Origin of the sequence: Methanobrevibacter sp., from assembly GCF_050872065.1 — an archaeon.
GTDB lineage: Archaea > Methanobacteriota > Methanobacteria > Methanobacteriales > Methanobacteriaceae > Methanocatella.
Genome location: NZ_JBNMGD010000005.1, coordinates 1 through 43,583, shown reverse-complemented (window position 1 = coordinate 43,583; position 43,583 = coordinate 1). Strand labels below are relative to the sequence as shown.

The window sequence follows — 43,583 nt, the reverse complement described above, 5'->3', positions numbered from 1 at the left end:
ATTATGCTTTATTAATGGATTAATAAAAAGTAATTATTTGTTTTATTTGGTTGGAGGAAATGTCTTTAGAGTTTTAGTGATATATTGTGTAATAATTTGTATTGTATGTGTATCAAAATAGTTAGTCAGTTTTCCGTGGGGGTCTGTTAGGAATAATTTTTCTAACATTATTTTAGTTAAACACAATTTATATATACTAATTTTATATAATATTAATCATGGCAAAAGATGATAGGAGTGAAATAAATCCTTTTACTGGCAAGAAGCATTATGATACTCTTAATGATGATAAATTTCTAGAGGAATGTTACAATGAGTATTATTCTATGATTAATAAAGCACAGATTTTGGATAATACTTATGATGGTCAGCTAGTTTTAAATGTTGCTGTAAGATTAATCAATGCGGTAAATGACTATTTATCTGAAATTGGTAGATTGGACTATGTCGAGGATTATTATGACTGGGAGGTCCATGTAGTTGGTGATGATACTGTAAATGCTTTTTGTATGTCTGGTGGTAAGATTGTAATGTTTTCTGGGATTTTTTCACTTGCAAATACTGAAGAAAAGGTCGCATTTATTTTAGGCCATGAAATGGCTCATGCGCTTCTTGATCATTCCAGAACTAAGATTAGTGCTCAAAATACTCAAAATGCTGTTACTTCTGCAGCATGGATTGGTAGTATTGCAATGGATATTTTTGGTTTTGGTGAACTTGGTAATTTAACAAGACTAGCTACAAACGTTGCAAGTATTGGATCTCAATTTTTCTTAATGAATCCTTGGGGAAGAGATCAAGAGCTTGAAGCCGATAGATTAGGTATGATGATTATTCATTGGGCAGGATATGACATTTCTTCTATTCCGGCATTTTGGGAAGATATGTCAAGACAGAACTCTAACGAACACGATTTTTTCTCAACACATCCTGCAGATTCAAAAAGGATAGCTACTATGCAACAATTAATTGCTGAAATTGAAGGAGAAGAAGATTTTTATTCAAGACCGGTAATTGGGGAGAATAATATAATTAATCCAAATTCATTAGGTGATTTTTGTACAAATTGTGGTGCTCCTGTTGGTAGTGGTGATAAATTTTGTAACTCTTGTGGAAGTAAGCTTGAAATTGAATTAAAGTGTCCTAAATGTGGTCATCTTGTTGGCGATGAGGACATATTCTGCATGAATTGTGGTTTTAAACTTTAAATTATTTTTTTATATTCTTCAAATCGAAAAGTTTAAATAGGATATTATAAAGATATTATCTTGTGTATAAATTAATAGTTAATTATATTTAATTTATTTATAGAAAACTTTATGGATGTGAAGAACATGATATGTGAACCTCAAAATAATGAACTTGATTTAATATTTGTGATTGATAAAAGCGGATCCATGTATGGATCAGAAGGAGATACAATGGGTGGATTTAATTCTTTTCTTGAAAGGGAAAGGAAAAAAGGATTCAACACTAAAGTAACAACTGTTTTATTTAATGATGGTTACGAAATGTTGTACAAAAGAAAATCAATTGATGAAGTTGAAAACCTTACATCCGACGAATATTATGTGGAAGGATGTACTGCTCTTTTAGATGCAATTGGAAAAACTATTGTCTCTCTTGATAAAGAAATTGATAATGATGTTCTGTTTGTTATTATGACTGACGGGCTTGAAAATTCATCAGTTGAATATTCCAAATTCAATATTAAAAATATGATTGAAAGCCATAATTGGGAATTTATTTTCATTGGAGCAGATATAGATTCATATGCTGAAGCAGGAAGTATAGGTATTAAAAAATCTCGTGTAGCTAATTATGTAAAATCTACAGAAGGAATACATGAAGTATTTGAGTGTATGGATGAGGTTGTTGATTTAAAAAGAAGTAATGTATGTTTGGATGATGTGAATTGGAAAGAAAATTTAGAGAAATATGATTAATTTTCATATTTGTCTTCCAATCCCAATTTTCTAAATGCTCGTTTCCGTCTCATGCAGCTTTCACAAATTCCGCATGGATTTTCATCACCTTTATAACAAGAATAACTTAATTCTATTGGAGCACCATATTCAACTCCTTTTTTAATTATCTCTTCTTTATTTAACTCTATTAATGGTGCTTCAATTCTAATTTTTTCAGGAGATCCCTCTTTTATCAATTCATTGAATTTTTCCATATATTCTTTTGAATTATCTGGAAATGTTGCACCTTCCTCATTATTCCATCCAACAATTATTGCACTAGCATTGATGCTTTCAGCATAGGATAGGGCTATTGATGTAAAAACTGTGTTTCTTGCTGGAACCCAAACACTACTTGCACTTTCTTGGCTTTTGTTAATGTCATCCAAATCATCGTTTGTAATTTCAGGAATTTCTTCATCAGTATTCAAGCTGGAAGTGCTGATTTGGGAAAGCCATGGAAGGTCAATTACTTCATGAGTCCAGCCCATTTTTTCACATATTTTTTTTGATACTTCAATTTCTTTTTTAGCTGCTTTCTGACCATAATTAAAGGTTATTGCATGAATTTCATGTGTATTTGCGAAAATGCTTGTTGCAACTGTGCAATCAAGGCCTCCAGACATAACTGAAATAGCTTTTTTCATTTAATCATCTCACTTATTTTTTTAAGGGGAATCCCAGTATCTTCGGCTATGCTTTTTAAATCTTCATATTCTGGTCTTTTGGAGATTATCTCATCATTCAAATATCCTATTTTAAAGTTCACTTCATAGTATTTATTGTTGATGTTGAATGTTTGTTTTATAAATTCCCTTTTTGAAATTCCTCTGTGTATATTGGGAGTTATTCTGATACCTAGACTTCCAGTCTCTTTAAAAATGCTTTCAATGATATTTTCCCTATCTTCTTTTTTGGAAATTACTTTAAGGAGATTTCCCGGTCTGTTTTTTTTCATAATCATTGGAGTTATGGAAACATCTCTTGCACCCTTTTCTTGGAGTTTATTAAACAGGTATCCAATTTCTTCACCTGTTAGATGGTCGATATTTGTCTCAATAACATCTATTCTGTCGCTTTCAGTGATGTTGGAACTTTCAATGATTCTTAAAACATTAGGATGGTCAAAGTCTTTTTTTCCTGCTCCATACCCTGTATTTTTAGTCTTGATTAATGGAATGAATTCTTTTATTTCATCGCAAATTTCCATATAAATTGCAGCACCTGTTGGTGTTGCAAGTTCGCTTGAAACTGGTCCGCCAATCATTTTTGCATCTTTTAAGATTTCTACTACTGCAGGTGCTGGTACAGGTATAATTCCATGAGCAGTATTGACTCTTCCTCCGCCAACAGCTATTGGAAGACCAATTATTTTTTGATTGTCTAAATTTAAGCTATAATAAGCATAGATGGAACCTATCACATCAGCCACTGCATCACTTGCACCTACTTCATGGAAATGGACGGTTTCCAAAGTTTTACCATGGACTTTGCTTTCTGCAATCGCTATTCTTTCAAATACTTTGATTGAAGTTTTTATAACTCTTTCATCTAAATTTAATTCTTTTATTTTTTCAATGAAGTCAGGATAATGGATTGAATCTTTTTTTTCAAGCATTTCCACATGACAATAAGTTGATGTGATTCCTTTTTTGTTTATTTTTTCAAAGGTCACTTTGACTTTTCCAAATTTTTCTGCTGATTGCTCCATGATTTCTTTTAGTTTATTAGCATCTGCTCCTAAATCAACAAATGCACCTACTAGCATATTTCCAGCAATTCCACTTCCTTGTGGATCAATAATAATTGTCATAATGATAATTCCTTTTAGGTTATTAATATAAAATTTAAATTAAATAATTTATATATATTGTCTACATGGAATTTAATATTACCAAAAAAGATTACGGTATTTGCATAAATAATCCAAATCACTTTCTGGCATTCAGTGATTTTACAGTAAGTGATGGAATTGATATTGTAGAGAATATTAATATTGTAAAAGCTAAAGATGAGTTTGAAGCTACAGCAAAAAAGGCTGAAGTATTCAATCATTCCAAAGGTTCTTATATTGCACAAGCTGTAGATTCTATTGAGTATTTTCAAAATACCTATGATGATTTAACTATTTTTACGTTCATAGAAAATGATGTTGTCCTTGAAGATTTCACAGAATATTTAAAGGTAGCAAATTCCTCAAAAGGGTTTGTTGATGCAAGAATCAATCTAAGTCATATACTTTATGTTGATAAGGTAATTTCTCCAAAAGACCTGCTTAAGATATTTAAAATAGTGACTAATATTAAGGCAAAATCACTTGCAAGAATGTGTTTACCTTTACATATTCAAAATATACTTAATACTAATGACTTTTTAGCGGTTTTAGTTAATGTTAATCTATCTCAAAGTCAAGATCTAGACATCAATAATGCAGAATATGATGAAATTGACTGGAATGAGTTAAAGGTAAAAATTGAGGATGCTGTTGAAATAAGTTTGGAAGATGCATTCAAACGCTTGGATTTGACATTTGGAATTCTTGATTATTTTGTAGCAGAAGGAATTTTAATTGGAGATTTAGTAGATGCAGGTATGGAACTCGTAGCAGGTGTTGAAGTAACTCAAGAGCTTAGGGATAAATTGGAAGCACAAATTCTCAAATCATTAACAGATATAAATGTGATTGCATTGCTCGTTGCTGCAATGAGAACAGAACAAGATTTAACTGGAAATCGTATAAGGGAAGTTGATGTAAGTGATGATCCAGCTTATTTGTACACTGATGAAGTATTGGGTTTAGCTATTTCAAATCAAATTGCTGGAACAAAAGCAACTTTTAATTTTAAAAGATATGATGAAGCAAAACCTGGAATCATAGCAGGATTGCCTCCAATGCTTGATGATATTTTTGCAGGTTTAATTGCAGGGTGCATGTCTAAAATATTTGAAGAATAATTGGATGTGTTCTCAAACTTTTCTCTGCATGGATTAACATCTTTACTAATTTACCAAAATATTTATTAACGATAATATGTAAAGTATACTTTACAGTAAAGCTTCCTTTACATAGGTTGTGATTAATTTGAAAAATAACTTAGAAAAATTTAGGGCAGAAAAATCTATAAGTCAAACAGAACTTGCAGATGCCCTTGAAGTTTCAAGACAAACAATTAGTTCCTTAGAAAACGGAAGATATAATCCTTCTATTGTTTTAGCGTTCAAAATAGCAAAATATTTTGATAAAACAATTGAAGAGATATTTATTTATGAAGATGGTAAAGATGAGTAATGACTTTTTAGATAAAAAAATGAAATGGGTAAAAATTTACATTATCTTTGGAATTTTATTAATTCTTGTAAATTTCTGTTTTGATTTACTGAATGTAGATATTGGGGAATTTTGGCAAATAATGCTTAGTACATGGGGAATTATTTTTGTTGTAATGGGAATTGTTAGATTTTTATTATATCAAAACGATTCTGTATTGAAAAAGTATAAAATTGCAGAATCTGATGAAAGATATGAATTATTGAGAGGAAAAGCAGGATATTTAACATTTATTTTATCAACAATCACTTTAGCTATCTGCTCTGTAATCTTTATTTCAATAGATTTATTGATTCCAGGTTTTGTTGTGTTGGATATTTTGTTTATGCAATACATTGTTTTTTTAGTATTAGTTTGGCATTATAGTAAAAAATTATAGGTGAAATCAATTTAAGAGTTAATATCACAAGAATAATATATCATGTTGAATATAAGTTTAATAAATTATTCAATGTAGGGTTACCAAAATTTAAGGATATTTTTGAGGAATAAACGATGGAAGATGACAGTTACTTTGATGATGAGGAATTTTCAGCTATTAGGTCCCTTTTGGGACTTTTGACATTTTCAACAATATTGCCACTAAGAGTCTATACTTCAATTGAATATATGACCAAATTAACTTGGTGTTGGCCATTTTTACATATTTTCGTTGGAATATTGGCTGCTATTTGTGGATATGTGTCTTTAGAATTCCTGCATTTAAACGGTTTTTTCACAGCAGTCCTTGTGTATGCTTTTCTAATGATTATTACAGGATATAATCATTTGGATGGTGTAATGGACATGGCTGATGGAGTGATGGTTCATGGTGATCCTGAGCGTAAGATAGGAGTAATGAAAGATTCATCTGTTGGTGCAGGTGGTGTTGCAACCTTATTTTTAGTTGCAAGCCTTACTATTGCAGGATTATATAATATTTTGGATTATAATTTTATATTTGGTATTATTATATGTGAAATGGCTGCTAAAACTTCTCTATTGACAACTGCACTTTTATCAAAGCCGTTAGTTCCAGGAATTGGAAGCTATTTTATTAAAGAGACTACTGTTGCTAATTATTTGGTTTCAACAATTCTTATAATATGTATTGCATTTTTATTAGGTGATTTAGTCAGTGTTATTGGTGTTTTGGGGGCTGTTGTTGGCGGTATTGTTATAGCAACTGTTGCAAAACGCAATTTCGTTTTAGCTAATGGGGATGTTCTTGGAATGAGCAATGAAGTTGGACGTCTGTTTGCATTATTATTCATGGCAATTGCATTATATTTCATTTAATTTAATTTTACTACTTAAAATTAATATTTTAGTGATTTAAGCGATTAATTTATTAATTAAGATGCTTATAGTACTTTTGATGAGTTATCACTTGTATGGTTCACCTCCATTTTTCAATTATCTTATCACTACATTTTCCTCAAATTGCATCTTTAAGTGATAACTTCATCAAATCAAGCAAATTATTATATATTTTTAAATTAAATATTAAATCATTATTTTTTACAATTAATTAACTAGCTGATATTATGAATGTTAATGTTTTAAGATTAGATCATAGACTTAAAAGGGATACTCGTATTACTACTCATGTTTGTTTAACTGCTCGTGCATTTGGAGCAAGCAAGATTTATCTTGCCGGTGAAAGGGATACTAGACTCATGGAAAATGTAAGGGATACTGCTTCAAGATTTGGTGGAAATTTTGAAATAGAACACACTGAAAGTTATATGGGAGTAATTAAAAAATGGAAAGCTGATGGTGGTAAGGTTGTTCATCTCACTATGTATGGATCACAGGCTCATGAGGTTGCTCCTGAAGTAAGAGAGGATGGTAGTGACATTTTAATAGTTGTTGGTGGTTCTAAAGTTCCTGGAAGTGTTTATAAAGCTGCTGACTGGAATGTATCTGTTTCAACTCAACCTCATTCAGAAGTATCTTCACTTGCAGTATTTCAGCATTTGCTGATGGATGGTAAGGAATTTGATTTAGAGTTTGAAAATCCAGTATTGGAAGTCATTCCAACAGCTCATGGAAAGAATGTCAATATTCATGATGAAAACCGTTAAGATATAAAATCATCTAATCTTTTAATTGCTTTTAATTTTTCATCTTTTTTTATGCGTGCTTGATCAAGAGCGTCTCTTATTGTTTGGATGGAGTTGTCATAAATATCTCTGTCAACAGGATATGGAAAACCATCCTTTCCTCCGTGTGTGAAACTGTATTTCACTGGATCTTTCCAGCTTGCAGGTTCACCATAAACCAAGTCGGATATTAATGCCAATGCTCTTATTTTTTTAGGTCCGATTCCCTGAAGCAGAATCAATTCTTCATAATTTTCGGGTTGTATTTCATAGGCTTTTGTTAGGACTTCAAATTCTTTATCTGAAATGTCCATGTCCAGAACAGGATGATGTTCGGGCATTGAAAAATCTTCCAAAAGCATTTGGTTCTCTTTTCTTTTAAAATATTGTCTTAAGTGATTGGGATTGTCATTTATTAAATCCACACTTATATTTTGAGCTTCCACACTATCTTTTGATGGCATATTTAATGTGTTTGGTGTTTTTTTTATCGCAGGAAATACCACTATGAGGATTGTTTAATAATTCTTCAACTTTGCTGCCTAACCAGTGATAACGCCTAGCATATTTGCTGTCGGTGTTTAGTCCTTGCTGGACAACTGCCCAATCTCCTTTTTCAGTAATAAAGAAATTATGCTGGTATAATGTATATCCATCTTGAATGCAGGAATTGTCGATTTTAGCAGATAACTTACTGGTTTTAACAAGTTTTTCTGTAGTTTTTGTTTTTAAATTGAACAATTCTCCGGCATGTTCGATTCCTTGGGGTGTTTTTTTAGATTTTGCACCTTTGCCTCCACTTAAGTATATTCCATGTTCTTCTGGACTTAATGATGCTTTTAGAGCTCCTAATGTTGTTGTAGTTGTTCCTGAAGAATGCCAGTCAAATCCTAAAACGCAAGAGAATGCCTGGAACCAGTAGGGATTAGAAATTCTATTTAAAAACTCATTTATACTATATTCTTCAATAATAACTGAAGCTAGGGCTCCTGATAAATCAACCATTCTGGAGAATAACCATTTTGGAGGGTGTCCTCCATGGAGTGGTAAATTAACTGCTCCTCTTCTTTGCATGACTAATTTTATATGTTTAATTAAATATTATTTTTTTTGAAAGAGCATTTGGAACGTATTTTGTATATTATACAAAACTTTAATAAGTAATGGTTAATAAAATTATTAATGTTATATTTATTAACAAAATTATTTAATCAAAATTATTAGGAGCGTATTTATTATGGCTATAGATAACGGAGATTTTGTAAGGGTAAATTTTACCGGTAAAATTAAAGACACTGATGAAGTATTTGATACTACTTATGATGAAATTGCACAAGAAGCTGGACTTTTTGATGAAAATAAAACTTATAAACCAATTCCTATTGTTGTAGGAGGAAATCATTTATTACCTGCTATTGAGGAAGCTATTATTGGATTAGAAGAAGGCGAGACTAAACATGTTGAAGTAGATTCTGATAATGCATTTGGTCCTAGAGACCCTAAAATGGTTCAATTAGTACCTATGAAAGAATTCAAAAAACAAGGAATGACCCCTTTCCCTGGTATGAGAATCCAATCTGAAGGTGCATCTGGTAAAATCTTAACCGTAAACGGTGGAAGAGTAAAAGTTGACTTCAACCATGAATTAGCAGGAAAAGATTTAGTTTACGATGTTGAAGTAAGTGAAATCATTGATAATGAAGAAGACAAAATCAAAAGTATGATTGAGTTACATTATTCTAACCCTAACGTAGATATTGACAAAACTGAAATTGACATCGTTGATGGTGTTGCAAACATCAAATTAGATGAAATGGCTAAATTTGATCAAAAATCTTACATGGACATTACCTTTGCAAGATTCAGAATAGCTAAAGATATCTGGGATAACATTGATGAAATTACCAAAGTTAATTTCGTTGATGAATTCGAGAAAAAAGAAGAATCTAACGATGATGAAGAAGAATAGATTTATTCTTCTTAAACTATTTTTTTTACTAAATTTTCAATCCGTCTTTGATGGATATAATTGCAGGAATGTTTTCTACTTTTAGTTCAAACATAGCTTCCATTCCTTCACTTTCAAATAAGACACATTTTTTTTCAATTACTTTACTTGTAAGCAATGCTGCAACAGGCGGGGTTACTGCAAAAACAGAATTGTTTTCATCGAGTTTTTGTGCTGTTTTATCACTTAGTATTCCTTTTCCAATGTGAATTTTAACTCCGTTTTCACTTAGGCAAGGTATTGTTGATTCGATTTCCACTTTACTACTTGTTGTTGGTGCAATTCCAGCATCACTAAAAGCAGTATGCATTATAACGCTTCCATTTAAGTCAAAAGGTACTTTATTTTCTTCAATTAATTTGACTAATTGTGGAAGAGCAGCATCACGTCCAGTATATATTGTTCCGGAAATTGTAATTTGATCTCCAACATTAAGATTTAATAAGTCTTCATCAGTAATTGGTGTAGTTAAATGTTTCATGTTTATTAGTTGTATTGTTTTTTTAATAAATTTTTATTTTTTTTAAATTTATCATGATTTCACATAAAATATTTAAATGTTCATTAACAAAGATATAATACATTATAAATTAATATTAGTATAGAATTATTAGGAGATTCAAAATTGATTATTATTGATGAAAATTTGTGTAAAGGATGTCATCTCTGTTTATTCATGTGTCATGAAAACGTATATGCTATATCCTCTGAAACTAATAAAAAAGGAGTACAATTACCTTTTGTTAAATTTGGGGAAAGGTGTAATAAATGCGGTACTTGTGAAATTGCATGTCCTGACCAAGCAATAACAGTAGATTTGCCTGAAAACTGGTGGATGAAGGATGATAATTCCGTTAACTTCAATCCTAAATTTACTAAAGGAAAAGGTGTTAAAAATGACTGAGGAATTTTTTGTTCAAGGAAATGAAGCATGTGCTAAGGGTGCATTGGCTGCAGGATGCAGATTTTTTGCAGGTTATCCAATCACTCCATCTACAGAAATTGCAGAAACTTTATCTCGTGAGTTACCTAAAGTAGGAGGTTCATTTGTTCAGATGGAAGATGAAATTGCTTCTGCTGGAGCAATTATTGGTGCTTCATGGGGTGGAGCTAAATCAATGACTGCAACTTCAGGTCCGGGTATTTCATTAATGCAGGAAAATATCGGTTATGCATTCATGACAGAAACTCCAATTGTTCTTATTAATGTTCAAAGAGGATCTCCATCTACTGCACAGCCAACAATGGCTGCACAAGCGGATATGATGCAAGCTCGTTGGGGTTCACATGGAGATTATGAACCTATTGCATTATCTCCTTCAAGTGTTCAAGAATTCTTTGATTTTACTATTAAAGCTTTTAATTTAGCTGAAGAATATAGGGTTCCTGTATTTGTTATGGCTGATGAAGTTATAGGACATATGAGAGAAAAAATCACTGTTCCAGATAATATTGAAATTGTTCCTAGAAAAAGACCAGAAAAAACTGATGATTATTTACCATTTGAAAATGTTGAAAATGGAACAACATCTATGCCTGCATTTGGTGATGGATTTAATGTTCATGTAACAGGTCTTACTCATGATGAAAGAGGATACCCTGATACAAACACTCCTGAAACTCATGAAAACCTTGTTAAAAGAATTTGTAATAAAATTTTAATGAATAGGGATAAAATCTGTTCTGTAAGAAGTGAAAATTGTGATGATGCAGATATTGTTATTGTATCATATGGTGCTCCTGTTAGATCTGTTGTGGAAGCGGTTAATAAAACAGATAAAAAAGTGGGTTATATTAAAATAGACACTCCATGGCCATTCCCTGATGAACAAATTAAAGAATTAACTAAAAATGCAAGTGATGTGCTTGTTGTAGAAATGAATTTAGGTCAAATGTATTATGAAGTTGATCGTGTAGTTAAAGATAAAAATGTTCATTTGTTTGGTAAGATTGGAGGAGTACTACCAACTCCTGATGAAATATTAGATGAAATTAATAAAATAGGAGGAAACTAAATGTCTGAAGGTAAACAAAACAGATTTCTCCCGTATTTAAGAGATGATAGATTACCTCATATCTTTTGTCCAGGCTGTGGAAATGGAGCTATTATCAATGCATTCTTAGCAGCTATGGAAAAAGCGGAAATGGATTTTGATAATATAGCAATGGTTTCTGGAATTGGGTGTTCTTCAAGAATTCCAGGATACTTGAAATGCGATTCTTTGCATACTACTCATGGAAGAGCTTTAAGTTTCGCAACCGGTTTAAAGACAGCTAATAAGGATTTGGATGTTGTTGTATTTACTGGTGATGGTGATGCTGCTTCTATTGGAGGTAATCATTTAATTCATGCAGCTAGAAGAAATATTAATCTAATTGTGATTTGTATTAATAATAATATTTATGGTATGACTGGTGGTCAAATCAGCCCTACTTCTCCTAAAGGTAGTTTTGGAACTACTGCACCTTATGGTAATTTAGATACTCCATTTAATTTAGCAGAACTTGTTGCTGCTGCTGGTGCAACTTATTCTGCAAGATGGACTACTGTTCAAATTGAGAATTTAGTAACTTCCATTAAAGATGGATTAAAAAATCCAGGATTTTCATTTATCGAAGTCGCAACTCAATGTCCAACTTATTTTGGTCGTAAAAATAAGCTTAAAACTCCTACTGCAATGGCTGCTGTTATGAAAGCAAACACAGTATTTAAATCTGCAGCAGATAGAATGAGACCAAAAGAGTTAGAAGGAAAAATAGTCGTTGGTGAATTTGCTAACACTCAAAGAAGTGAATTTACTGAAAATATTGATAAATTAAGTGTAGAAAAATCAGGTAATAAAACTATTATCAATTCTGCATATGAAACAGAGTTATAGGTGGATAATATGAGAACTGAAATTAGAATTTGTGGTTTTGGAGGTCAAGGAATTATTCTTGCAGGTATTATCTTAGGTAAATCTGCATGTCTTTTTGATGGTAAGGAAGCTGTCCAAACACAATCCTATGGTCCTGAAGCTCGTGGTGGAGCTTCTAAATGTGAAGTTGTAATTAGTGATACTACTGTTGATTATCCTAAAGTTCAAAATCCAGATATTTTGGTTGCAATGTCTAATGAGGCTTTAATTAAATATATTGTGGATTTAAAAGATAATGGAACTTTAATTGTTGATCCTGGAACAACTGACATTGAAGACGTTAGGGAATTTATTGAAGAACATAATATTAAAGTTTATGAAGCTCCTGCTACTAAAACAGCTATCGATGAAATAGGACTTAAAATTGTAGCAAACATTGTTATGGTTGGAGCTATTACAAAAATTACTGGAGTAATATCCAAAGAATCAGCTATTAAAGCAATTGAAGTAAGTGTTCCTAAAGGAACAGAGAAGAAAAATATCAGTGCTTTTGAAGCAGGATACGCTCTAGCGGAATAGGTGTTATAATGAAATTTTTTGAAAATGTAGCAAAACAAATTTTTAATAAGGAAGGAATTCCAATTTTAGAGGGGCATGTTGCTTATTCTCCTGAAGAAGCAATGACAATATCTTCAGAGATGGGTGTGCCTGTTGTTATTAAAGCACAAGTTTTAACTGGTGGAAGAGGTAAAGCTGGTGGTATTAAATTCGCTAATAATCCTGGTGAAGCATTAAAAGTAGCTGACGAAGTCTTAGGAATGCAAATTAAAGGTGAAACAGTAAAACATTTATTGGTTGAAGAAAAAGCAGATATTCTCAATGAATTCTTTGTCAGTGTGTCTATAGATAGGGGTGCTAGAAGACCAGTTATTATAGCAAGTAAAGAAGGCGGAATCGAAATTGAAAACTTAGCTAAGACTAACCCTGGAAAACTTATTAAGTATTATCCAAATCCTCTAATTGACTTCTTGCCTTATGAAGCACGTGAAATTGCACGTAAAATGGGTGTTTCTTCTGAATTAATTTCTCCGTTAGGAAATATAATTTGGAAATTGTATAATGTATTTGCAAAGTACGACTGTGACACTGCTGAAATCAATCCGTTAATTGAAACTCCTTCTGGATTAATAGCAGGTGATGCTAAACTTGTTGTTGAAAATGACTCATTATTTAGACACCAAGATTTAGTTGAAAAATTACATTATAAAAGGAAAACTGTTGATTTCGTTCAGTTAGATGGGGATATTGCTGTTATTGGTAATGGTGCAGGTTTAACATTGACTGCTATGGATATGATCAAGCTTAATGGTGGAGCACCAGCAACTTTCCTTGATATTGGTGGTGGAGCTTCAGAACAAGTCATCAAGCAGGCTTTAAACATTGTATTAAACTATGAACCGGTTAAAGTAGTATTTTTAAATGTCTTAGGTGGTATTACTAAAGCTGATGATGTTGCTCGTGGTGTGGTCAAAGCTTTAGAGCAATCTGAACGTCCAGTCCCAATCGTAATAAGATTGACTGGTACAAACGAAGAAGAAGGTCAAAAAATCTTAGAAGAAGCTGGAATTCCATTTGAAACTTCAATGGAAAAGGCAGCTAAAAAGGCTGTTGATCTTTGTAAGGAATTAAAACAGGAAGGAAAATAACTTTCCTTGTTTTTTAATTCTATAAAATTTAAATAAAAAAAGTGAGTGAATTTTTAATTTATTCAAGTAAAACAACACGACTAATTTCAGATTCATTTACTAATTCTTTACCGCATTCATCACCTATTTTTTTTGCAAAGGATTTAATTTCATTAAATGTAGGCATGTTGTCAAGTGTTAATCTGTCACGTGATGAGCCAACGCACATGTATGCTTTTATTTCCACATAATCGGGGTCTGCTTTTTTTATTAGTTTAGCATATTCTTCTGGTTGTTCCATATTTTTTCCCTTAACACAAGTGTTCCTTATGCATGTACGTGAACTAAAACTAGATAATGTTTCAAGTGATTCATTTAAATTGTTCCAAGCATTGTTTATTCTTGGTCTGCATACTTCATTAAATATTTTCTCGTTAGGTGCATCTAATGAGAGGTATAGTTGATATGGATCGTTTTCTAAATTTCTTAATCTATCAACGCATTGGCCGTTACTTACTACAAATGTTGTAAAATCTCGGCGGTTGAATTCACCAATTAATTCATCAATTTTTGGATAAAGAGTTGGTTCTCCTGCAAGAGATATTGCAGCATTGGTTGGTTTTTTAAGCTCTTCCAATTTCTTTCTGTTTGCTTTGTCATTTCCGTAATATCCACATAATAAATTATTTTGAGCTTCAATAGCTCCATCAATGATTGTTTTAGGGTCATCGTACTCGTCATCTTCCCATGCAGTTTGAGTATAAGTCAAATCCCTCCAGCAGAACTCACATTCCTGTTGGCAATTTGGAACTGCAGGTGACATTTGAAGGCATCTGTGTGATTGGATTCCATAAAATTTCTCTTTATAGCAAACTCCTTTATCTACTATACTTTGACGTGTCCAATGGCAAGTTTTAACAGCTGCATGCCCATGATTACCTACAAATCTGTATCCACTTTTTTCTAGTTTTTTAATTTGTGTTTCGTTAAATGACATATTATTTTTATGTTTAGATTTGGTCATATATACATTTTTCAATAGGTATATAAATTTAATATTTATTGAACAATATTGTATTATAATTTTTAAAACTATTTATATGTTTAATAATTATAATTTTTATTATGATATTATGGAATAAAAATCATGAAAAATTATTTTTTATTAATTCAATGAAAGTTGCGTTTCCTTCCCAACTATTTTATAAGACAGATGATTGCAGGTATTTGGCATATTGGCCGAAGGGTTACAGGGGCAGAAAATCAACATTACAATCAAGAAACTCGTTAATAGGTGAATTTACAGAGAATTGGGTTTTTGAGCTGTTTAAAAAATTGATAGCTAAGAATAATTTATTTTTGGTAAGGCAGGCAAGAATTCCATCATTGGGTATTACTTCACGCTCTCCAGCTGATCTTGTCATATCAACTTCCAATAAGAAAGTTTTAAAGGCAAGTGAGGTAAAAGTTATTTTTGAGGTTAAAATGTCTATTGTGTGGAACTGGCAATACTTTGAAGATTCTAATAATGTTGTTGAAATCGGAGACTTCAGGACTCATCAGGGAAGGCCGAGCTTCACACGTTCGGACTCTATTTTAAAAGCTATTGGTAAATGTATTAGTATAAGGGTTTCAAGTTTTGAATCATCAAAAATTCCTATTATTGTCATAGGAAATGCCCCATTATCTAATGGTTTTTGTAAAAAAGCAGATCATTTAAAAAAAGTAGGTATAATTCAAGGTTTTTGGTCTTTAAATCCATTCCCGTTAAATCATGGAAATACTCGAAAAACCTCTCCTTATGGAGGATATATTAGGTTTAATAATACCTTGGAATTAAAAGAACATTTAAGTAATTTATTCTCTCAGGATTTAAATTTCTTTTCTGGAATGGAAAATCCCGAGACATTAGGTGAATATATTGAAATTGCTAATAGTGAAAATAGTCATGAAGATAAAGGTTTAAGATTTTTAGATTTAATTAGAAGGTAGTAATATGGTAAGAAAAACTCAAACATCATCGTTTGGATCGGTTTTAAGGGAATCTCACAATTCAAAAAAATTTTATGGATCAAAACTATATGAAAATCTTAAAATCCCAAAAAATATTGAGTTTATAGAATCAAAAATCAAAAAAGAAGATTTAAATAAGTTTTATTGCAAGTCTAGTGAAAATATGGATGAAATTCCAGATAACAGCGTCCATTTAATGATTACTTCACCTCCGTATAATGTTGGAAAGGAGTATGATAATGATTTGACTCTGGATGGATATCTGGAATTGTTAACTTCTGTTTTTAGTGAGACTTATAGAAAACTGGTGACTGGAGGACGGGCATGTATTAATATAGCAAATATTGGAAGAAAACCGTATATTCCACTTCATGCAATGGTTATTGAGATAATGTTGGATTTGGGATTTTTAATGCGTGGAGAAATCATATGGGATAAATCTGCAAGTGCAGGCGGATCTTGTGCATGGGGGAGTTGGATGTCTGCTTCGAATCCTGTCCTTAGGGATTATCATGAGTACATTCTAATTTTTTCAAAGGATTCTTATTCTAAAAATAAATCTCAAGAAAAGAAGGATACAATTGGTCATGATGAGTTTATTCAATGGACAAAAAGTATATGGACATTTCCAGCAGTTAATGCAAAGAAAATAGGTCATCCTGCACCATTTCCAATTGAACTACCTCATAGGCTTATAAATCTCTATACTTATGAGGGGGATGTTGTCTTAGATCCATTTTGTGGCAGTGGGACAACTTGCATTGCAGCTACTTGGAATAATAGAAATTATATAGGATATGATATTGAGGAGAAATATATTCAATTATCAAAAAAGAGACTTTCTAATCAAAAATTTATTTAATAGTATTATCAAATATTATTATTAAATAGTTGTTGGGGATTATTATGGATACACCAATTGTTATATTAAACTATAAAACTTATTTAGAATCAAGTGGTATAAAAGCTTTAGAGCTTGCAAAAGATTTAGAAAGTGCTGCTGAGGAATCTGGAATTACTATGGTTGCAGCTCCACAAACAGCAGATATCTATAGATTAAGTCAGGAAACTTCACTTCCAATTTTTGCTCAGCACATTGATCCGATTTCTCCTGGGGGACATACTGGATCTAACCTGATTAACACATTACTTGATGCGGGAATTAGTGGAACTTTAATCAATCATTCTGAAAATAGAATGAAGTTAGCAGATATTGCTGAAGTTGTGAAATTATGTAAGGATTATGAAATTGAATCCTGTGTATGTACTAATAATATTGAAACTTCAAAAGCTGTTGCAGCTCTTAATCCAGTTGCTGTGGCTGTTGAGCCTCCAGAACTTATTGGAACTGGAATACCTGTATCTCAAGCTCAACCGGAAGTTGTTGAAGACACTGTAAAAGAAGTTAAATCAATCAATAAAAAAATTAAGGTTTTATGTGGTGCTGGAATCACTACTGGTGATGACATGAAAGCTGCTATGGAGTTAGGTGCTGATGGAGTATTGCTTGCATCAGGTATCATTAAAGCAGAAAGTCCGAAAGATGCTTTACTTGATTTGGTAAGTAAATTATAGAGTGAGAAAATGGCAGAATTTAATACAATTGATGATTTTGATATTGAAAATAAGACTGTTCTTGTAAGAGTTGATATTAATTCACCTGTGGATCCAGGTTCTGGAATCATTTTGGATGACACTAGATTAAGGTTACATGCTCAAACTATTAAGGAACTATCTAACAAAGGTGCTAAAGTAGTGCTTCTTGCACACCAAAGCCGTCCAGGTAAAAAGGATTTCACAACTTTATCCCAACATGCTGATGCTCTATCCGACATTTTAAATTTAAGAGTAAAATATATTGATTCTTTATTTTCAAATGCTGCAAAAGAAGCTATTCGTGATTTAAAACCTCATGAGATTCTTCTTCTTGAAAATGCACGTTTCTTTTCAGAGGAATCTCTTTCAAGGACTCCTATTGAACAATCAAAAACATTGCTTGTCAGACACTTGTCTCCATTGATTGATTATTTTGTAAATGATGCATTTGCTGCAGCTCACAGGTCTCAAGCTTCTTTAGTTGGTTTTACTGTTAACACTCCTTCAGCTGCAGGTAGGGTAATGGAAAAGGAGCTAACCGTAATCCAAGATGCATTAGATAATGTACAGCACCCATGCGTATTTTTACTTGGTGGAATGAAACCTGATGATTCTATTGATGTTATGGAGAATGTATTAAGTAATGGGACTGCAGATGCTATTCTAACAACTGGTATTGTTGGAAACATTGTGCTATGGGCATCTGGTGTAGATATTGGCCAAGCTAATAGAGATTTCATCATCAGCAGAGGATATGAGGATATGGTTGAAAAATCTAAACAACTAATCGAAAGATTTGGAGATAAAGTAAAATATCCTATTGATGTTGCATGTGAAATTGATGGTGAAAGAGTGGATATTGATATTGGTGAAATTCCAAATGAATCTATTTTTGATATAGGTGTAAAAACAATTAGTTTTTATGCAAAAGAAATCAGGGATGCAAAAACAATATTTGCTAATGGTCCTGCGGGAGTATTTGAGAATCCTGAATTTGCAATAGGAACAGAAGATTTAATTAATGCTATTGCAAAATCTGATGGTTTTTCTATTATAGGTGGAGGACATATTGCAGCAGCTACTGCAGGGCTTGGATGTGAAGATCAAATGAGTCATGTAAGTAGTGGTGGTGGAGCTTGTATTAGTATGTTAGCTGGTAAAAAATTAGCTGCTGTTGAAGCTTTAAAAAATAGTAAAAAATAATTTTTTTACTTTTATTTTTTATGAATAATTTTTAATAGTTCCTCAGATGCACTTCTAGGATCTTCTGCATTCATTATTGCACTTACTACAGACAGTCCAGCAATTCCAGTATCTATTAATTCAAATGCATTGTTGTGATTAATTCCACCGATTGCAACTACTGGAATATCAATAGATTCAACAACTTTTTTTAAATCTTGTTTTGTAATGGAAGGTGCATCATCTTTGGTTGCAGTTGGAAATACTGCTCCTGTTCCGATGTAGTCCGCACCATCTTCCTGTGCTTTTTTAGCTTCAGATATTGTAGAAGCTGAAACTCCTAAAATTTTATCCTTTCCAATTAGTTTTCTTGTAACATCACATGGCATGTCACTTTGGCCAACATGTACACCGTCAGCATCAATAGCTAATGCTACATCAACTCTATCATTAATTATTAATGGTACATTATATTTTGTTGTAATTTCCTTAACTCTCAAAGCTAAATTATAAAAGTCTAATGTTTCAGAAGTTTTTTCTCTAATTTGAACTACACTAACTCCACCTTTTATAGCTTCTTCTATAGTTTTCAAAAATTTTTCAACGTCACTACTTTTGTCGGTTACAAGGTAAAGAGATAAATCTATATTGTTCATAATATCATCATGTTTGATTCATTAATTAAACTGGTACTATTAGTTTTGTATAAGTAATCAATTAAATAAGTTCTAAATGAACCAGTGCCATCATTTTTTTCATTTACTTTTGCTCTTGCTTTTTCACCAGCAAGGTTCATTGCTAAAATTGCAATAAGACTTCCTTCCAATGGATTTGAACCAGCAATACAACTTCCTAAAATTGATGATAACATACATCCACTGCCGGTTATTAATGGCATCATGTCATCCCCATTGTCAATAGCTATTGTTGTTTTTCCATCGGTTAGAATATCAATAGGACCACTTGCCAATATTACAGTATTTAATTTCAAAGCTAATGTTGCTATCCATTCACCATTTACTTTTACATTTTCTTTTGTGATAATATCATCAGCATTAACATCGACACCTTTTGCAGTGTTGATTTCATCTAAAACTCCAGATAGTTTTGCAATAGCTTTAATTTCACTTATATTTCCTCTAATTGCTGTAATATTGTGGTTTTCAATTAGGTTAATAGTTGTTTTATTTCTAAGTTCGGTTACTCCAACACCTACTGGATCTAAGATGATTGGTGTATTAGTCTCATCAGCTTTTTTACAGCTAATTTCCATGGCTTCAATTTGATCTTTACTTAATTTTCCGATATTTATTACTAATACATCTGCTATTGCTACAACTTCTTCTAATTCTTCACTATCTTCAGCCATGAATGGTGATCCACCAACTGCAAGAACAGCATTTGCACAATCATTAATTGTTACTGAATTGGTAATACAATGGGTTAATGCATTTTTTTCCCTGATTTTAGTTAAATTTTCTTCAATTTTATCTAATAATTTACTTTCATTATTTATCATGATTATTAATTATAAATTTTATTTTATTTAAATTTTATTGGAATTATACTATTTTATAGTAAACTATTTAAAGGATGATTAATAAAATTAATTTTGTTATTCAATATTTTATTATGCCTCGGTGGCTCAGTCTGGTAGAGCGCGAGACTTGTAATCTCGTGGTCGCGGGTTCAATTCCCGTCCGGGGCTTTAATTTTATATTGACTCCATATTTTTTTCATGAATATGATGAATTATGGAAACATTTATATACTACTTTGTATATAATTATTATTAGTGTGTTATCTGCATACTTATATGTATGTGGGTCCGTAGGGTAGCTTGGTCGATCCTTTGGGCTTTGGGAGCCTGAGACTCCGGTTCAAATCCGGGCGGACCCATTTACCCGCCTTAGCTCAATTTGGCAGAGCGTTGGACTGTAGATCCAAATGTTGCTGGTTCAAGTCCGGCAGGCGGGATTTGTCAGTTATTTATTTTTCATCAATATGGAAAATTTTGAAAACCAATATGGTTTTCCGAAACCTTTATATATGATGAGAAACATAATAATTGAATAGTGTATTGTTATACTGTTTGAGATTCTATGCCCTGGTGGTGTAGGGGCTATCATGTGGGCCTGTCGAGCCCGCGACTCGGGTTCAAATCCCGGCCAGGGCGCTTCGAACTTAAATAGTATCTGTATCTCATAGGCCTGTAGCTCAGTCTGGCAGAGCGCTTGGCTTTTAACCAAGCGGCCGCGGGTTCAATTCCCGTCAGGCCTGTTTCTAATTTTATATTTTAACTTTTCTATTTGGAGGAAATTATTTTGAAAAGTGAATTTGATATTCAAAAGCATATGCTTGTACCAAAGCATGAGATCATGACTGAAGAAGAAATTTCAAACGAATTTAGTGATGTGGATTATGATTTTAAAAATCTTCCTAAAATTAAAGTTGATGATCCTGTTGCAGAATCTATTGGTGCTAAACCAGGTGATGTTTTGAGAATAACTCGTGAAAGTGAAACTGCTGGTTTTTTTGTTACTTATAGAATCGTTGAAGAATGATATAAATTTAGAATTAGTGAAGTTTATATATTTAATTTCTGTATTTTTTTGTTTTTTGGAAATTCATTATAATAAATTTGAACTTAGTTTGAGAGGAATTATCTTAAAGAAGATAGTTAGGAGTAAATTAAGAATAATGATTAAATGATTTAGTTATTAGGTTTTTCCTTTTTATTTTTATTTAGTTAATTATTTTTATTGCGTTTTATGTAATTGGAGGATGTTCATGACAGTGAATAATTGGAAATTAGTTGATGCATTTTTCGATAAATATGATTTAGTCGACCATCATATAAAATCCTACAATGATTTTGTAAATAATAGGATTCAAAATATTATTGATATTACTGATCCTATTTCCTTAGATGATGGTAAGTATACTTTAAAAACTGGGGAAATACGTATTGAAAAACCATCTAATAAAGAAGCTGATGGTTCTAGAAGTATTATTGACCCTACTGAAGCTAGACTTAGGAATTTAAATTATTCTGCAGATATGTATCTTGAAATGGCATTAAATGAAGAAGGAGAAGATAATCCATTAGAGGAAGTATATATTGGTGAATTGCCAGTTATGCTTAAGTCTGATATTTGTCATCTTAATGGTCTAAATGATGAAGAATTAATTGCAAAACACGAAGACCCTCAAGATTTAGGAGGTTATTTCATTGTAAATGGTTCTGAAAGAGCTGTTGTTACCATGGAAGAGATTGCACCGAATAAAATTATCCTTGAACGTATGGGTGAAGTTGAAGAGAGACATGCTAAGGCTGTTGTGACTTCAATCAAAAGTGGTTTTAGAGCTAGAATTACCTTAGAGTATAAAAAACCACGTAAAAACAAAGCTTTTTTAAGAATTTCCTTCCCATATCTTCCTGGAGAAATTCCATTAGTTGTATTGTTAAGAGCTCTTGGTTTAGCTACTGATCAAGAAATAATCACAGCTATTTCCGATGATAATAACTTCCAAATGATGATTGCGGATGATATTCAAGTTTCTCAAGAAGAATTGGATAAATTCATAGATCAAAATGTCATTAAAAATGGTGATATGGATGAGGTAAGACAACATTTACAAGATGCTGCTATTAAATATATTGGTAATAGAGTAGCTAAAAATATGCCTAAAGAGTATCGTTATAAACGTGCTAAGGATGTTGTCAACCGTTATTTATTACCACATATGGGTATTGAAGAGGAAAGATGTTATGATAAAGCTATTTATCTTGCTGAAATGACTGAAATGTTATTGGAAGTCATTGAAGAAAAAAGAAAGCCACACGATAAGGACCATTACACTAACAAAAGGCTTAGAGTATCTGGTGACTTAATGGAAGATTTATTCAGAGTTGCTTTTACAAATTTAACAAGAGATATGAGCTATCAACTTGAAAGAAGTCTTGCCCGTGGTAAAGATCTTTCAATTAAGCAAGCAGTTCGTAGTGATGTTTTAACTGAAAACATTAAACACGCAATTGCTACTGGAAATTGGGTTGGTGGAAGAGCTGGTGTAAGCCAACTTTTAGACAGAACAAGTTACATGGGAACTCTTTCTCATTTAAGACGTGTTGTATCTCCTTTAACTAGAAGTCAACCTCACTTTGAAGCAAGAGATTTGCACCCAACTCAATTTGGTAAAATATGTCCAAACGAAACTCCAGAGGGACCTAACTGTGGTTTGGTAAAGAACTTAGCATTATTGTGTAATATTTCAGAAGGTTCTGATGAACAAGAAATTATTGATGTCATTGAACAAATGGATGTTGAAATGATTTAAGGATGTGGAATGTTGTCTGTAGATTATAAAAAACCTGAAACTGAAGAGAAAAAGGCGTTTTATTATTTTGGTTTTGAAAGATTAGCTCCTTTTAATGAAGTTAATGCAATTATTACTCAATTAAAAGAAAAATTCGCTGAGGACGAGGAAGCATTAGAAAAAATTAATTATCATGTTGAATTCATAGAGTCTTATTTTGATGATGATGAATTAAAAGCTGATGATAGTTTAAACGTTCCATTTAAGAAAGATAAACGTAGAGCTAAATGGGCATCCTATAAAAAAGACTTCCCAGAAGTGGATTTAACAGAGGAAGTAATTTCTGAAGATACTAATGGAAGTAATCTTGCTGAAGAATCCCTTGAAGAAGTTTCTGAAATTACTAATGAAATTGAACCTGTTGAGGAATCTATTGAAGAAGTTGTTGAGGATAATGAGACTGCTTCTGTTGAAAATAAACCTCGTGTATTTAATAAGAAACACTCTCAGACTAAAATTTACATTAATGGTGAACTTTTAGGTTATTGTAAAGATCCTATTGCTTTTACTCAGGAAATGAGAGAGAAAAGAAGGAAAGGACAAATATCTCATGAAATGAACATTACATATTATGAGGAAAATCACGAGATATATATCTTCAATGATCCTGGAAGAGCAAGAAGACCTTTAATCATTGTTCAAGATGGTGTTCCTCTTTTAAGAGAAGAGCATATAAATAAAGTTGCTGATGGTAAATTAAATTGGGATGATTTAATCAGTGGCGGTTTCATTGAATATTTGGATGCTGAAGAAGAGGAAAACTCATATATTGCAATGAATTTAGCTGATTTAACTGAGGATCATACTCATTTAGAAATAGATCCAGCTACCATGTTAGGTATCTGTGCTGGAATTATTCCATTCTCTGATCACAATTCCTCTCCAAGGAACACAATGGAAGCAGGTATGACAAAACAAGCTTTAGGATTATATGTATCAAACTATGCATTGCGTACTGACACTAGGGCTCACTTATTGCATCATCCTCAAACTCCTATTGTTAAAACACGTATTATTGATTCAACTAATTATGACTTAAGACCATCTGGACAAAACTTTGTTGTTGCGTTAATGTCTTATGAAGGATATAACATGGAAGACGCAATGGTTATTAACAAAGCGGCTTTAGAAAGAGGTCTTGCAAGGTCATCATTCTTCAGGGCATATGATACTTCTGAAAAGAAATATGCTGGTGGTCAAGTAGATAAATTTGAAGTACCTGACAAAAACATTAAAGGATATAGGTCTGAAGAGGCTTACAGAAACTTAGATGATGATGGTGTTGTAAACCCTGAATCATATGTGTCTTCTGGTGATGTATTAATAGGTAAAACTTCCCCTCCAAGATTCTTAGAGGAAAACTTTGGAAGTGTTGCTGATAGAAGAAGAGAAACATCTATTACTGTAAGACATGGTGAAAAAGGTATTGTTGATGCAGTTCTTTTATCTGAAACTGTTGAAGGTTCTAAATTAGCTAAAATCAGAGTAAGAGATACAAGACAACCTGAATTTGGTGATAAATTTGCATCAAGACACGGTCAGAAAGGGGTTATTGGTTTAATCTTATCTCCAGAGGATGTACCATTTACAGAATTTGGTGTAGTACCTGATTTAATTGTTAATCCTCACGCGATTCCATCTAGGATGTCCATTGGACAAGTACTTGAGATGGTTGCTGGTAAAGCTGGATGTCTTGAAGGTGAAAGAGTCGATGCAACTCCATTTAATCAAACACTTGAAGATGAAATTCAACAATTACTCCTTGATAATGGATTTGAATCTGCAGGATGTGAATCATTGTATAGTGGAGTAACTGGTGAAAGATTAGATGCAGAAATTTTCATTGGTGTTGCATATTACCAAAAATTACACCATATGACTACTGATAAAGTTTATGCTCGTTCCAGAGGACCTGTCCAAGTGCTTACACGTCAGCCTACTGAAGGTAGAGCACGTGAAGGTGGTTTAAGATTTGGAGAAATGGAAAGAGATTGTCTTATTGCACATGGTGCAGCATTGACTTTAAAAGAAAGATTGTTGGATGAATCTGATAAATATGAAGCAGTAGTATGTGAAAACTGTGGTATGTTAGCAGTAGAAGATACTAGCAAACATAAAAAATACTGCCCAATTTGTGGGGATGTGGAAACATATCCTGTTGAAATTTCATATGCATTTAAATTATTATTAGATGAACTTAAAAGTTTATGTATTTTCCCTAAATTAGTTTTAGGAGACAAAGCATAATTAAATTTATTAAAGGAGCAAATACATGAAAGCATTTATTAAAAAAATTGAGAGAATTAATTTTGGTTTAATGTCTCCTGATGATATTCGTAAGATGTCTGTTGTCACTGTTGAGTATCCTGATACTTATGGTGATGATGGTTTTCCTATTGATAAAGGATTAATGGATCCTCATTTAGGTATTATTGATCCTAGTTTAGTTTGTAGGACTTGTGGATCTAAAGGTGGGGTTTGTCAAGGGCACTTTGGTAGTATTGAATTAGCTAGACCTGTTATTCATGTTGGTTTTGGGGATGTTATTCATAAAATTTTACGTTCTACTTGTAATGAGTGTGGTCGTACTCTTTTAACTGATGAAGAAATTGAAGAGTACACTCAAAAAATCATGGAACTTAAGGCTCAAAATGAGAGCATTACTGATATTCTTAAAGATATTTACAATGATGCTAAAAAAGAGGGGGAAGAATGTCCTCACTGTGGTACTATTCAAGATAAAATCAGTTTAGATAAACCGGTTTCTCTAGTTCAGCGCATTAATCCTCTTTATGAATTTAAGAAAGTATTTTATGAGGAAACTGGTGATGATTCAATTGCTGTTGAAGAAATTGGACCAATAGCTACTGGAATTGTTGAAAATAAAGATATTTACTTCCAAAACAAATTATTAGTTAATAGTAATCTTTTAGAACGTTTTTGTGAAAGATTACAGGATGTTGATTATCTCCTTGGTATTTTAGAGCATGAAGATGAAGATGGTTCTTATGAAGTAAACAATACTAATTTGAACAAGATTTTCAAAACAGTAATTAGTGATAATAACTTAACTGAAGATTATAAGTTAACTGCTTCTGAAGTTCGTGAAAGACTCGAAAAGATTTCTGATGAAGATTCTTTTGTTTTAGGTGTAAATCCTGAAGTTGCAAGACCTGAATGGTTAGTTTTAACTGTACTTCCAGTGCCTCCTGTAACTGTGAGACCATCTATTATTTTGGATACTGGGGAACGTTCAGAAGATGACTTAACTCACAAGTTAGTGGATATTTTACGTATCAATCAACGTTTACTTGAGAACATGGAAGCTGGTGCTCCACAATTAATCGTTGAGGACTTATGGGAATTATTACAATATCATGTAACTACTTACTTTGACAATGAAGCTAGTGGAGTTCCACCTGCAAGACATAGATCAGGTAGGCCTCTTAAGACATTAACACAAAGGTTAAAAGGTAAAGAGGGAAGATTCAGGTCAAACCTTTCAGGTAAAAGGGTTAATTTCTCTGCTCGTACTGTAATCTCACCGGATCCTAACATTAGTATTAATGAAGTTGGTGTTCCTGAAATGATTGCTAAAGAAGTAACTGTACCAGTATATGTTAATGAATGGAACATTGATGAAATGAGGATTTACATAGAAAATGGTCCTGAGGTACATCCTGGTGCAAACTATGTAATTAGTGGAGATAGGAAAAGAAGAGTCACTGATGATACTAAAGAGTTCATTCTTGAAAACTTGGAGCCTGGTGTCATCATCGAAAGACACTTAAAAGATGGAGATATGGTTTTATTCAATCGTCAGCCTTCCCTTCACAGAATGAGTATGATGGCGCACGAAGTAAGAGTTTTACCATATAAAACATTCAGGTTAAACTTATGTGTATGTCCTCCATACAATGCGGATTTCGATGGGGACGAAATGAACATGCATGTTTTCCAGACTGATGAGTCTCGTGCTGAGGCAAAATCTTTAATGCGTGTACAAGAACACATTTTATCTCCAAGGTTTGGAGGACCAATTATTGGGGCTATTCACGATCACATTTCAGGTGCTTACCTTTTAACTCGTGATGGTGTTGAATTTAGTGAAGAGCAAGCTTTGCAAATTATCAGAAAATCCCACCTTAAAATTCCTGAATTCAAATCTAATCAATGGATTTTAAAATATGATCCTGATGAAGATGAAGAATCATTTATTTATAAGGAAAAAGGTGAAAAATGGACTGGTAAAGAATTGTTCTCATTATTATTACCTAATGACTTAAACTTATCTTACAGTGCTGAAATTTCTAAATGTCCTGTTGTTTATCCTCCTGAAGATGCAGAAGTTGTCATTAAAAATGGTATTCTCGTACAAGGTGCGATAGATGAAAGTGCATATGGATCTTTCTCAGGTAAAATTTTAGATAAAATTGTTAAGGAATATGGTCCTGGAAGAGCTAAAGAATTCTTAGATAGGTCTACTGACCTTGCTATCTGTGGAATTATGAAAACTGGAATCACTACTTCATTAAACGATGAAGAAATTCCTGAAGAAGCTCAAGACCGTATTAACGAGCACTTGCAAAATAAGATGGATGAAGTAGATAAACTCGTTCAAGCTTTTGAAGAAGGTTATCTTGAAGCTTTACCTGGTAGAAGTCTTGAAGAGACCTTAGAGATGAGAATCATGCAAGTTCTTGGGGAAGCTAGGGATATGTCTGGTCAAATTGCAGAACATTATCTTAACATGGGTAAACAAAGCCCTGATGATCCTTATGATCATGTAATGGCTGTAGAGAACCATTCTGTAGTAATGGCACGTACTGGTGCAAGGGCATCCATGTTGAACCTTACTCAGATTACTGCTTGTGTAGGACAACAAGCGGTTAGGGGTGGACGTATCGAAAGAGGATACATCAACAGAACTTTACCTCACTTCAAAAAAGGTGAGTTAGGGGCAAAAGCAAAAGGATTTGTTCACTCAAGTTATAAATCTGGACTTGACCCAATTGAGTTCTTCTTCCACGCAATGGGAGGAAGAGAAGGTCTTGTAGATACTGCGATTCGTACTGCACAATCTGGTTATATGCAAAGAAGACTTGTTAATGCATTACAAGACTTGCAAGTTAAATCTACTGGACTTGTTACTGATAATCAAGGTAATGTTATTCAAACCATGTTCGGTGAAGATGGAGTGGATCCAGCAAAATCTGACTTTGGTAAACCAGCAAACTTAGATAAACTTATAGATGAAATTAGAATGGAAGGTAAATAGGTGTAACTATGGATGAAATTATAACTAAAATCAATGATATGATTACTGAGATTAATGAAACCGAAAATCTTGGTATTAATTTTGCAGATAGTTATATCAAAGATTTAGCTGAACATTATATCAGTAAAGATTTAACTGATGATGAATTATATAAACTTATAATTAAGCTCAAACAGGCCTATGACCGAGCTCACGTTGAAGCTGGCGAGGCTGTTGGAACAGTAGCTGCACAATCTGTAGGTGAACCAGGTACTCAGATGACTATGCGTACTTTTCACTATGCAGGGGTAACTGAGTTAAACGTAACATTAGGTCTTCCAAGACTTATTGAAATTGTGGATGCTAGAGAAAAAATCAAAACTCCAACCATGGATATTTATTTCACCGAAGATAAACGTGATGATGAGGAATTCGTTAGGACTTTAGCTAACAAGATTGGTAAAAGTACTATCAACGATATTCTTTTAGATTTCAATTTAAACTATGGAACCATGGAAGTTGAAGCAGTTTTGGATGAAAAGAAAATTATAGAAAAAAGACTTGATAGAGATGAAATTGATGCAAAAATTTCAAAAACATTTAAAAAAGCTGTAATCAATGGAAATAATGTTGTTTTATCCAGTGATAAGAATGATTCTGGTTTTGTTATCAGAGAACTTCGTCTCTTAGCAGATAAATTCCGTGACTTGGAAATTAGTGGTATTAAAAAGATTGGAAGGGTCATTATCCGTCGTGATGATGAATGGGTTATTCACACTGAAGGATCCAACCTTAAGGAGGTTCTTGCTATGGAAGGTATTGACCAAGTAAGAACTACTACCAACAATATTCATGAAATCGGTCAGGTTTTGGGTATTGAGGCAGCTCGTAGATCAATTATTAACGAGGCTCAAAAAACCCTTTCAGAACAAGGTCTTAGTGTTGATGTAAGGCACATTATGTTAGTTGCAGATATTATGACTTCTGAAGGTGTTGTTAAATCTATTGGAAGACATGGTATCAGTGGTGAAAAATCAAGTGTTTTAGCTCGTGCAGCTTTTGAAGAAACTGGTAAACATTTACTCCACGCAAGTATTCGTGGTGAAGTAGATGATTTAACAGGTATCATCGAAAATATTATTATTGGACAACCAATACCTCTTGGTACCGGTTCTATCGGTGTCAAAATGGATTATAAAAATGAATAGGAGGCTAGATGATGGACGTAGATAGAGGAATCAGAGTAGCTGTCGATACTGGTGATGTAATTTTAGGCTCTGAAAAATCAATTCAATCTTTAAAATTAGGAAAAGGACAACTTGTTGTTGTTGCTGCTAACGCTCCTAAAGATATTATTGAAGATGTTGAATATTATGCAAATCTTTCCGAAATTCCATCTATCATATATGATGGAACTAGCGTAGATTTAGGGTCTGTTTGTGGTAAACCTTTTACAGTTGCTACATTAATCGTTAACGATCCAGGAGATTCTACAATATTAGATGATTTGAGGTAGATTTAAGTGTCTATTAAACTTAGTGCAAATGAAATCAGATTCATAGCTCTTTTCGAAAGTATGACTGGAGCAATGGTTAAAGATTGCATTATCGATGATGAACATGGAAAAGTTACTTTCATTGTTAAGAATGGTGACATGGGACTTGCTATCGGTAAAGGAGGTAGTTCCGTTTCCAAAGTTCAAAGAGCAGTAGATAAAAGTGTTGAGATTATTGAGTTAGATGATAATCCAATACAATTTATCAAAAATGTTTTATCCCCTGCAAAGTTACAGTCTGTTAAAATAAGTCAAGGACAGTCAGGTGAAAAAATAGCTATTGTCACAGCAGACAATACCAACAAACGTATTGCTATCGGTAAAAACGGAATTAATATCGAAAGAGCTAAATTATTAGCTAATAGACAACATAATATCGATAATATTATTTTAAAATAGCTTTTTAGCTATTTTATTTTAATTTATTTTTTTAAAAAATTACTTTTTTTTATTTATTAATGTATAAAATACATACATTTATAAAGGTTAAAATATATAAATTATCATAAGATATCTGTACTGGTTATGACTTGGCTATGTGTGCTTTTTGCCAAGGTTTTTAATATTATTTCAGGATATCTTCTTTTTAGATAAACTTGTTTATCTATAATTATTATTTACTGATTAATATCTTAGAATTTAGATTGTACTATAAGAGTGTAGTATAAATCGCAGCGGTGGATTCTTTGATATATTTTTAAGATAAAAAATTCGAGGAAAAATTATGCCAGGACTTTTTGCTGCAAAAAAACTTAAAAAAAATAGACAAAATTTTAAGTGGAAAGATGTAGATTACAAAAGAAGAGCTTTAAGGTTAGACGTTAAAGCAGACCCTCTTGAAGGAGCTCCTCAAGCTAGAGGTATTGTAATTGAAAAAGTAGGGATAGAAGCAAAACAACCTAACTCTGCTATTCGTAAATGTGTACGTGTTCAATTAATTAAAAACGGTAAACAATTAACTGCTTTCGCACCAGGTGACGGAGCTATTGGATTTATCGATGAACACGATGAAGTTATGATTGAAGGAATTGGTGGACCATCTGGAAGATCCATGGGGGATATTCCTGGGGTTCGTTGGAAAGTTTCCAAAGTTAATAACGTAGCTTTATCAGAAATGGTAAGTGGAAAAATAGAAAAACCTGTAAGATAAGGAGATTATATTATGAGTAAATTATTTGATAAATGGGATTTCGATGAAGTAAAAGTTGAGGACTTAGGTTTAGTAAAATATATCTGCTTAGATGAAACTTTAGTTCCACATACTTCTGGTAGACACGTAAAAAGACAATTTGCAAAATCTAAAGTATCAATTGTTGAAAGATTAATGAATAAAATCATGAGAACTCATCTCAACTCTGGTAAGAAAAATAAAGCTTACAACATTGTCAAAGATGCTTTAGAAATCATTAACAGAAGAACTAAACAAAATCCTGTTCAGGTTTTAGTTAAAGCAGTTGAAAACACTGCACCTCGTGAAGAAACTACTCGTATTAAATATGGTGGTATTGGATATCAAGTTGCTGTAGATATTTCTCCACAAAGAAGAGTTGACCTTTCATTAGGTTTCTTAACTAGAGGTACTTTACAATCTTCATTCAAAAACAGGAAATCTGTTGCTGAATGTTTAGCTGATGAATTGATTCTTGCATCTGAAGAAGATTCAAGAAGCTTTGCTTTAAGAAAAGCTGAAGAGAAAGAAAGAGTTGCTAAAGCAGCACACTAATTATAATGTTTTTTAGGTGGTTATTTTGAGTAGAAGAGACAAAATGATTGCAAAAATCAAAGAATTAATGTATAAACCTGATCAAATCAGAAACATTGGTATCTGTGCTCACATTGATCATGGTAAAACTACTTTATCTGATAACTTACTTGCAGGTGCAGGAATGATTTCTGAGGAACTTGCTGGTGATCAAAGATTCTTAGATTTTGACGAACAAGAACAAGCACGTGGTATTACCATTGATGCAGCTAACGTATCCATGGTTCACGATTATAAAGAAAGTGAATATTTAATCAACTTAATTGATACTCCAGGTCACGTTGACTTCGGTGGGGACGTAACTCGTGCTATGAGAGCTGTAGATGGTGCAGTAGTTGTAGTTTGTGCTGTAGAAGGTATTATGCCTCAAACTGAAACTGTATTCAGACAAGCATTAAAAGAAAACGTAAAACCAGTTTTATTCATTAACAAAGTTGACAGGTTAATCAATGAGTTAAAATTAGAACCTGAAGAATTACAAAAAAGATTCATCAATATCTACATGGAAGCTAATAAATTAATCAAAAATATGGCTCCTGAAGATAAGAAAGAAGAATGGTCATTAGATTTCACTGATGGTAGTGTAGCATTTGGTTCAGCATACCATAACTGGGCTATTAATGTACCAACTATGCAAGAAACTGGAGTTAACTTTAACGATATCATAGAATATTGTAATAATGATAAACAAAAAGAGTTAGCACAAAAAGTACCTTTATCTGATGTATTATTAGGTATGGTAGTTGAACACTTACCTTCCCCTAAAGAAGCACAAGTTTACAGAGTACCTAATATATGGGATGGTGACATTGATTCTCCTGCTGGAGATTGTATGGTTACCACTTCACCTGATGGACCTTTAGCTGTAATGGTCACCAATGTATCTGTTGATAAACACGCTGGTGAAATTGCAACTGGTAGGGTTTATGGAGGAGCTATTGAAAAAGGTAGTGAAGTATATCTCGTTGGTTCTCATGGTAAATCCAGAGTTCAACAAGTAGGTGTCTACTTCGGACCTGAAAGAGTTAACACTGATAAAGTTCCTGCAGGTAACATTGTATATGTTGCTGGTGCAAAAGGTGCTATTGCTGGTGAAACTTTATGTGATCCTGAACACAAAATTGTTGAATTTGAAGGATTAGAACACATCTCTGAACCAGTAGTAACTGTTGCTGTAGAAGCTAAAAACACTAAAGATTTACCAAAATTAATTGAAGTTTTAAGACAAGTAGGTAAAGAAGATCCTACCGTTAAAATTGATATTAATGAGGAAACTGGTGAACACTTAGTATCTGGTATGGGAGAACTTCACTTAGAAGTTATCGGTTACAGAATTGGAGAAAAAGGTGTAGATATCACTACTTCTGAACCTATTGTTGTATACAGAGAAACTGTAAGACAATTATCTCCACAAGTTGAAGGTAAATCACCTAACAAACATAACAGATTCTACATTACTGTTGAACCTATTGAACCTGAACTTTATGATGCTATCCAAAATGGTGACATTAAAGAAGGTAAAGTTAAAGGTAAAGAAGCTGCTAACGACTTTATGGAACACGGTTTAGAAAAAGAAGAAGCTAGAAGAGTATGGGCTGTTCATAACAGAAGCATCTTCCTTAACATGACTCGTGGTATTCAATACTTAGATGAAGTTAAAGAACTCTTAATTGAAGGATTTGAGTCTGCGTTAGAAAATGGTCCTTTAGGTAATGAAATCGCTATGGGATTAAAATTCAAACTCCATGATGCAAAACTTCACGAAGATGCAGTTCACAGAGGACCTGCTCAAGTATTACCCGCTATTAGAAATGCAATTTTAGGTTCTATGATGCTTGCTGAACCAGCATTACTCGAACCAATGCAAAAAGTAGTTATTGACACTCCTAATGATTACATGGGTTCCTGTACTCGTGAAATCCAAAACAGAAGAGGTCAAATTGTAAACATGGGTCAAGAAACTGGAGATATGGCAAGAATTGAATCTAAAGTGCCTGTAGCTGAAATGTTTGGTTTCGCTGGTGACATCAGATCTGCTGCTGAAGGTAGATGTTTATGGTCTACTGAAATCGCTGGATTTGAACCACTCCCACGTGAGATGCAAAACCAAATCGTAAAAGAAATCAGACAAAGAAAAGGATTATCTGCAGAACCATTCCCTGCAAGCCACTACTTAGGAGATTTATAAAATTAAACTTTTTTAATTTTTATATTTTTTTATTAAAAATTATGAAAAAAACATTATCTATTTATATGTTAAAGTATAAAAATAACATTTAAGCTAACACTTAAGCTTATAGATATTGTTTGTTAATATTACAAAGAGGTTATTATAATGGCAAAAGAAAAAGAACATATTAACTTAGCATTTATTGGACACGTTGACCACGGAAAATCCACTTTAGTTGGACATTTATTATTAAAAGCTGGTGCAATCGCTGAACAACAATTAGATGATGGTGAAAACAAATTCAGATTTGTTATGGACAAATTAGGTGAAGAAAGAGAAAGAGGAGTAACTATCGATTTAGCTCACCAAAAATTCTCCACCAAAAAATACGATTACACTGTAGTAGATTGTCCTGGACACAGAGACTTCGTTAAAAACATGATCACTGGTGCTTCCCAAGCAGACGCTGGTGTTTTAGTAGTTGCAGCTGACGACGGTATCATGCCTCAAACTAAAGAACATGTTTTCTTATCCAAAACTTTAGGTATCAACCAATTAATCGTTGCAATTAACAAAATCGATTTAGTAGATTACGATGAAGGTAAATTCAACGAATTAAAAGAAGAAGTTTCTAACTTAATCAAAACTGTTGGATTCAACCCAGCAAACGTACCTTTCATCCCATTATCTGCATTTGAAGGGGACAACATTAAAGAAACAAGTGCAAACACTCCTTGGTATAAAGGTGACTCTTTAATAGACACTTTAGATAAATTAACTCCACCTGAAAAACCTACTGACTTACCTTTAAGAATTCCTATTCAAGATGTTTACTCCATTACTGGTGTAGGAACTGTACCTGTAGGAAGAGTTGAAACTGGTGTAATGAAAAAAGGTGAAAATGTTATCTTTGAACCAGCTGGAGCTTCCGGAGAAGTTAAATCTATCGAAATGCACCACGAAGTATTTGAAAGCGCTGAACCTGGTGACAACATTGGATTCAACGTAAGAGGTGTAGGTAAAAACGATATCAGAAGAGGAGACGTAGCTGGACACACTGACAATGCTCCTACTGTTGCTAAAGAATTTGATGCACAAATTGTTGTTTTACAACACCCTGGTGTAATCACCGTTGGATACACTCCTGTATTCCACTGTCACACCTCCCAAGTAGCATGTACTTTCTTAGAATTATCTAAAAAATTAAACCCTGCTACTGGTGCTGTTGATGAAGAAAACCCTGACTTCTTAAAAACTGGTAATGCAGCAATTGTTAAAATTAAACCTACCAAACCAATGTGTCTCGAAAACGCAAAAGAAATCCCTCAAATGGGTAGATTTGCTATCAGAGATATGGGTCAAACTGTTGCAGCTGGTTTATGTCTTAACGTTACCCCAGCAAAATAAGTTTGTAAACAATAATTAGGAAGTAATTATTTACTTTCTTTCTTTTTGTTTTATTGGAGGATACTATGAATCAAGCAAGAATTAAGCTTACTGGAACAGACCCAGAAAAATTAGCATATGTTTGTGATCAACTCAAAAAAATTGCTGAAAGAACTGGTGTGGACTTATCTGGTCCTATTCCATTACCTACTAAAAAATTAGTAGTACCTACAAGAAAATCTCCAGATGGAGAAGGTAAAGCTTCTTGGGAAAAATGGGAACTTAGGATTCATAAACGTTTAGTTGGTATTGGAGCTGACGAACGTGCTATGAGACAAGTCATGAAAATTAATGTTCCTGATAATGTAAGTATTGAAATTGAACTTAAAGGATAAATATTTAGATTTTTTCTAAATATTCCTTTTCATATGCCGAGATAGTCTAGTCTGGTAAGGCGCAGGACTTGAAATCCTGTGGAGTCTCTCCGCCTGGGTTCAAATCCCAGTCTCGGCGCTTATTTTTATATAAATATTTTTTCTATTTTTAAAAAAAGTTTTTTAGTTTTTTGTCTAATTCTTCTAAATTAGATACGATGTCTTTTTTATTTATTTCGTTTATTTGTGGTCTTTCAATCATAATTACTTTAATGTTTTTGGTATTGGCTGCTTCTATTTTATCAATGACTCCACCGATTTCACCACTTTCCTTGGTAATTATTACATCTGCATCATATTTTTCAATCAATTCTATATTCTCCTCTTTACTTGCAGCACCAGTCATAGGGATGATATGGCTTGGATCAATATCTAATTTTTTGCATTTTTCAATGGAGGATTTCACCTTCACTATTCTTGGATAAAATTTTTCTGCAGAAACGCTTTTTAGGACATCTTCCATGGTATTGGCTCCTGCAAAATGTAGTACATTTGATTGGTTAAACTCATTTGCTATTACTTTTCCTGCATCAACAAATGAATTTACACATATTAGGTTTGATGTGTCAATGTTTTTGAGGTTGGTGATAGGTCTTTCGAAACGCAAATAGGGAATTTCTAATTCTTTTGCAATGCTTGCACTTGTTTGGGTTATGTGTGATGCGAAAGGATGTGTAGCATCTATTAATATATCGAATTTTTCATCTGTTATTATACCGATTATTTCATCTTTGGGAAGTGGGTGGGCGATAACATCATCGCTACCGCCTTTCTCAGCTAATTTGGAACCATATTTTGTTGTTGTGGTTGTTAGGATAAATGCATCATAATTTTCCTTGATGAATTTTATGATGTTGATTGAATCCTTGGTACCACCTAATAGGAATATTTTCATTTTATCACTTTATTCATTATTTTTTGTGCAACTAGTATTGTTGATGCGACAATAGCTATTATTACCCATTCTGTGATGTCTATTGCTGTTGTTCTGAATATTACTTGTAATTGGGGTAGGTATATGATGAGTAACTGCAATATGAATGACCCTAAGACTCCCAGATAGACATACTTGCTGGATTTGTCTGAGTTGGCTTTCCCGTTCAATGCATTGAGTAATTGATAAACCACGAATAGTGTAAATGCTATTGTCATTGCCTTTTTGGTTGTTGCTCCGTTATATATCTCCCAACTGAATATTATGGTTGTTCCAATTGCCATTACCAGTCCCAAAATAAATATTTGAAGCAATGTGCCTTTTGTTAGAATATCACCTGTTTCAGGAGGCCTTTTCATAGTGTCCTTTTCAGCACCTTCCATTCCCAATGTTTGTGCAGGGGGACCGTCCATTACAATATTGAGCCATAGTAGCTGTGCTGGATTAAATGGCAAAGGTAGATTGAGCAGTGAAGTTCCAACTATTGTTAAGATTGCACCTACATTTGTTGATACTTGGAATTTCACAAACCTTTTGATGTTGTCATAGATCTTACGGCCTTCTTTTATAGCTTTTACGATTGTTGAAAAGTCGTTGTCCTGAAGAATCATGTCTGCTGATTCTTTTGAAACATCTGTTCCATTTCCCATTGCAACACCTATTGATGCTTTTTTAAGGGCAGGTGCATCATTTACACCATCACCAGTCATTGCAACAATGTTTCCTAGACTTTTTAATGTTTCAACAATCCTCATTTTTTGTGCAGGTTTTACCCTTGCATAAACCTGGATATCTTCTACTGAGGATAAGTATTCTTCATCTGTGAGTTTTTCTAGCTCATGACCTGTTATTACTCGTCCTTTTTCTGTTAATATTCCTAAATTTTTAGCTATTGCACTAGCTGTTTTTTCATGGTCTCCAGTAATCATCTTTACTGCAATTCCAGCATTTATACAGTCATTAACTGCTTTTTTTGCATTTTGTTTTGGCGGATCGATTAGCCCGACCAGTCCTGTGAATATGAGATTTTCCTCAGCTTTAGCTCCATCATCAAATTTGTATGCAAATCCGATTACTCTCAGTGCCTTTTCACTCATTTCGTTAATTTTATTCAATATGTTTTCCTTTGTTTTGGCATTGATAATTTCGATGTTTCCATCATTATCGATATATTTACATTTGTCCAGAATTATTTCGGGCGCACCTTTTGATAAAATGATTTTATTTTCACTATCTAATCTATGAATAGTGGTCATCATTTTACGATTACTGTTGAGTGGAATTTCATCAATACGTTCGAGTGATGATTCATAACCTTCAGCGAAATTTAATATAGCACCATCTGTTTGATTTCCAATTAGTTTATCACCTTTAATTGTAGCGTTGTTACATAATTTTGAAATCAGTAGTGTTTTATCTTTATTTAATAAATATTCTTCAACAACACTCATTTTATTTTCAGTTAGAGTTCCTGTTTTATCACTGCATATTATTGTACATGATCCCAAAGTCTCTACTGATAATAATCTTTTGACGATTGCATTTGAAGATGCCATTTCAGTCATTCCCAGTGCAAGAGTTAATGTTAAAACAGCAGGAAGACCTTCAGGAATGGCAGCAACAGCAAGTGAAACTGCTGTCATAAATGTTTCAACAAGTCCTACGCCCTGCAATAGCTCTAAAGCAAAAATAATGATACAAACTATAATAGCAATTGCTGACAATATTTTTCCAAGTTTTCCTACTCTTATTTCAAGAGGGGTTGCTTCTTCTTTTTCTTGGATTATTTCTGCAATTTTACCTATTTCTGTTTTCATTCCAATGTTCTTTACAATTCCAATTCCATGACCTGAAATGACATTGGATTCCATATAGATATCATCACCTATTTCTTTTAAAATGGCTTCGGATTCTCCGGTAAGGAATGATTCATCACAATTTAAATCCTTGCTTTCAATCAGCACCAGGTCTGCAGGAGACTTACTTCCTTCTTCAAGAATTACAATATCTCCAATGGTCAGTTCACTTGCATTGATTTCTTGTATTTCATTTTCTCTTCTAACAATGGCCTTTTTAACTATTAAATCTTTAAGGTTGCTGACAGCATTTCTTGATCGGTATTCTTGAATAAATCCTATTATTGTGTTAAGCAAAACTGCAAGTAAAATTACACCGGCATCTATAAAGTCTCCAATTATCATAGATGCAATTGCTGCAATGATTAATAATGCTATTAAAATATCGACGAATTGAGATAAAAATAAGATTATCAATGGAGTTGGTTTTTCCTCATTAATTTTATTTAGACCATATTTTTCCTGTCTTCTTATGACTTCACTTTTGCTTAAACCTTCAGGGGATGTTTCAAATGTTGATAGTTGATTTTTCATCAAATCACCTTAAGACGTAAAAGCTTGCTTTTTTATAATTCTTCAATTTCATCTTGGTTCTACCGCTGTTTAAATCCTCATTAGTCAGTGGTTTTATAATTAATTGTGAATTTATTTTTAGTGCAAGATTAATAATGTGTGGCTGAAGTTCGCTTGGAGGCCTTATTGAATAAATAATATCTACATCTTCATATAATCTGATATCTGGATTTGTAATGTCATCTTTGATTATACTGTCATCATTTGGATTTATATCAGTTTTAATGAGTGTTATATTATCTATTTTTGATAGTTCTTCTGAAACCTTATTAAACTTTCCAATTCCAATTTCTGCAATTTTGGTTTCTTTTGAGCCAATTTCATTTAAAATATATTCTGCAAAATCTTGCCACATAGTTATCCTCAATTAATATTAATATATCCAAATTATTAAATACATTGTTTTGTATAGTTAATGTTATTATGATTATTCGAAAATTTTGTCCAACTGATTTAAAAAGAGTTTTTGAAATAGAAAACATGTCATTTGATCAGTCTTACGGGATAAAAATGTTTCAACAACTGTATGAAATGGGTATTGGTTTTTTAGTGGCGGAAGAAGATAGTTATGTAATTGGTTATGTTATGTTTTGGATTAAGTATGAATCTTGTGGTCATATAATTTCAATAGCTGTTGATAAAGATTATAGGCGTTTAGGTGCGGGAACTAAACTTCTTATAAAGGCTATTTCTGTATTATCTCTCATTAATCTTGATACAATATATCTGGAAGTAAATGAGAATAATGATGGTGCGATTGAGTTTTATAAAACATTTAATTTTAAGGTAGATAGGACTGTCCCTAATTATTATACAAATGGTGATGGGGCTATTGTGATGTATTTACCATTAAGGAATGGTAAAGTTTCCAGCGATTAGCTGTTGATAGTTGCTGAGTACATCTGCTGGAATCATTCCTGTTAGATATAGTGTTCCAATCAATACGATGTAAAATACAAATATTGCAAGTTGTATGATTCCGTGTTTCCTAACACTTGGATCTTTTCTTGTAACTAAGTAGATTGCAAGGATTAAACCTAAAATTCCACCTAAAATTGAAAAGATGTACCCGAATATTATAATCCATTTGGTCCATCCACTACTTTTTTTAACAGGTGCTTCGCCAACAGTTTCCTTTTTTATTATTATTGGTTTTATTTGTGTTTCTTTTGTCTGATTCTTAAAAATGAGTGGTGCTCCACATTTAACGCAAAATTCCGCTTCATCTGGATTTTCATATCCACATAATGGACATGAATTTGCTGTTTGTTCTATTTTTGGAAATTCTCGTCCGCATTTTATGCAAAAGCCGTACTTATCATCACTTGTTGAACCACATTGTGGGCATCTTCTAAAAACCATTATATCACTTACTTTAATAATATAAATAATAATATCTTATAAAGTTTTTTAATTTATGTTAATTAAAATGTTGGGTGAATATCCCTCAAATTAGTTCATAGCACAGAATAAAGATTTGTTAAATGATGATGAATTGATTTTAAATTACTTGAAATGTATTATATTTATAATTGGAGTTTATGAAATGGGATTATAGGTATTTATTGGCATTGAGTTATTAGATGAATATTTAGTTTTGTTTTACAAGTTCTCTAAGATGTTGCTTATGTGATGATAGGTAATCATCTAATAATTCAAATATCTCTTCTTTTGAATTCATCTTAAACAATCTAGGCTTTATGTCTACAGTTCTATACATTCCTTTCATATAATAAGCTGTTTGTGTTCTCATTCTGGAGATTGCTAATTTTTTAGGGAGGGTTTCTTCGAGTATGTTTGCATGTTTTTTTGCCATGTTTATCTTTTCTTCAACTGAGACTTTCTTAGGTTTTGTTCTATTGTTTAGATAATCGACGCATTGTTTTATGAGCCAAGGGTTTCCAAGTGTTGCCCTTCCAATCATTATTGCATCACATCCAGTTTCATCAAGCATTTTTTTAGCATCATAACATGATCTAATATCTCCATTTCCAATAACTGGAATAGATACATTGTCTTTAACTTCTTTAATTATTGACCAGTCGGCTTTAACATCGTATCTTTGGTGTCTTGTACGTGGATGAACTGTAATTGCTGATGCTCCGGCATTTTCAATTATTTTAGCTATTTTAACTGCATTAATATTATTTTCATCCCATCCGCTTCTGATTTTAGCAGTAACTGGTATTGGAACACTATCAACAACAGTTTCAACAATTTTTCCTGCTTTTTCAGGGTCTTTTAAAAGTGCACTTCCTGCCTTTGACTTAATGGCTACTTTCTTAACTGGACATCCCATATTGATATCGATAATGTCAGGTTTCATGTTTTCATAGATGTATTCTGAGGCAATTTTAAATGAATCTGTACCACACCCAAAGATTTGCTGTGAGATTGGCCTTTCTTCATCCTTCATGAATAACATTTCCTGTGTTTTAAAATTGTTATACATTATGGCTTTATCCGAAACCATTTCAGTTTCAATTAGGCCACATCCCATGGACTTGATTATGCTTCTAAATGCATGGTCGCATATTCCTGCCATTGGGGCTAGAACCACCTGATTTTCTATTTTTACATTGCTAATTTTCCATTTCATTACATTTTTATTTCTTTTAATTATTTTTATTTTTTTTTGTTAATCTTTAAAAATATCTATTTTTAGATTAATTATTTATATGTAAAAAAAGATAGTTAATACTATTATACTAATTTAATTTTATAGGGATAACATGGCTGAAGTATCATCAAAAGAATTATATGAATTCAAAAAAACTTTAAAAGAACTATCTGATAAAAGGGGTAGAGGTACAGAGCTTGTTTCCGTTTACATTCCACATGATAAGCAATTGAGTGATGTTGGTAAGCACATGAGAGATGAACTCGGACAAAGTGCTAACATTAAGAGTAAACAAACAAGGAAAAATGTACAATCTGCAATTGAAGTAATTTTACAAAGTATACGTTTATATAAACAACCACCTGAAAATGGTTTAGTTTTATTTGTAGGAATGATTCCTAAAGGTGGTCCAGGTACTGAAAAAATGGAAAAATATATTTTAGAGCCACCTGAACCAATTACTACTTACTGGTATAAATGTAATAATGAATTTTTCATAGAACCTTTAGAAGAAATCATTGAAGAAAGAGATACCTACGGTCTTGCTGTGGTTGACAGAAAAGAAGCTACCATTGCTACTTTAAAAGGTAAAAAAGTTAATATTTTAACTCACCTAACTAGTGGTGTTCCAGGAAAACACAAGGCAGGGGGACAATCACAAAGAAGGTTTGATCGTGTAATTGATCTTGCTGCTCACGAGTTCAAAAAACGTATTGGGGAACACATGAACGATGACTTTTTGGATCTTAAAGATGACTTAAAAGGGATTATTGTTGGAGGACCTGGTTTTACTAAAGAGGAATTTATCCAAGGAGATTATCTTCAATATGAACTTAAGGACAAAATCATTGCGACTGTTGATACATCATATACTGGAGAACCGGGTATTCGTGAGGTTATTGATAAATCAGCAGATATTTTAGATAACTTAGATGTAATGCATGAGAAAAAGCAGGTTCAAAGATTCCTCAAGGAATTGACCAAGGATAAAGGACTATGCTCTTATGGTGAAAATCAAGTAAGAAACAATTTGATTATGGGTGCTGTTGATACATTACTTTTATCAGAAGATTTATCAAGCATGCGTAAGACATTTGAATGTACCAATTGTGGAAATCAAATAGAAGTCACTGTCAGGTCTCAGGCTGAAGCAGATAAGTTCGATAAAAGATGTTCTAACTGTAATGATACTTTCAAAGAAGTGGATTCAAAAGATCTTGCTGATGAATTTGTTGAAAAGGCAGAAGAAATGAATACTAATGTTGAATTCATTTCCACTGAAACTGAAGAAGGTATGCAACTTTTCAGGGCGTTTGGTGGTATTGCTGCTGTTTTGAGATATTATGTTGAATATTAATTATAGTAGTTTGGAGACTTGTCCAAATTTTCTATAATGTCATTTTTCTTTTTTTCTTTTTTTATTGTATAGTAATCATTTAATCCTTCTTCTTGACGAATTTTGTTAATTAATTTGAAGAATAGTTGCTTATCAACTTTATTTTCCTTATTAATTTCAGTATATAATGAATGCATTGTTCTGTTTTTTGTAAGATAACTATTTTTTAATTCATCATATTGGGATTTGGTTACACTAATTTTTATCACCTTATTATTTTGTCTATTTAATTTAAATTTTTACTTAATTTTGTAGATTATTTTGTAAGTTATAGTATTTAAAGAAATATGCTTTTTTAATTTATATATTATTTTGTTTAATATTTTTTGGAATATATTTTTATTTGTTCGGAATTTTTGTGGCATTTGACTTGAAAGTTGATAATTTAATTTTTCTATTCTTCGGAATTTGTTGGTTGGCAATGGTTTTCCGACTTTGTCCAATATTTGATTATTTTGATTAGACATTGTAGATTTTTATCTTAAAACTTATGTTCATTTAATTATTTTCATTGTTTTTTTATATACAATGTTTATAAT

The 43,583-nt window shown here is 32.6% G+C and carries 43 protein-coding genes, 6 tRNA genes and 1 pseudogene; 37 read left to right on the top strand and 13 right to left on the bottom strand.

Translation table 11 applies throughout. From position 1 onward, the window contains the following. Window positions 1-218 precede the first annotated feature (218 nt). Together ACR0P1_RS01485 and ACR0P1_RS01480 are read left to right on the top strand one after the other, a co-directional pair. Window positions 219-1,208: a M48 family metallopeptidase gene (locus ACR0P1_RS01485; RefSeq protein ID WP_432644637.1), complete on the top strand. Its 990-nt coding sequence runs from the start codon at window positions 219-221 to the stop codon at window positions 1,206-1,208. A 126-nt stretch (window positions 1,209-1,334) separates the two neighbouring features. Further along, a complete protein-coding gene (locus ACR0P1_RS01480; protein ID WP_432644636.1) occupies window positions 1,335-1,946 on the top strand; it encodes a vWA domain-containing protein in 612 nt (203 codons plus the stop codon). Here the strand turns inward: ACR0P1_RS01480 and queC are convergent. Together queC and larC are read right to left on the bottom strand one after the other, a co-directional pair. Further along, window positions 1,943-2,614, bottom strand: coding sequence for a 7-cyano-7-deazaguanine synthase QueC (gene queC / locus ACR0P1_RS01475; RefSeq protein ID WP_432644635.1), 672 nt, complete (start codon window positions 2,612-2,614; stop codon window positions 1,943-1,945). The two genes, ACR0P1_RS01480 and queC, sit on opposite strands and share 4 nt — an antisense overlap. Next, window positions 2,611-3,780 (bottom strand): nickel pincer cofactor biosynthesis protein LarC, encoded by a 1,170-nt coding sequence (larC, locus tag ACR0P1_RS01470; protein WP_432644634.1) that lies wholly within the window; start codon window positions 3,778-3,780, stop codon window positions 2,611-2,613. The genes queC and larC overlap by 4 nt, the downstream gene beginning before the upstream one ends. 65 nt (window positions 3,781-3,845) lie before the next feature. Here larC and ACR0P1_RS01465 point away from each other — a divergent pair, with 65 nt between their 5' ends. From ACR0P1_RS01465 to ACR0P1_RS01445, 5 genes are all read left to right on the top strand, one after another. Further along, window positions 3,846-4,922: a phosphatidylglycerophosphatase A gene (locus tag ACR0P1_RS01465; RefSeq protein WP_432644633.1), complete on the top strand. Its 1,077-nt coding sequence runs from the start codon at window positions 3,846-3,848 to the stop codon at window positions 4,920-4,922. Window positions 4,923-5,049: 127 nt separating this feature from the next. Further along, complete coding sequence (locus ACR0P1_RS01460) at window positions 5,050-5,256, top strand: helix-turn-helix transcriptional regulator (RefSeq protein ID WP_432644632.1); 207 nt, start codon at window positions 5,050-5,052, stop codon at window positions 5,254-5,256. Next, on the top strand, window positions 5,249-5,674 hold the full coding sequence (locus ACR0P1_RS01455) for a hypothetical protein (protein WP_432644631.1): 426 nt from the start codon (window positions 5,249-5,251) through the stop codon (window positions 5,672-5,674). Before ACR0P1_RS01460 ends, ACR0P1_RS01455 begins: the two co-directional genes overlap by 8 nt. 116 nt (window positions 5,675-5,790) lie before the next feature. After that, window positions 5,791-6,573: an adenosylcobinamide-GDP ribazoletransferase gene (gene cobS / locus ACR0P1_RS01450; RefSeq protein ID WP_432644630.1), complete on the top strand. Its 783-nt coding sequence runs from the start codon at window positions 5,791-5,793 to the stop codon at window positions 6,571-6,573. A 245-nt stretch (window positions 6,574-6,818) separates the two neighbouring features. After that, window positions 6,819-7,361: a tRNA (cytidine(56)-2'-O)-methyltransferase gene (locus ACR0P1_RS01445; protein ID WP_432644639.1), complete on the top strand. Its 543-nt coding sequence runs from the start codon at window positions 6,819-6,821 to the stop codon at window positions 7,359-7,361. Here the strand turns inward: ACR0P1_RS01445 and ACR0P1_RS01440 are convergent. After that, window positions 7,358-8,453, bottom strand: a pseudogene (locus tag ACR0P1_RS01440) (DUF763 domain-containing protein). The gene ACR0P1_RS01445 and the pseudogene ACR0P1_RS01440 sit on opposite strands and share 4 nt — an antisense overlap. A gap of 163 nt (window positions 8,454-8,616) precedes the next feature. Here ACR0P1_RS01440 and ACR0P1_RS01435 point away from each other — a divergent pair. Further along, entirely contained in the window at window positions 8,617-9,348 is a 732-nt protein-coding gene (locus ACR0P1_RS01435; protein ID WP_432644629.1) for a peptidylprolyl isomerase, read from the top strand. A 28-nt stretch (window positions 9,349-9,376) separates the two neighbouring features. On the opposite strand, the gene ACR0P1_RS01430 is transcribed toward ACR0P1_RS01435, so the two are convergent. Further along, a complete protein-coding gene (locus ACR0P1_RS01430) occupies window positions 9,377-9,868 on the bottom strand; it encodes a fumarate hydratase C-terminal domain-containing protein (RefSeq protein ID WP_432644628.1) in 492 nt (163 codons plus the stop codon). A 144-nt stretch (window positions 9,869-10,012) separates the two neighbouring features. On the opposite strand from ACR0P1_RS01430, the gene ACR0P1_RS01425 reads away from it, so the two are divergent. From ACR0P1_RS01425 to sucC, 5 genes are read left to right on the top strand one after another with little or no spacing between them, the layout of a single operon-like run. Continuing rightward, entirely contained in the window at window positions 10,013-10,291 is a 279-nt protein-coding gene (locus tag ACR0P1_RS01425) for a 4Fe-4S dicluster domain-containing protein (RefSeq protein WP_432644627.1), read from the top strand. After that, window positions 10,284-11,402 (top strand): 2-oxoacid:acceptor oxidoreductase subunit alpha, encoded by a 1,119-nt coding sequence (locus tag ACR0P1_RS01420; protein ID WP_432644626.1) that lies wholly within the window; start codon window positions 10,284-10,286, stop codon window positions 11,400-11,402. The genes ACR0P1_RS01425 and ACR0P1_RS01420 overlap by 8 nt, the downstream gene beginning before the upstream one ends. Beyond that, on the top strand, window positions 11,403-12,266 hold the full coding sequence (locus ACR0P1_RS01415; RefSeq protein ID WP_432644625.1) for a 2-oxoacid:ferredoxin oxidoreductase subunit beta: 864 nt from the start codon (window positions 11,403-11,405) through the stop codon (window positions 12,264-12,266). 9 nt (window positions 12,267-12,275) lie between these two features. Beyond that, window positions 12,276-12,824 carry a 2-oxoacid:ferredoxin oxidoreductase subunit gamma gene (locus tag ACR0P1_RS01410; RefSeq protein ID WP_432644624.1) on the top strand — a complete coding sequence of 183 codons (549 nt, stop codon included), beginning with the start codon at window positions 12,276-12,278 and terminating at the stop codon, window positions 12,822-12,824. 8 nt (window positions 12,825-12,832) lie between these two features. Next, entirely contained in the window at window positions 12,833-13,951 is a 1,119-nt protein-coding gene (gene sucC, locus ACR0P1_RS01405; RefSeq protein ID WP_432644623.1) for an ADP-forming succinate--CoA ligase subunit beta, read from the top strand. A gap of 58 nt (window positions 13,952-14,009) precedes the next feature. Here sucC and twy1 read toward each other — a convergent pair whose 3' ends face one another. Beyond that, window positions 14,010-14,927, bottom strand: a complete 918-nt coding sequence (gene twy1, locus ACR0P1_RS01400; RefSeq protein ID WP_432644638.1) for a 4-demethylwyosine synthase TYW1 — start codon at window positions 14,925-14,927, stop codon at window positions 14,010-14,012. A gap of 176 nt (window positions 14,928-15,103) precedes the next feature. On the opposite strand from twy1, the gene ACR0P1_RS01395 reads away from it, so the two are divergent. The 4 genes from ACR0P1_RS01395 to ACR0P1_RS01380 are packed head-to-tail and all read left to right on the top strand — an operon-like array spanning window position 15,104 to window position 18,742. Next, window positions 15,104-15,922, top strand: a complete 819-nt coding sequence (locus ACR0P1_RS01395; protein WP_432644622.1) for a hypothetical protein — start codon at window positions 15,104-15,106, stop codon at window positions 15,920-15,922. A 4-nt stretch (window positions 15,923-15,926) separates the two neighbouring features. Beyond that, window positions 15,927-16,805 (top strand): DNA-methyltransferase, encoded by an 879-nt coding sequence (locus ACR0P1_RS01390; protein ID WP_432644621.1) that lies wholly within the window; start codon window positions 15,927-15,929, stop codon window positions 16,803-16,805. 44 nt (window positions 16,806-16,849) lie between these two features. After that, complete coding sequence (tpiA, locus tag ACR0P1_RS01385; protein WP_432644620.1) at window positions 16,850-17,518, top strand: triose-phosphate isomerase; 669 nt, start codon at window positions 16,850-16,852, stop codon at window positions 17,516-17,518. A gap of 9 nt (window positions 17,519-17,527) precedes the next feature. Beyond that, window positions 17,528-18,742: a phosphoglycerate kinase gene (locus ACR0P1_RS01380; RefSeq protein ID WP_432644619.1), complete on the top strand. Its 1,215-nt coding sequence runs from the start codon at window positions 17,528-17,530 to the stop codon at window positions 18,740-18,742. A gap of 11 nt (window positions 18,743-18,753) precedes the next feature. On the opposite strand, the gene thiE is transcribed toward ACR0P1_RS01380, so the two are convergent. Continuing rightward, on the bottom strand, window positions 18,754-19,377 hold the full coding sequence (gene thiE, locus ACR0P1_RS01375) for a thiamine phosphate synthase (RefSeq protein WP_432644618.1): 624 nt from the start codon (window positions 19,375-19,377) through the stop codon (window positions 18,754-18,756). Beyond that, window positions 19,374-20,240, bottom strand: coding sequence for a hydroxyethylthiazole kinase (gene thiM, locus ACR0P1_RS01370; RefSeq protein WP_432644617.1), 867 nt, complete (start codon window positions 20,238-20,240; stop codon window positions 19,374-19,376). Before thiM ends, thiE begins: the two co-directional genes overlap by 4 nt. 115 nt (window positions 20,241-20,355) lie before the next feature. Between thiM and ACR0P1_RS01365 the strand changes: the two genes are divergently transcribed. From ACR0P1_RS01365 to ACR0P1_RS01280, 18 genes are all read left to right on the top strand, one after another. Further along, window positions 20,356-20,429 (top strand) — tRNA-Thr (locus tag ACR0P1_RS01365). A gap of 116 nt (window positions 20,430-20,545) precedes the next feature. Continuing rightward, window positions 20,546-20,620: transfer RNA gene (locus ACR0P1_RS01360), tRNA-Pro, on the top strand. A 4-nt stretch (window positions 20,621-20,624) separates the two neighbouring features. Beyond that, a tRNA-Tyr gene (locus ACR0P1_RS01355) sits at window positions 20,625-20,698 on the top strand. A 127-nt stretch (window positions 20,699-20,825) separates the two neighbouring features. Then, a tRNA-Asp gene (locus ACR0P1_RS01350) sits at window positions 20,826-20,897 on the top strand. A 30-nt stretch (window positions 20,898-20,927) separates the two neighbouring features. Continuing rightward, window positions 20,928-21,001, top strand: a tRNA-Lys gene (locus tag ACR0P1_RS01345). Window positions 21,002-21,045: 44 nt separating this feature from the next. After that, window positions 21,046-21,285 carry a DNA-directed RNA polymerase subunit H gene (locus tag ACR0P1_RS01340; RefSeq protein WP_432644616.1) on the top strand — a complete coding sequence of 80 codons (240 nt, stop codon included), beginning with the start codon at window positions 21,046-21,048 and terminating at the stop codon, window positions 21,283-21,285. A gap of 226 nt (window positions 21,286-21,511) precedes the next feature. Further along, a complete protein-coding gene (locus ACR0P1_RS01335) occupies window positions 21,512-23,062 on the top strand; it encodes a DNA-directed RNA polymerase subunit B'' (RefSeq protein ID WP_432644615.1) in 1,551 nt (516 codons plus the stop codon). Window positions 23,063-23,071: 9 nt separating this feature from the next. Further along, window positions 23,072-25,348 carry a DNA-directed RNA polymerase subunit B gene (rpoB, locus tag ACR0P1_RS01330; protein ID WP_432644614.1) on the top strand — a complete coding sequence of 759 codons (2,277 nt, stop codon included), beginning with the start codon at window positions 23,072-23,074 and terminating at the stop codon, window positions 25,346-25,348. A 25-nt stretch (window positions 25,349-25,373) separates the two neighbouring features. Then, on the top strand, window positions 25,374-28,379 hold the full coding sequence (locus ACR0P1_RS01325; protein ID WP_432644613.1) for a DNA-directed RNA polymerase subunit A': 3,006 nt from the start codon (window positions 25,374-25,376) through the stop codon (window positions 28,377-28,379). Window positions 28,380-28,387: 8 nt separating this feature from the next. After that, window positions 28,388-29,566, top strand: coding sequence for a DNA-directed RNA polymerase subunit A'' (rpoA2, locus tag ACR0P1_RS01320; protein WP_432644612.1), 1,179 nt, complete (start codon window positions 28,388-28,390; stop codon window positions 29,564-29,566). A gap of 8 nt (window positions 29,567-29,574) precedes the next feature. Continuing rightward, window positions 29,575-29,874 carry a 50S ribosomal protein L30e gene (locus ACR0P1_RS01315; RefSeq protein WP_432644611.1) on the top strand — a complete coding sequence of 100 codons (300 nt, stop codon included), beginning with the start codon at window positions 29,575-29,577 and terminating at the stop codon, window positions 29,872-29,874. 6 nt (window positions 29,875-29,880) lie between these two features. Further along, on the top strand, window positions 29,881-30,312 hold the full coding sequence (locus ACR0P1_RS01310) for a NusA-like transcription termination signal-binding factor (RefSeq protein WP_432644610.1): 432 nt from the start codon (window positions 29,881-29,883) through the stop codon (window positions 30,310-30,312). 325 nt (window positions 30,313-30,637) lie between these two features. Beyond that, on the top strand, window positions 30,638-31,063 hold the full coding sequence (locus tag ACR0P1_RS01305) for a 30S ribosomal protein S12 (RefSeq protein WP_067044341.1): 426 nt from the start codon (window positions 30,638-30,640) through the stop codon (window positions 31,061-31,063). A gap of 12 nt (window positions 31,064-31,075) precedes the next feature. Continuing rightward, window positions 31,076-31,636: a 30S ribosomal protein S7 gene (locus tag ACR0P1_RS01300; RefSeq protein WP_432644609.1), complete on the top strand. Its 561-nt coding sequence runs from the start codon at window positions 31,076-31,078 to the stop codon at window positions 31,634-31,636. A 25-nt stretch (window positions 31,637-31,661) separates the two neighbouring features. Further along, window positions 31,662-33,863, top strand: coding sequence for an elongation factor EF-2 (locus ACR0P1_RS01295; protein WP_432644608.1), 2,202 nt, complete (start codon window positions 31,662-31,664; stop codon window positions 33,861-33,863). A gap of 147 nt (window positions 33,864-34,010) precedes the next feature. Then, complete coding sequence (tuf, locus tag ACR0P1_RS01290) at window positions 34,011-35,252, top strand: translation elongation factor EF-1 subunit alpha (RefSeq protein ID WP_432644607.1); 1,242 nt, start codon at window positions 34,011-34,013, stop codon at window positions 35,250-35,252. A gap of 65 nt (window positions 35,253-35,317) precedes the next feature. Further along, window positions 35,318-35,626 carry a 30S ribosomal protein S10 gene (rpsJ, locus tag ACR0P1_RS01285; protein WP_432644606.1) on the top strand — a complete coding sequence of 103 codons (309 nt, stop codon included), beginning with the start codon at window positions 35,318-35,320 and terminating at the stop codon, window positions 35,624-35,626. A gap of 35 nt (window positions 35,627-35,661) precedes the next feature. Further along, window positions 35,662-35,744, top strand: a tRNA-Ser gene (locus tag ACR0P1_RS01280). A 30-nt stretch (window positions 35,745-35,774) separates the two neighbouring features. Here the strand turns inward: ACR0P1_RS01280 and cobK are convergent. From cobK to ACR0P1_RS01265, 3 genes are read right to left on the bottom strand one after another with little or no spacing between them, the layout of a single operon-like run. Beyond that, window positions 35,775-36,560, bottom strand: a complete 786-nt coding sequence (gene cobK, locus ACR0P1_RS01275; protein ID WP_432644605.1) for a precorrin-6A reductase — start codon at window positions 36,558-36,560, stop codon at window positions 35,775-35,777. Beyond that, window positions 36,557-38,989, bottom strand: a complete 2,433-nt coding sequence (locus ACR0P1_RS01270) for a cation-translocating P-type ATPase (RefSeq protein WP_432644604.1) — start codon at window positions 38,987-38,989, stop codon at window positions 36,557-36,559. The genes cobK and ACR0P1_RS01270 overlap by 4 nt, the downstream gene beginning before the upstream one ends. A gap of 4 nt (window positions 38,990-38,993) precedes the next feature. Continuing rightward, a complete protein-coding gene (locus ACR0P1_RS01265) occupies window positions 38,994-39,383 on the bottom strand; it encodes a UPF0146 family protein (protein WP_432644603.1) in 390 nt (129 codons plus the stop codon). A 68-nt stretch (window positions 39,384-39,451) separates the two neighbouring features. On the opposite strand from ACR0P1_RS01265, the gene rimI reads away from it, so the two are divergent. After that, window positions 39,452-39,907 carry a ribosomal protein S18-alanine N-acetyltransferase gene (rimI, locus tag ACR0P1_RS01260; RefSeq protein WP_432644602.1) on the top strand — a complete coding sequence of 152 codons (456 nt, stop codon included), beginning with the start codon at window positions 39,452-39,454 and terminating at the stop codon, window positions 39,905-39,907. Here rimI and ACR0P1_RS01255 read toward each other — a convergent pair. After that, a complete protein-coding gene (locus tag ACR0P1_RS01255; protein WP_432644601.1) occupies window positions 39,878-40,390 on the bottom strand; it encodes a zinc-ribbon domain-containing protein in 513 nt (170 codons plus the stop codon). The genes rimI and ACR0P1_RS01255 overlap by 30 nt on opposite strands. 229 nt (window positions 40,391-40,619) lie before the next feature. Beyond that, a complete protein-coding gene (dusB, locus tag ACR0P1_RS01250) occupies window positions 40,620-41,627 on the bottom strand; it encodes a tRNA dihydrouridine synthase DusB (RefSeq protein ID WP_432644600.1) in 1,008 nt (335 codons plus the stop codon). 133 nt (window positions 41,628-41,760) lie between these two features. Between dusB and prf1 the strand changes: the two genes are divergently transcribed. Further along, entirely contained in the window at window positions 41,761-43,005 is a 1,245-nt protein-coding gene (gene prf1, locus ACR0P1_RS01245; RefSeq protein WP_432644599.1) for a peptide chain release factor aRF-1, read from the top strand. Here the strand turns inward: prf1 and ACR0P1_RS01240 are convergent. Further along, on the bottom strand, window positions 43,002-43,253 hold the full coding sequence (locus tag ACR0P1_RS01240; RefSeq protein ID WP_432644598.1) for a hypothetical protein: 252 nt from the start codon (window positions 43,251-43,253) through the stop codon (window positions 43,002-43,004). The genes prf1 and ACR0P1_RS01240 overlap by 4 nt on opposite strands. Window positions 43,254-43,583: the final 330 nt, after the last annotated feature.

Coding starts and splice junctions, on each gene's coding strand:
- ACR0P1_RS01485 (WP_432644637.1), top strand. CDS start 219: ATGGCAAAAGATGATAGGAGTGAAATAAATCCTTTTACTGGCAAGAAG.
- ACR0P1_RS01480 (WP_432644636.1), top strand. CDS start 1,335: ATGATATGTGAACCTCAAAATAATGAACTTGATTTAATATTTGTGATT.
- queC (WP_432644635.1), bottom strand. CDS start 2,614: ATGAAAAAAGCTATTTCAGTTATGTCTGGAGGCCTTGATTGCACAGTT.
- larC (WP_432644634.1), bottom strand. CDS start 3,780: ATGACAATTATTATTGATCCACAAGGAAGTGGAATTGCTGGAAATATG.
- ACR0P1_RS01465 (WP_432644633.1), top strand. CDS start 3,846: ATGGAATTTAATATTACCAAAAAAGATTACGGTATTTGCATAAATAAT.
- ACR0P1_RS01455 (WP_432644631.1), top strand. CDS start 5,249: ATGAGTAATGACTTTTTAGATAAAAAAATGAAATGGGTAAAAATTTAC.
- cobS (WP_432644630.1), top strand. CDS start 5,791: ATGGAAGATGACAGTTACTTTGATGATGAGGAATTTTCAGCTATTAGG.
- ACR0P1_RS01435 (WP_432644629.1), top strand. CDS start 8,617: ATGGCTATAGATAACGGAGATTTTGTAAGGGTAAATTTTACCGGTAAA.
- ACR0P1_RS01430 (WP_432644628.1), bottom strand. CDS start 9,868: ATGAAACATTTAACTACACCAATTACTGATGAAGACTTATTAAATCTT.
- ACR0P1_RS01420 (WP_432644626.1), top strand. CDS start 10,284: ATGACTGAGGAATTTTTTGTTCAAGGAAATGAAGCATGTGCTAAGGGT.
- ACR0P1_RS01415 (WP_432644625.1), top strand. CDS start 11,403: ATGTCTGAAGGTAAACAAAACAGATTTCTCCCGTATTTAAGAGATGAT.
- ACR0P1_RS01410 (WP_432644624.1), top strand. CDS start 12,276: ATGAGAACTGAAATTAGAATTTGTGGTTTTGGAGGTCAAGGAATTATT.
- sucC (WP_432644623.1), top strand. CDS start 12,833: ATGAAATTTTTTGAAAATGTAGCAAAACAAATTTTTAATAAGGAAGGA.
- twy1 (WP_432644638.1), bottom strand. CDS start 14,927: ATGTCATTTAACGAAACACAAATTAAAAAACTAGAAAAAAGTGGATAC.
- ACR0P1_RS01395 (WP_432644622.1), top strand. CDS start 15,104: ATGAAAGTTGCGTTTCCTTCCCAACTATTTTATAAGACAGATGATTGC.
- ACR0P1_RS01390 (WP_432644621.1), top strand. CDS start 15,927: ATGGTAAGAAAAACTCAAACATCATCGTTTGGATCGGTTTTAAGGGAA.
- tpiA (WP_432644620.1), top strand. CDS start 16,850: ATGGATACACCAATTGTTATATTAAACTATAAAACTTATTTAGAATCA.
- ACR0P1_RS01380 (WP_432644619.1), top strand. CDS start 17,528: ATGGCAGAATTTAATACAATTGATGATTTTGATATTGAAAATAAGACT.
- thiE (WP_432644618.1), bottom strand. CDS start 19,377: ATGAACAATATAGATTTATCTCTTTACCTTGTAACCGACAAAAGTAGT.
- thiM (WP_432644617.1), bottom strand. CDS start 20,240: ATGATAAATAATGAAAGTAAATTATTAGATAAAATTGAAGAAAATTTA.
- ACR0P1_RS01335 (WP_432644615.1), top strand. CDS start 21,512: ATGACAGTGAATAATTGGAAATTAGTTGATGCATTTTTCGATAAATAT.
- rpoB (WP_432644614.1), top strand. CDS start 23,072: ATGTTGTCTGTAGATTATAAAAAACCTGAAACTGAAGAGAAAAAGGCG.
- ACR0P1_RS01325 (WP_432644613.1), top strand. CDS start 25,374: ATGAAAGCATTTATTAAAAAAATTGAGAGAATTAATTTTGGTTTAATG.
- rpoA2 (WP_432644612.1), top strand. CDS start 28,388: ATGGATGAAATTATAACTAAAATCAATGATATGATTACTGAGATTAAT.
- ACR0P1_RS01315 (WP_432644611.1), top strand. CDS start 29,575: ATGATGGACGTAGATAGAGGAATCAGAGTAGCTGTCGATACTGGTGAT.
- ACR0P1_RS01305 (WP_067044341.1), top strand. CDS start 30,638: ATGCCAGGACTTTTTGCTGCAAAAAAACTTAAAAAAAATAGACAAAAT.
- ACR0P1_RS01300 (WP_432644609.1), top strand. CDS start 31,076: ATGAGTAAATTATTTGATAAATGGGATTTCGATGAAGTAAAAGTTGAG.
- tuf (WP_432644607.1), top strand. CDS start 34,011: ATGGCAAAAGAAAAAGAACATATTAACTTAGCATTTATTGGACACGTT.
- rpsJ (WP_432644606.1), top strand. CDS start 35,318: ATGAATCAAGCAAGAATTAAGCTTACTGGAACAGACCCAGAAAAATTA.
- cobK (WP_432644605.1), bottom strand. CDS start 36,560: ATGAAAATATTCCTATTAGGTGGTACCAAGGATTCAATCAACATCATA.
- ACR0P1_RS01270 (WP_432644604.1), bottom strand. CDS start 38,989: ATGAAAAATCAACTATCAACATTTGAAACATCCCCTGAAGGTTTAAGC.
- ACR0P1_RS01265 (WP_432644603.1), bottom strand. CDS start 39,383: ATGTGGCAAGATTTTGCAGAATATATTTTAAATGAAATTGGCTCAAAA.
- rimI (WP_432644602.1), top strand. CDS start 39,452: ATGATTATTCGAAAATTTTGTCCAACTGATTTAAAAAGAGTTTTTGAA.
- ACR0P1_RS01255 (WP_432644601.1), bottom strand. CDS start 40,390: ATGGTTTTTAGAAGATGCCCACAATGTGGTTCAACAAGTGATGATAAG.
- dusB (WP_432644600.1), bottom strand. CDS start 41,627: ATGAAATGGAAAATTAGCAATGTAAAAATAGAAAATCAGGTGGTTCTA.
- prf1 (WP_432644599.1), top strand. CDS start 41,761: ATGGCTGAAGTATCATCAAAAGAATTATATGAATTCAAAAAAACTTTA.